We start from the raw sequence: 57671 nt of genomic DNA, 5'->3' as shown, positions 1-57671 counted from the left end.
CTCGCTTTTCTGGTTCCGTTTCAACTTTTTTGGCAAGTTCTTCGATTTCTTCTTTGCCAAGGAACGTGAAGTATTTGAGATACTTGACAACATCACGATCATCTTGATTGAGCCAGAACTGATAAAATTCATAGGGCGTCGTCTTTTCAGGATCAAGCCAAACCGCACCGCCGGCAGATTTTCCGAATTTGGTTCCGTCAGCTTTCAGCATCAGCGGAATCGTTAATGCGAATGCCTGCGTATCAGACCCTTCCATCTTGTGAATCAAATCGATCCCGGCTGTGATGTTGCCCCATTGATCGGCACCGCCGATTTGAAGCTGAACGTCATTTTCCAACAGCAAATGATGAAAATCAACAGCTTGAAGAATCTGATAGGTAAATTCAGTAAATGAAATTCCGACTTCAAGACGACTTGCAACGACTTCCTTGTTTAACATCGTATTAATATTGAACAACTTGCCATAATCGCGCAAGAAGTCAAGCAGACTGATTTTTGAAAGCCAATCATAGTTGTTGACAATCGTGATATTGTCCTCGCCAAAAAGCTTTTTCATTTGTGAAGTCAAGGCTTCCTCATTGTGATGAACCTGTTCCATCGTCTGCAATGTCCGTTCCGTTGAACGTCCGGATGGATCGCCAATTGATCCTGTTCCCCCGCCAATCAAGATAAATGCACGGTGACCTGCCAACTGAAACCTTTTGAGCATCATGAAAGGAATCAAATGTCCAACGTGCAGACTATCGCCAGTCGGATCAGTTCCGCAATAAACTCCGACAGACTTTTCATCCAAAAGTTTGCTCAGGTTTTCTTCGTCAGAAACTTGATTAACGGCCCCGCGCCACTTCAATTCATCAATAATATTCGTCATCGAAATTCCTCCTAAAACAAAAATTCCCTGATGCCATCAGACATCAGGGACGAAATTTTTCCGCGTTACCACCCAGATTATCGCCAGATTTTACAAAAATCAGCAATCAACTCCAGTCATCGATATCGAGATGAACCGTTCAAACTCCACAATGTAATTCAACCATCAAGTTTGCCCTGATTTTCAGCACCACCATCAGTTCTCTTTGCCAGTGACTTGACAATCTACTTCGTTGCTTCAACGCCTGTATTTAATTGATTTAAGCATCAATAGTCCAATTGTAGCATATCAGCTTTGATTCATCAATTGCGATTGCTTATTTTGTCTTCCTTGCGCTGACACGCAGGGCAAAGGCCCAAAACTTCATACTGACTGCCAAAAACCTTATAGCCGGTATCTAAGGCCGCCGTCTTCTCAAATTGACGATACGCATCATCAAAAACGTCTTCAATTTTGCCGCAATTCACGCAAATCATGTGATAGTGCGGATTGTCAAAATAGTCATATCTCATATGGCCCGTTTTGTCAACCGCAACCTCAATCACAAGTTTCTTTTGCTCAAATAATTGCAAAGTATTGTAGACGGTTGCCAAACTGACGTTAAAATCGTTCTTCTTGAGATACTTATAAATCGTCTCAATCGAAGGATGCACCTTTGATTTCATCAAATAAGCCAAAATAACCTGTCTTTGAGGCGTCGACTTGATTTCATAGTCTTTCAGTTTTTGTGCAGCAGCAACTAGCATCTCAGAATCTCTCACCATGGATTTTCCCCTCTCCAGCTTAGTAAAGTTAAGGCCTTTCTATGTTAATATTATTGCTCAAATGGTTCTAAAAGTCCATAAGAAACTTCATGTTTTAAGACATAGAATTCGTTTAAGAAATTCGATCGAATACTTTAAAAATTCACCCGTTCTGCCTGGAGTCAAACTTTTCAAATTACCGTCATATGCCAGCTTCAATTCCAATAAAACAACGCATCCTGCTGCCAGAAAAACCAAGACCTCGCTCAGCTTTCCAGTACTGTAGTATGCAAACTTGCCACCTGATTTTGCCTTGTGTTTCGTCAGTGGCCAAAGCCAGTTGACCCCGTCTTTTGAAAAGCTGTCCTCTGACAAATGCAGCAAATACCCGCATAAAATCCAAAAAGGAACAAAATAGGCAGCTTGAGCGAAATAAAGATTTCTGATCCATACGAAAAATGCATAGACCAATACTGCAAAAAGAAGCGAATGCGTGCCGCCGCGATGTCCCAGCGTCTTATTGGCTACTTTGCTGATAAACTTGTTTCTCTTTCCCATATAGGAGCTGGGGTAATCTATATCCGGCAAAAGAGTCCCCGCGCAAAGGGCCATCGCATTCGGGAAATTTAAGTCTCCGGCACAAGACATCAAAGGAATTCCGACTGCCAATGATACCGCCAGATGCGTCTTATATTGCATTTTTCAAAAAAACCTGCCTTCGCTCTTTTTAGAATTCGGTCTGATATCCAATCGTGCTGATGCCTTCTTTTGAAGTTACCTGAATCTGAGCAGGAATTTGCTCTTTAAATTTGTCAACATGACTGATAATGCCGATCATTCGATTATTGTTTTCCAAAGACTGCAAGGCACTGAGAACTGATTGCAGTCTTTCATCGTCAAGCGTGCCGAACCCTTCGTCGATAAACATTGCTTCAATGCTGATGCCGCCGTTTCTTTCCTGAATGACTTCTCCCAATGCCATGGCAAGCGAAAGAGAGAAAATAAAACTTTCGCCGCCGGAAAGCGTGTGAACTGGACGGTTTACGCCGGCATTGTCGTCATAAACGTCAAGTTCCAGGCCCATATTTTTTAAGTTTGCCTTTGCTGTGTCATCCAAAACCAGATTATATCTGCCGCCCGTCAGCTTATCAAGGTGAACGTTTGCGACTTCAATTACGCTTCTGAAATAATTTGCCAGAACAAAGCGTGAAAAACCTGGAGCAATGCCCTTTTGACCACGGAGAACATTATACAAAGACTGTTTGCGCTCGGCAAGTTCCAGTTTTTTCTTGCTGTTTTTCCAGACTTTTTCGACCTTTCGGCGACATTCCTTGTTCTTGTTCAGCAAATTGTCTGATTGCTGCAAAAATTCTTTGGCACGTCCGTGACGCTCCTGTTCATCTCGTTGAATCCGCTTAATTTCTTCGATGTTTGGCCGAATCTTCCCGTCGATTTTCTTTTGACTTGCAGCATATTCGCCCGAAACCGTTGCTTCTTTTTTCTGAAAGTCGCTGATTTCACGCTCAATCTCGGCAATCCGGTCTTTTTCTGCAAGCAGTTCGTAAAGTCTCTCAGCGGAAATCCCCTTCTTCAGGCAAGCCGACTCGATTTCTTTTTCGGAAGCATGAAATAGATTTGACTCATTACCCAGGTTGATATTTTCTTTTTCGATCAGCGACTGCAACGAGGCACGCCTTTTATCAAGATCAGAAACTTCTTTATCATTGTTTTCCTTGTCGGCATCATATTTTTTAACGAACTCATCCCACTGATTCAGTTGTTCCTGCAGCTCTTTTCTGGTTTTGAACTGTTTTGGCAACTGTTTTTCAAGTTCCGCCAGACCGGCCTTTTTACCTGAAATCATCGCCTGACATTCGCTGAGTTCTTGTTTCAAGTCGGAAACAAGCTTTTCTCCTCGTTCAATTTCCGTCTGCAAAGTTTTAAGCTTCACTTCGGCTTCCGTTCTTTTTCGTGCCGTTTCTCTGGCTTGTGAGAGTTTTTCTTCGTTAGCCGATCTCTTGGCGTCGAGTTTTTTTTCAAGCTCGCTGATTTCAATGGTATCATATCCGAGAGATCGACTGAACTCAGTTATCTTCTCCAAAAAGTCAGCTTGACGTTCGCTGAACTCTTTTGATTTGGCATCTGCCTTGGCCTTTTTCTCTGAAGCATCGGCAACGGCTTCGTCATGTTTTTCTTTTGCTTTTTTTACTTGATTTTCCGTCACGTAAACGGTCTTTTCATCACCAAATGCAGGGCTCGGATGCTCCAAACTGCCGCAAACCGGGCAAGCTTCTCCCGGTTTGAGCAGCTTGGCCAATTCGTTGATCTGCAGCCTGGCCCATTGACTCTGGATGTTCTCATACTCCTGCTCAGCCGTTTTCTGGAGTTCCGATGCTTCAGCAGATTCTTTTTCCAAAACAACCTGCTCATTCTTCAAAACTTCAGCTTTTTGTTGTTGGGCTTTGTAATCCTGAAGTTTTTTTTCATTTTCTTTCAGCTGCTGAATTTCCAGTTCAAGACAGTGCTTTTCGTCGTCCGCTCCGGAATTTTTCTCGATAAACTTGTCCAAAGCGTTCTTAGAGGAAATTTTGCGTTCAAGTTCCGCTTTTTTTCCGGCAAGCTTTTTGGATGATTTGTCTGCCTGAGCTTGCAGGTCAGCAAGTTCGGCATTTTTTTGCTCGGCCTCGTCATATATGCCGACCCTTCCTTGCCACAGATTAAAATCAGCTTGCGCCTTGTCTTTTTGGGGAGCTTTCCGCAAAAGACTTTGCTTAGTTTCCAATGCTTTGCTGAATTTTTCCTTCGTTTCAGAAAATTCGGCATTTTGCTTTTCAATGTCTGCTCGGAGTTCTTCCAAGCGTTTTTGAGACGTCTTTTTTCTGAAAACCATCGTTTCGCATCCAAAAGCCCAGTTCAATTCCGCCAAATAATTCTTCTGCTCGTTGATTTTTGCCTGTTCTCGTTCCAACAGTTCTTTTTTTCGAGAAACTTCCTCAAATTCTTGAAAATCTTGCTCGAGCCGTTCTGCCAACGCCATCTTCTTCAATGCTTCATTGACTTTTTTTTGCGTTTCTTCTTCAGCCTCTTTGGCCTTGGCGCAATTTTCCTCATCTCTTTTTATTTGCAAATCCAGTGCATCGAACCAATCTTCAACCGGTTCTGCTTCCGGTTCCGCTTCCGAAAAGATTGCCTGTTTTTGTTCAAATAACAGCTCTTTTTTAGTTTCATCGCTGTCTGATCGGGATTCATCTGCTTGTTTTTTGATTTCCGAAACCCACTCGTCATAAAAATCGGTTCCAAAAATTTGATTGAGAATCTTCTCTTTTTTATTGCTGTCCGACATCAGAAACTCTTTAAACTTTCCTTGAGGAAGCAGAATAATCTTGCTGAATTGTTCGGCGCTTAAATTGAGAAGGCTTGTTACTTTGACTCCTATTTCATTCGGCCCTTTTAATTCTGCAAGATTTCCGTTTTCATCCTGATATCTGAGAATTGCTTTTTTGGTGATTTTGCCATTTTTTTCTTGGCCTGCCGTCTGATAAAATGAACGATTGACGGTATATTCTTTCCCTTGATGCGAAAACGTCAATTCAACTTCCGTTTTTTCCTTGCAATCCTTTACAAAATCGCTGCGCAACAAGAAGACGTTTCGATCCTTGTCGGTTGAACTCCGACCGTAAAGCGCAAAACACATCGCATCAAAAATGGTTGTTTTTCCGCTTCCGGTAGCACCAGTGATCAAGAAAAGCGGAGCTTCGCTGAACTTGGTAAAATCAACTTCCGCATCCTTATAAGGTCCAAAATTTTTCATTTTCAATTTCAAAGGTTTCATTGATTTTCCCTCCCGTTGCGTACGTCCTGAAGCGCCTGTTCCATCATTTTGCATTGTTCTTCGTCAGGATCTTCTCCGACGGTATCTTTGTAAAATGTTTTAAACAGTTCCATTTCAGATAATTTTTCCAAATTTTTAACACCGTTATTTTCGTGATTGACGCGTCCGTTGACACGCTTCAGTTCAATAATTCGCGGATAGTATTTTTTCAGGCGATTCATCACATCAATGATTGGAACGCGATCTTCCAGTTCAACCGCAACGTAATCATCATCAGGAATTTGCCGATAATTTTCCGGTTTGATCAGATTTTCGAAAAGTCCCCTGACGACTCGTACGTCATTCAAAGGTTCCAATGGTTTATAGGCAATTGTTTCCGAATCGGTATCGACAACGTAGACCCCTTTTTGATCTGATGTTTCAGAAACCGAGTATTTTAAAAGCGAACCGCTGTACTTGACCTTTTCTGATTTTGAAGCACGATGCTGATGGAGATGTCCCAACGCGACATAGTCAAAACATTCCAATTCATCTATGCCGACTGCTTCGAGTCCGCCGACTTCGCTTGGGGTTTCCGAATCAGATTTCAAGGATCCAACGGCAAAAAAGTGTCCCACAAGCACATGCTTAAAGCCGTCTTTAAATCGTTCCTTCATCAAGGAAACTATCCTTCTGACGCATTGATCGGCAGTTTTAAGCGTTTCATCTCCTAAAAAACTTTTTGCTGCGCTGATTTCAAAATACGGCATCAAAAAAAACTGTACTCCTGACATTTCAATCGGTTCTGCTGCCCGTTCAAGCTTCGTATGCAGATAAAAGGACGTCGATTCAAACCACTCTGAACCCGTTGAAAGGCGTTCGGCCGAATCATGATTTCCGCTGATGGCCAATAACGGAAAACCATCTTCCAAATTCAGTTTTTTAAGTGCCCCGTTGACCATCCGAACGGAATCTTCGCTTGGCATCCCGCGATCGTAGATATCGCCTGCAATCACGATTGCGTCAACTTTCTCGTCAATGGCTATTTTTTCCAGTTTTCTCAATGCATCGGCCTGTTCTGTGCTCAAGTCGTAGCCATGCAGCTTGCGACCAACGTGCCAGTCCGCAGTGTGTAAAAATTTCATACCTGAAACGCCCCCTGATCATTCGTTTAATCGATTATAGCACAAGGAATGTACGTTCGCAAAACACTTGTGCGAGATTTTCTCTGCATTTTTAAGAAAAAAAGCCCCCGCATCAAAAGCGAGAGCCTTCTCTTAAATTTTCCTATAATTTTTCCTTGATTGCCTGAACCATCGCCAATTCTTCGTTCGTCGGAACAATCATGACTTTGGCTTTGGAATCTTTCGTCGAAATAAGCCCTTCAGCATTTTTTTCGTTCAAAGCTTCATCCAGACTGATTCCAAGGCAGGCAAGCTCTGAAACGACATCTCTTCTGAGCGAAGGATCGTTTTCTCCAATGCCGCCGGCAAAAACCAGCACGTCTGCTCCGCCCATTTCAACATAATAACTTCCGACGTACTTGACGATGCGGTTGATGAAAATTTCACGTGCCAAAGCACAGCGCGAATCGTCAATATTGGCACGAATATCGCGCATGTCAGGGGACTTGCCTGAAATTCCGAGAAGACCTGATTCAGAATTGAAAAGCTGCAGGATCTCTTCTGCGGACTTGTCCAGTTTTTTCATTAGAAACGGAACGATTGACGGATCAACGTCGCCGCAGCGAGTTCCCATCGTCACGCCTGTCAACGGCGTAAAGCCCATGGAACTGTCATAGGCCTTGCCGTCTTTGACAGCAGAAATCGAAGATCCGCTGCCCAAGTGAAGCGTAATCAGTTTCAAATCTTCAAGCGGCTTTTCCAAAAGCTCGGCACAACGATGCGAAATATAGCCGTGGCTGATTCCGTGTTCGCCATAGCGTCTGATTCCGTATTTCTGCGTAAGTTCATAGGGCAGACTGAAAATGGCATTCATCTCCGGCATGTCCGTGAAAAACGTGCTGTCAAAAACGGCATATTGCGGAGTGTCAGGCATCACCTTCTGCATCAGTTCGATGTATTTTGCCTCCATCGGATTGTGCAACGGAGCATGATCGCTCATTTCAATGATTTCTTCAAGCTTTTCGGCATCGATTTTGGTTGCGCCTCTGAATTTCTCACCGCCGGCAACGACGCGATGGCCTACGCAAGCGATTTTTTCAAGGGACGTGATTCCCTTTTTCTGAATCTTTTCGATAATCAGCTCGCAAGCACGTTCATACGTTAGATTGTCATAAGTTTCCTGAAAATTTTGTTCTCCGTATTTGATTTCAAACTTTGAACCAGGCATCAGCATGCGTTCAACAAGCCCTTTGGCAACGACCTTTTCCGTTTCAAGTTCAAACAGTTTCCACTTGACCGAGGAACTGCCGGCATTCATAAGTAAAATATTTGACACGAGTGCACCTCCGTTTTTATTTCTCACTCTCAGTATACATTAAAATTAATCGACTTTCATTCCCAAAAATTAATTAAAGATTCTCGGCTTGACCAAACCCTTGTAATCATGTTTGATGGCCTTCGAGTTGATGACGCTCATCAGCTGAAACATCGTAAATGCGATCTGCGAGCGTTTGCGGTAGACAATAAAGCTCTTCTTCCATATGTCAACGTATTTGTTCTTATAAGCCTTAAGGCCTTGGAAACTGTAGAAATGGTAGCCGTATTCATAGATATAGCGCGCAGTCTTTTCCGTAATAAATTCACGATTAAAGTCGGCACCGTCTCTTGTCGGCGCCATCCCAAGATCAACGTAAGCATAGCCCGCTTCTTTGGCATTTTCAAACAAAAACAACGATAAACGCGCCATGGTCTGTGCCGGAGCATCTTTGACATAACGCATCAGATCGCTTGAAACTACCCCGTGCTTGCGCGGCATGATGCTTGAAAAAGCCTTCAGCTTGCCGGAAGAATCCCTCAAAGTAATCAAACTGCCTTGATCAAGGTAATATTCATCAAAAAAGCCTACGGAAAATCCTTTTTCGTTTCGATTGCTCAGCCACTCATCCGAAACTTTGCGCATTTCACTTAATAACTCTTCGCTATATGGCGGCTTCAAAAAATCAAGCACATAGCCGTCATTTGCGAAGCGGTTGATTAAAGCCCGCTGATTGTGATGCTTTTCACCATGCAAATTGAATTTCTCAAGATCAACCAGACCCTTTTTGCCAATCTGCAGGAAATCATAGCCGTATTCATGCAGCAAAAGCGTGAAATCCTGATCTATGTCGTAAAAAACAGGTTCAAAGCCGTACAGATCCGCCGTCTTCAAAAAATCTTCCAAAGCTTCCTTGAAATATTTCGGATTCCCGACCGGCTCCCCAATGCAAAATAGTTTTTCCTGCTTTCTGCGATACATGAAGAAGACCTGATCTTTTCCTTCTGATTTGAAGAAATAAAGCGATTTGTCGCGCAAGTAGACCAGGTGCCCTGCATTTCCGCAACCAAAGCGACTGATGATCTGCTTGATTCTCCGTTCATCAAAGACCTGAGGCACAAACGGCGTCAGGCCTTTCGATAAGTACGTCAGCATGAGCAAAAGAATCAGTGCCGCAATCATCAACCCGATGAACCCGGCAAGCCAGTCTTTTTGAGCAGGAAACAGCAAGTATTCCGGCACATGATGGCGATTGCTGAAGCTTGGCGTATTCAAAATTCCGACCAGCGTGTAAAGTAAGAAAGTCCCCGCAAAAATCGCGATGTCTGCAACCATCTTACCGATGGAATATTGCATCTGCTTGCGATAAAGCTCGTTTTTTGACAGGAAAACCAAAATCATTACGAATCCCAAAAAAATCGCCAGACTAAGCGAGTAACGATTCAAAAGGGTATTGATGACACCGATTGCAAGCACGATCAGCGTCGGCCAGTATGCGCGTTTGACCTTGGCCGAAATTCCCCTGGCAAGTCCCAGCAGCATAAAGGCAAAGATAATGTCCGAAACCTGACTGATAAACAGGAAACTGTACGAATACAGCTTTCTCAACAGCTCATTGGAATTTGCAAAACGCGGAACGGCAGCTTCAAGCAGCATTAAAATTCCTGAAGCATACAAAAAAATAGTCAAGACGAAATGCGCGACTTTTTGAACTGCCATCTTTGGAATTCCGTTCAGTTTTTCGTTAATGTTTGAGCCTGTTTCATGAACAAAAAGAATAACCCCGATGACAAAAGGAATTATGTAGTAGAACAACCGGAAAAACATGATCCAGACAACGGCCGTTTCGTTTGAAACGCCAAGCGTTGCCATGCCGTACATCATAAAAACGTCAAACGAGCCCAAGCCGCCGGGAACCATTGACACGATTCCCAAAACCGAACCGGTAATATACATTGCAAGAATCGTCAAAAAATCCGTTTTGATTCCCATCATCAAGCCGATAAACAAGAAAAATCCGCCGGCAAACGTCCACTCGAAAAAAGAGCTGATAATCAGGGCCAGTTCGCGTTTCAACGTCAAGTCGGCAAAAAATTCGGTCTGTTTGAATTTTGTCGCGATGAACAGTACGGGAAAATACACTCCTCCGCCGACAAGCCAGATCCAGTAGCTGCCGAACAGTTTTCCCATGCCGCGACCATAAATCAATGCAAGAGAAATCCAACAATATATGGAAAGTCCTGCCAAAACAAACAGCGCAATTTTCGAAAGCGCGTAGACAATCTGCTTGACGCTTGCGTTTTTCTTGTAAAAATTGGCGCGCAACGTTGCCCCGATGACGCCGCCGAATCCGGCAACGTTGGTCGTCGTATTGACGATCCAGCCGCTTTTGAAGATATACGGCACACTGTATTTTCCAGGAAGAAATTTCACGACCGTAAAATCATAGGCAATCATCGGAAGAACGGCAATCAAGCCGACAAAAAACATCACCGCAATCGTGAGCATTGACTGATTTTCAAGTCCTTCTTGAACTTTTCCCCAATCAATCTGTTTAAAAATTCGCCCGATTTCGTAAACGACAAATATCAGAACAGAAAAAACAAACAACAGCTTGATAAATTTCAAGCGCTTTTCAACAAAATTTTTGAAACGCTCAATCAATTATGACCCACCTTTCAATTTTCCGAACACATATCCAATTATATTATAATCAATCTTCAAAGAACTTTCTCATAACAAGGTTAAAATAAAGAAAAATTATAAATTTGAACGGAGACGTTTTTTATGGCAACATTTCTTGACATCTTGCTTTTGGCTTTGATCGTTGCGACAATCGGAAATCTGATTTCAAATTTCAAAAGAAAAAAAACAGGACTTCCAGAGCATGAGCTGCTTCAGAAGCCCTGTTTGTTTTTTCGCATTTCATCCTGCGACTCTGCATTTTTATCGACATTAACGATTTTTGCCGTACAAAAAAGGAGCCGGAACAAATCCCGACTCCTTTGAAATCAAACAAATTAGACTATTTAAGAGTAACTTGTGCGCCAACTTCTTCAAGTTTAGCCTTGATTTCTTCAGCTTCGTCCTTAGCAACGCCTTCCTTGATAACGGATGGTGCACCGTCAACCAAGCCCTTGGCATCCTTAAGGCCAAGACCCGTAACGTCCTTGACAACTTTGATAACCTTAACCTTGCCGGCACCAACAGATGTCAATTCAACGTCAAATTCCGTCTTTTCTTCTGCAGCGCCTGCAGCAGCACCTGCAGCTGCAACTGGAGCAGCAGCAGAAACACCGAATTCATCTTCGATAGCTTTTACTAAGTCGTTTAATTCAAGAATGCTAGCTTCTTTCAAGTCAGCAATGATCTTTTCTGTATCTAAGGCCATTTTAAAATCCTCCAATTTAATTGATATGTTATGTTTAAAAACTTATGCGACTAAGCGCTGATTAAGCAGCACTTTCGTCTTTGCTGTCTGCGACTGCCTTGACAGCGTATGCGAAGTTGCGAACAGGTGCTTGAAGCACGGAGCAAAGCATGGAAAGCATGCCTTCGCGGTTTGGCAACTTGGCAAGAGCGTGGATTTCGTCGAGGGTAACAACTTCCCCGTCGATCATACCACCTTTGATTGTCAATGCTTCATGATCTTCAGCAAACTTGGAGAAGATGCGTGCAGGTGCAGTAGCATCTTCAGAACCGAATGCAACGGCCGTAGGACCTGTGAATGTTTCATCCAAGCCTTCGTAACCAGCCTTGTCTGCAGCACGACGCAAGAACGTATTCTTGATAACGCGCATTTCAACGCCTGCTTCACGCAATTCCTTACGTAATTCAGTTACTTCGTCAACCGTAAGACCACGGTAGTCAACAACAACTACAGAAGATGCATTGTTGAATTTTTCAAAGACTTCTTCAACAATCGCAGCCTTCTTTGCGATAATTTCTTTACTCAATTGATTCACCTCCTAGTCATTGTGCCAGGGTTTTCCAAATAAAAAAACCCTATGTCCACCAAGACACAGAGAGAGAACTTAACATTGCTCCTCGGCAGGATATTAAGGCAAAAGCCACCTGAGTCTTAGGTAGAATCATAATATAAAAAATTGACCTTTATCAATTTATCACATAAATCGATAAAGGTCAACTGTTTTTTCAAATTAATTTTAAAAATTAAAGCGAGTTCGTATCAACCGTAACGCTTGGGCCAAATGTTGATGCCAAGCTTACGTGCTTGATGTAAGTGCCTTTTACGGCAGCAGGACGAAGACGGGAAATCTTTTCGTAGATTGCGTCAAAGTTGCCCTTCAATGCTTCTTCCGTAAATGAAACCTTGCCGACAGGAACGTGCACGTTGCCGTCACGATCCGTACGATATGTCACTTGGCCGCTCTTAGCATCGCTGACAGCCTTTTTGACATCCATCGTAACAGTGCCTGTCTTAGGGTTAGGCATCAGGCCTTTAGGTCCAAGAACGCGACCCAAACGACCTACTTGAGCCATCATGTCAGGCGTTGCGATTGCAACGTCGAAGTCAAGCCAACCGTCTTGAATACGTTGTACCAAGTCATCGTCGCCAACAACGTCTGCACCGGCATCCTTAGCTTCTTGTGCCTTAGGACCCTTTGCAAATACGACAACGGTTTGTTCCTTGCCAGTACCGTTAGGAAGAACCAAAGCACCGCGCAATTGCTGATCTGCTTGCTTTGTATCCAAGTTCAAGTTAAATGCAACTTCGATCGTTGCATCAAAATTAGCAAAGTCGATCTTCTTGACAAGTGCCAATGCTTCGCTTGCATCGTATGCCTTGCCAGCTTCAACTTGCTTTGCAGCTTCTAAATATTTCTTGCTTTTCTTTTTAGCCATTAGTGAATTTTCCTCCTTGCAATATGTGGTCTATCGGATAAACCTCCCACTTGACACATCCGTTTTCACGGAGTATCCGACTGAGAAGCGTGGCCGTAGAGAGATTATAATTAGTCTTCTACAACAAAGCCCATGCTTCGTGCAGTACCTTCAATCATGCGCATAGCAGCTTCAACGTCTGCCGCGTTTAGATCTTGCATCTTCGTTTCAGCGATTTCCTTAACTTGTGCTTTCGTAACTGTAGCAACTTTCTTCGTGTTAGGTTCGCCGGAGCCTTTTTGTACACCAGCAGCTTTCTTAAGCAAAACTGCAGCAGGCGGTGTCTTTGTAATGAAAGTAAATGAACGGTCTTCATAAACGGAAATAACAACCGGGATAATCATACCAGCTTGATCAGCCGTACGAGCGTTGAATTCCTTTGTGAAGCCCATGATGTTGATACCAGCCTGACCCAATGCAGGACCAACTGGTGGAGCTGGCGTTGCTTTACCAGCAGGGATTTGTAATTTAACAACGTTGATAACGTTCTTTGCCACGGTAACATTCCTCCTATTCCGTGTGTGGTTCGGATGGCCATCAGATTTGGCCTCCCACTAGTATGCAGATTGCATACTAACATAATATAGCACGCTGCATTTTATTTTGCAAGCAAAAAAAATGAACCGTTCAATTTTCAAACGGTTCATCGAAATTACTGCATCGTCATAAATCAGTTACTTTTCTAAAAGCTGCTTGCCAAGCTCATCGGCGCGACGAATTGCTTCAGAGAATTTTTCAGGATCAAACGGACGGTTGCGATATTCGTTCGTTTCCATAGCCCCCTTTGTAATCTCTTCAACATCGTCTTGAGAAAGTCCAAGTTCGCCCAACGTAACAGGAAGACCAATACGCTTGTTGAATTCCTGATACTTCTTGAACTCCTCTTCTTCATGGAAGTATGCGAACAAGACGAGCACGCCGAACGAAACGATTTGACCATGGAGGTAAGTTTCTTCACGCTTGATGGCAGTCGTCGAATTATAAAATGCATGCGCATGCCATGAATTGTAATAGAAATCTTTTTGGTTCGTAAGGTTTGAAGCATATCCGGTCGAAACAAGAATATCCAAGGCAATTTCTTCAACAGCCTTTGAAGGAGTATCGTTTTTAACGTCATCCATGCCTTGTTCGCCATATTTGAACAGAGGTTCTGAAACGGTTTTTGCGATTGCAACACCTAACGCACCGGTATTGGTCAAGTCCTCTCCTTTAGAAACATGCGTTACTTCAGGCTGTTTGCTCAAAGCATCACCGATTCCTGCCCAGAAGTATTCAACCGGGGCCTTGGCAATGACGTCCGTATCAATGAAAAGATGCTTGGCTGCTTTTGGAAAGCCATAGCGATCAAACGATCCGTCATCGTGATAGATAACCGCGATTGCTGTGCCGGCAGCACAATTTGAACAAATCGTCGGAAACGAGAAGATGACTTTGTCAAGTTCATCGGCAACCATCTTGGCGGTGTCAAGCGCCTTGCCGCCTCCAAAACCAAAGACCGCATCTGCTTCTTTGACTTCCGGAGTCGCAACCAAACGATCAATGTTCGTCTGCGTGCTGTCAACGCCGTAAACAAAGCTTCCCGTTACCTCAATCCCGGATCCTTCAAGTGCTTTTCTTGCCTTCGGTTCGGCTGCCGCCAAAGCACGCTTGCCTCCGATGAAGACAACTTTCTTGATTCCGTATGGCTTAGCCACTTCAGGAATTTCATCGTAGGCATTAGTTCCATAAGTATAGTTACTCATATAATTTGTTGTCATTTCCAAATTCCTCCATTTACCAAATGCAGTTTTTGAATCAAACGCAGAGCCCGAAATTGCCAAAAGATTCAAACCTGTTTTTTTGCAGACAGTCAACATCCTTTCATGAGAATTAAGTTAGATATAATTTTTCTCGAACATTATGCTGTGTTCCACCTCGATAAACCCAGCATTCCAAATAATTATACCGTTTCCGCAACAAGATGTGCTGTATCTTGTTAAACATATTATCACTAATAATTAATCAATTCAATGATTTTTTAATTTTCCACTCACATTGATGCTTAAATCAAGGTGATGCGCAGCACTGCATTTGGGAAAAATTAAAAAAATGCCCTCCAAGCATACAGCAAATTTTCTTTTTTACCTGTATACTCAAAGGGCATTATAGCCGTCGACTTCAATTTCCTTTGCCCGGCATTTAATTTATTTCAAGAGGTAAACGCAACTTTTTTCCAAGCCTCTTAAAATCCAAATTTTCAATCAATCATGCAGATCGAACTTAAGCTTCATATGATTTCCGCCAACGTCAACCATGTCGCCAAGAAGCTTCGTTGCTTCATTCAAATCAATTTCAGCCATTTGATTATTGATTTCCGTCAAATATTTGACGGGATTTTTCTTTGTCACCGCAACCTGATCCGCTTTAAGCTGCAGATTGCGACAAGCTGAAACGACCTTCTCTTCGAAAGAAGCCTCCAGTTCGCTATAGCGATCATAGTCCGTATCTCCCAAAACGGCCAAGGTTCTCGTCAGCCAAAAGACCGTCTTCAAATCAAACTCGCCGGACACGTCACGATAGCACGCAGGCGTATCATTGACGTTTGCGTAAAACGGAACTGCCGCATTAAACGTATTAGGTCCGACAAATACCCAATGAATGCCGGCAATTTCTTTTGGAACGTCGTTTCTGATTTGGAGAATATGGCCTTCTTGGTTGCGGTTGATGCCGATCGGACGATAACGTTTCTTTTGTGATTCAGTTCCCGGTCCGTATGGATCAAAGTCAGTATTTTGGTAGTGCGAACTCAACAGCCACTTGACGTCTTCGATTGAAATCCTGCGCTTTGCATGACAAATGAAAGGAAGTTCCTGTTCTTCCGGACCGTATGGCAATTCGGCGTCGAAATACTTTTGGACGTACCAGGCCCGCGGATTATTATAACGCGTATCCTTGATCGTCGAACTGCCAAAGATGTGGCGGAAGTTGTATTTGTCATGATCAGGATTAAGGTGATGCTTTTCGATCAATTCCTTAAGACCAGGCGCAGACAACGTGTCATCAGAATCAAAATCAAATTCGTCAATGTTCGTTCTGTTTGGAGCAACGACGTATGCATCATCAGGAATTCTGACGGCTGCCCATTGATGACCGCCGTATGTTTCCAAATACCAGACTTCATCCTTATCGGAAAAAGCAATCCCGTTCATCTCATACGTTCCGTATTCTTCAAGAATCGAACCCAGACGCAAGACGCCTTCTTTTGCCGAATGAACGTAAGGCAAAACAAGCGTCAGCATGTCTTCTTCACCGATTCCGTCTTCAACCAGAGGATCGACGCCCAAAATCCGCGGATTGGACGTAATCGTTTCCGTTGCAGACATTGCAACGTTTTCGCTGTTGATTCCGGATTCGCCCCAAATACCCTTGTCGCCGATTGCATCCGGAGTGCACGTATAACGCAGCGCTTCACGCTTGGACGGAAGCGTAATCTTGACCTTGCTCAATTTGGCCTGATACGTGCGCGGCTGATTTTTTGGCTCAACGACAATGAATTTCTTCGGGCATGCCCCGAAACTGCTGTCTTCATTTCTTGAAACAATCGTCGAACCGTCAATCGTTGCTTTTTTCCCGACTAAAATCGTCGTACAGTCTGATCTGCTTTCTTTCATGTTATCATCCCTCAAAAAATATTTGCTGTTATGATTATATCACTTAAGAAAAAAGCCGTCCTTGAAAAATGCACTCAAGAAACAGCTTTTAAGTTTATACCAGTCTTTCAACCTGATCGAATGACAATTCTGCATCCGTTTCGCGACCGAAGACATCGATCATCGCATGAAGTTTCATCTTTTCGCTGTCGATTTCAGTAATTTTGCCGACATGACCAGCAAATGCTCCTTCGGTAATGGTAATCGTATCGCCGACTTCTGCATCAAAGTCTGCATTTCTCGTCATGCCGACGCTGCGAAGAATCGTCTGGATTTCTTCGTCAAGAAGAGGCGCCGGTTTGCTTCCGGCACCATGCGAGCCGACAAATCCGGTAACGCCGGGCGTGTTTCGAACGACATACCATGATTGGTCTGTCATGACCATTTCGACCAACACGTATCCAGGGAACGTCTTGAGCTTTTCAACTTTTTCTTTGCCGGTCTTGGTCTTTTCGCATTTTTCTTCTTCAGGAACGACCACGCGGAAAATATAGTCTTCCATGCCCATTGATTCCGCACGAGATTCCAGATTGCTTTTGACTTTGTTTTCATAGCCGGAATACGTATGCAATACGTACCATTTCTTTTCACTGCTTTCAGCCATTTTTATTCTCCTTTGATATTTGTGTTTTTGAACAAAATAAAAAAACCCCGAAAAATCGAAGTTCACCAACAAGGTGATTATAACAAAAAAAGACTGGTTTGACCAGTCCTTTAAATCAGGCAACCAGTGAAAGCACTGCCTGAACGGCATAATCAACGACGCCAAAGAAAACAGCAAAGGCAATTGACATTGCGACAACAGTCGTTGTATCGCGTCTTGTTTCCTTGGCATTAAGCCATGTCGTATCTTTCATTGTTTGAACAACGCTCTTGAAAAACTTCATCTTGAATCCCCCATTTGTTATTTTGTTTCGCGATGAAGCGTATGTTTTCCGCAATATTTGCAGAATTTTTTGACCTCAAGGCGTTCGGTCCGATTTAAATTTTCAACAATCGTATAATTTCTCGAACCGCATACTGAGCATGCTAACGAAATTTTTTTCTTGGACATTCCAGTCCTCCTTAACGTATTCAAAGTTACTTTATCATGTTTAAACACCGCATGTCAATTATCTTCAGAACTGAGATGGTCGCGCAGGTCTGCTAATTTCTTCAACTGCTCGTCATCAAAAGGCGATCTTCTGACCAATGCCTGATCCTGATACATTCTTGTCGCTGCGTGAACTTCTTTTTTTGCATTTTTAATATCCTGATACAGTTCCCAAGCAGGTTTTCTCAAAGCTCCTTGAGAAAAGATCGTCCATTGTTCAGCTTGATCGCTCGTCGCAACGGTCACCTGAGTCAACCGCGACTGCAGTTTTCCGGCCAATGCTTCAATATAGCTGTCAGCCGTCTGACCTTCATCAGTCCAAACAACATCCAGGTTGTATTGTTTATAGCTTTTTGACAGCCCTGGCACGTACATTGCGTCAAAAACAACGATAATCTTGGAATCGCTTTGTTTATGATAGTCGGAAAGAATCAAAAGCAGCTGATCTCTTGCGTCTTCCAAGCGATCGGACTTTTTAAGCCGCGCAAGTTCGGGCCAATTGCCGATCATGTTATAGGCATCAACAATCAGAATCTTTTCTTTCATCCTTATTTACCTCTTGAAGTGAATCCCTGGTAAATCAAAAGACTTGCTGCCACGCTTGCATTCAGGCTTTGAACGTGTCCAATCATCGGAATCGTCAGCATTTCATCGCACTTTTTCTTGAGCAATGAAGAAATGCCTTTGCCTTCGTTTCCGATGACGAGAGCCGTCGGGCCTTTTGCATCCCAATTTCTGAAATCCTGGCCTTTCATATCCGTCCCGAAGATCCAAAGCCCGCGATGCTTTAATTCGTCAACTGCTTGGGCCAGGTTCGTTACGCGACAGACCGGGACGTATTCGACTGCTCCCGTTGAGGTTTTGGCAACCGTCGACGTCAGCTGAACCGCACGCCTTTTAGGAATAATGATGCCGTGGACGCCGGCTGCATCTGCGGTTCTTAAAATCGATCCCAAATTATGCGGATCTTCGATTCCGTCCAGAATCAAAAAGAACGGATCTTCGCCTTTTTTGGCTGCTGCTTCAAAAAGGTCTTCAAGTTCCGCATATTGAAATGCAGCAACGGCCAAAACGACGCCTTGATGATTTTGTCCGTCAGACAAAAGGTCAAGTTTTGTTTTCGGAACCTGCGAAACGACGATGCTGCGCTTTTTGGCAGCTGAAACGATTTCCTGAATCGCATCGGACTTCAATCCTGATTGGACAAAGACTTTGTTTATGTCCTGTCCGCTTTTTAAAGCGGCCATTGCCGGATGACGCCCGATTACGAAATCATCTGTCTTCTGTTCTTTCATGGCTAATATCCTTCCTCGACCGTTTTGATGCACCATGCGCTGAGTTCGTCCAGGCGGTCTTTTTTCCCGCTCAGATAAAGATATCCGAATAATGCTTCAAATCCGGTCGAAATTCGATAAGTGACAACCGAGGTGTTTTTGGCCGAAGTATAGCTTTTGGCATTTCTGCCGCGACGGAAATATTCTTTTTCTTCATCAGTCAGAAGATTCTGTTCTTCCATTTGCGAAATCAGTGCTGCCTGTGCCTTTGCGGAAACGTAGTGAGTCGCTCTTTTATGCAATTTGTTCGGTTTGGTCATTCCCTTGTCAAGCAAGTGTTTTCTGACATAGACTTCGTAAATCGCATCCCCGATGTAGGCCAAAGCAATTCCGTTCATCTGTTCATAATCAGCCATGTGTTACGCTCTCTTCCATCTTGTTCCTTGAGGAGTATCTTCCAAAATCACGCCCTTTTCCTTCAACATGTCGCGAATCTCATCGCTTCGCGCAAAATTTCTGGCTTTTCTGGCAGCGATTCTTTCTTCGATCAACGCCTCAATCTTTTCATCCAAAAGTTCCGTTTCTTCTTCAAATTTAATTCCGAAAACCTCTGCTGCCTTTGAGAAACCATCAAGCAGATACTCGATGGTTTCCAAAGAAACCGTTGCTTTTTCTGAATAAACGTTCAGCAGTTTGGCCATCTCATAAATGACCGCAATTCCGTTTTGGGTATTAAAATCATCATCCATCGCTTCAATGAACCGATTCTTCAAAGCACTGAATTTTTCACGAATCTCGGTTTCGACATCGCTCTTTTCAGCATCGTTTTTACGATAACGCAAATTGTCGACAGCCGTTTTCAATTTCTGAAGATTGGTCTTTGCTTCAGCAAGATTTGCCTGACTATAGCGAATCGGATGACGATACTGCGTCGTTGCCATGAAGAAACGGACGACTTGAGGATCGACCTTTTTCAGCAGATCATGAACCGTGACGAAATTTCCGAGCGACTTGCTCATTTTTTCGTCTTCTTCGCCAATCGTCACGAATCCGTTGTGCATCCAATAGTTGACGAACTTTTGCCCCGTCTCTGCTTCGCTTTGGGCAATCTCGTTTTCGTGGTGCGGAAATTCCAAATCCTGGCCGCCGGCATGAATATCTATCGTTTTGCCCAAATACTTCGTTGCCATGACGGAGCATTCGATGTGCCAACCGGGCCTTCCGTTCCCAAAAGGTGCTTCCCAATAGATTTCACCTGGTTTTGCGGCTTTCCATAAAGCAAAATCAAGCGGATCTTCTTTTTTGCCCTGGTCAAAATCAGCCACGCGTTCGCTTGCCCCTTGTTCAAGATCGTCGACGGACTGGCCGGAAAGCTTACCATAGTCTTTAAACTTGCGCGCCCGATAATAAACGTCGCCTTCTGACTGATAAGCATATCCTTTATCGATCAAAACCTGGATAAACTTGATGATATCGTCCATCGTGTCCATTACTCGCGGATTCAGCGTGGCGCGCTTGATGTTTAACGCATCGATGTCTTCATAAAATGCAGCGATGAATTTGTCGGTAACTTCCTTGACGGTCATCTTCATTTCATGACCGGCTTTGATGATTTTGTCATCAACATCCGTAAAATTGGACACGTAGTCGACCTCATATCCTCGATATTCAAAATAGCGCCTGACGGTATCAAATGCCACTGCGCTTCTTGCATTGCCGATATGAATATAGTTGTAAACCGTTGGTCCGCAGACGTACATTTTAACCTTGCCTTCTTCAAGCGGTTTAAAAATTTCTTTTTTGCCTGACAATGTATTCAAAATCTGAATCATATCGTTACCTCCTTTTGAAATAATCTCATGTTTATATTATACGCAAAAACGCTGCATACCCAAAAGATATTTTGGTTTTTTCCAAAAAAGAGCCGGGAAACATCCCAGCTCTTCTGTTCAGCTTATTTGCCCATTTCTTCCAACGTTTTGTTTAAATGTTCAAGCACGCGCTTTTTGCCCAGCAATTCGATTGAAGGAGCAAGTTCCGGACCGTGCATTTCACGAGTCGTTGCAATGCGAATCGGCATGTAAAGCTTGCGGCCTTTGACTCCGGTATCCTTTTGAATGCCGCGAATCGTCTTTTGAATCTCAACGGCGTCAAAAAGCGGTAATTCCTTGATGCGCTTGGAGAATTCGTTCAAAACGACTGCAGCCGATTCATCTGAAAGCTCGTTCATGCAATCTTCATCAAGCTTTTGCGGTTCCGTGAAGAAAATCTCAGCCATGTCGGCCAATTGAGCCGTATAAGACATTTGACGCTTATAAAGATCAACCAAATGACGTGCCCATGCAATCGTCTTAAAATCGGGATTTTCAGGAATCTTGCCTGCTTTGATCAATTGCTTGATTGCAGAATCGGAAAGTTCATCGTTATCTGCAGCTTTGACGTACTGGTTGTTGACCCATTCAAGCTTTTTGCCGTCAAAAGCAGCCGGTGAGCGGCTCAAACGCTTTGGATCAAACATCTTGATGAAATCTTTTTGACTGAAGATTTCTGATTCGCCAACCGGTGACCAGCCAAGAAGAGTAATGAAGTTGAACATCGCTTCAGGCAGATATCCAAGCGAACGATACTGTTCAATAAACTGAAGCACGGATTCATCACGTTTTGAAAGTTTCTTGCCTGTTTCCGTATTGATGATAAGCGACATATGGCCAAATACAGGGGCTTCCCAGCCAAATGCCTGGTAAACCGCCAATTGCTTCGGCGTGTTGGCAACATGATCATCACCGCGCAAAACGTGCGTGATTTTCATCATGTGGTCATCGACGACAACGGCAAAATTATATGTTGGCATTCCGTCACGCTTTTGAATGACAAAGTCGCCGCCGATCGTATCAGAATTGAAACTGACGTGTCCTTTGACAATATCGTCCCATTCGTAAACGACGTTCTTCGGAACGCGGATTCTGACAACCGGCTTCAAGCCCTTGGCACGTGCCTCGTCTTGCTTGGCCTTGATTTCTTCTTTTGTCATGCCTTCATATTCATATTCGTAGCGAGGAGCCTCACCGCGCGCCTTTTGTGCTTCGCGCTGTTCGTTCAACTCATCTTCGGTCATGAATGATTCATAGGCAAGGTCTTTGTCCAAAAGTTCCTGAATCAAAGGCTGATAGATGCCCTTGCGTTCAGATTGACGATACGGGCCGTATTCGCCCGGCTTGTCCGGACCTTCATCCCAGTCGATGCCCAGCCAATGAAGGTTTTCCATCTGGCTGCGTTCACCGTCTGCAATATTGCGTTTCGTATCCGTGTCTTCGATGCGGAGTACAAAAGTCCCTTTATTATGTCTTGCAAATAAGTAGTTGAATAACGCTGTTCGTGCGTTGCCGATATGCAAGTGTCCTGTCGGACTTGGTGCATAACGCACACGAATCTTATCTTTTGCCAATTTAAGCGCCTCTTTCTGAAATTTGTCTATTACTGTTTTTAACAGTCATACATTATCGATTTTACAATGAATAGTCTGAAAAATAAACTGCTGATTCAAAGTTTTAATTAGTTTTTTCGTTGATTCCGCGTTTTGAGTGGGAAGGCTTGGCGAAAATCATTCGTCCGGCATCGGTTTGCAATGCCGAAGTAACTTCGACTTCGATTGTCTTGTTCATATAATAGCGCCCGTCTTCAACGACGATCATCGTTCCGTCATCAAGATACGCAACGCCTTGCTGTCGTTCGGTTCCGTTTTTGATGACCATCACGTTCAGTTTCTCGCCGGGGATGACTCTTGGTTTGAGCGCTTTTGCCAATGCGTTGACGTTTAAGACCTGAACGTTTTGAAACTCGCTGACTTTATTCAAATTATAGTCGTTTGTCACGATGACGGCATCGATCATCTTGGCAAGTTTGATCAGTTTTGAATCAACTTCCTGAACGTCTTCAAAATCGCCCTCATACATTTCAACGGGCACGATCTTTTCAGACCGCAGCTTATTTAAGATGTCAAGTCCTCGCCTTCCTCTGACGCGCTTGATGCTGTCACCGGAATCTGCAATGTATTGCAGTTCATAAAGAACAAAATTCGGCACGACAAGCGTTCCTTCAATAAATCCTGTCTTTGCAAGATCATAAATACGCCCATCGATCAAAATATTCGTGTCAAGCAGCTTGTATTTATGGAAATTGTCTCCGACTTTTCGTTCCAAAACGTTGTCGGTTTCCTTTTTCCGATTGCTTCTTGATCCAAAGATGTTTTTAAGATCGTTCAGGCGCGTCTTGCCGATCACCCAGCCGAGATAAGCAAAGAGGATCATTACGATAATCGGAAGCACCGTATTAATAAAGAATAATTGCGAACGCCAAAAGATTGTCGAAATCAAAACTGCAATCAGCAATGAAATAACGACTGAAATGCTTTCCGCAAAAATGACCTCTGTTTTTTGCTGTGCCAACTTTTTTTCGAACTTTTTGATTATGTTTTCGATCGGGTCAACCAAAAAAACGGCTAAAATAAGCGTAACCAACAAGCCAATAAATGAGTTAATCACTGGACTTTGTAATAAATGGTTGCCAACCCTCAGGCTTTCCCATAATGGCGGCAAAAATGAATAGCCGATACTAATTCCAAGAATTGCAAAGACCAGCTGTATCATACGTTTTCGCATAATTTGCGGTCCCTCCATCCGTTAACTTTTAAATACTTGTTTGAGAGTTTCATTCAGGGTCTGAACCCCGACTACTTGAATATTGGACGGAAACTCCCAACCATCCAAATTGTTCTTAGGAACAAACGCACGCTTAAAGCCAAGCTTGGCCGCCTCCTTGACGCGCGCATCGATTCTTCCGACGCGTCTCACCTCGCCCGTCAGGCCCAATTCGCCGATGAAACAATCCGTCGCAAGCGTTTCTTCGTCGCGATAACTTGAAACGATGCTTACCGCAACCGCCAAATCGATTGCAGGTTCGTCAAGCTTGACGCCGCCAGCAGCCTTAAGATAGGCATCCTGATTTTGCAAAAGCAGCCCGGAGCGCTTTTCCAAAACCGCCATGATCAACGAAACACGATTATGATCCAGACCGTTGGTCGTCCTTTTGGCATTGCCAAATGCAGTCGGTGTCACCAAAGCCTGCACTTCAGCTAAAATCGGGCGCGTTCCCTCCATTGAAACGACAACGGAAGAGCCGGTCGCACCCTGCAATCTTTCTTCCAAAAAGATTTCAGAAGGATTTTTGACTTCATTCAAACCGTCTTCTCTCATTTCAAAAACGCCGATTTCATTCGTTGAACCGAAACGATTCTTGACGGCACGCAAAATCCTGTATGTTCTGTGCATGTCGCCTTCAAAATAAAGCACCGTATCAACCATGTGCTCTAAAATCTTCGGACCGGCAATTGCGCCGCCTTTCGTCACGTGTCCGACAATGAAAACAGTAATGCCGTTGACCTTTGCGACCTGCATCAATGAAGCCGTCACGGAACGAATCTGGGCCACGCTCCCGACGGCAGAAGTCAATTCCGGATCCTGCATCGTTTGAACGGAGTCGATTACGACATAATCCGGCTTTAAATCTTCGACATTTTGCAAAATGCTTTGCATATCGGTTTCAGGATAGAGATAAAATTCGCTGCCGCCGACTCCAAGGCGATCTGCCCTCATTTTGATCTGATTGGCACTTTCCTCGCCTGAAACATAAAGCACTTTACCGCCCATATCAGCCAATTCGCCGGAAAGCTGAAGCAACATCGTCGACTTTCCGATTCCGGGATCGCCCCCGATCAGAACCATTGAGCTTGGAACGATTCCGCCACCGAGAACACGATTGAGCTCTGCATTTTTCGTGACGATTCGCGGCGTTTCTTTTGTCGAAATAGCATCAATCAGCTGCGGTTTGACCTTCGTGCCTGAAAAAGTCACTCGCGGAGCAGTCTGAACGTTTTTTGATTCTTCGATTTCCTCAACCAAAGTGTTCCACTCACCGCAATTCGGGCATCGTCCAAGATAGCGCGGAGAAACGTACCCGCATGTCTGGCAGACGAATCTGGTTTTTGCTTTTGCCACAAATAACGCCCCCTGTCTTCGCACTTATAATTATAAAACATTTATGCCTTCTTTATTCATAAATTTAATATAAGATATTATCTTCCAGATGAACCAAAGCCGCCTTTTCTTTCAGCCAACGGCTTATCTTCATCATCGATTTGAAGATAAGGCATAAAAATTCCCTGTCCGATTCGTTCGCCCTTTTTGATGACAACGTCTTTTAAACCGAAATTAAGCAATTGAAAGAAAATTTCTCCTTCGTTTCCGGAATTGTCATAATAATCGCTGTCAACGATTCCGACGCCGTTTGGCAGAACCAACCGGCGCTTGAGCGGATTGCTTGAACGATTGGCCAGCATCAAAAATTCGTCATCCTGCATGTAGGCCTTGATGCCAGTCGGAACCAAATATGGTTTCAGGCATGCGTCTGCTTTCATAAGTTCTTCATCCGAATAATCTTTTTGTTTTCTGACCGCACGCAGAATTTTCAAGAAATCTTTTTTCCAAATACTCGGCAAAACAAAATCTTCTGCACATTCAAAATCGTACCCGGCAGCATTTCTAGTTGCTCTTTTCGGCAAATTCAGTCCTTTGTCCAAATATTTAGTTACAACTTTAAAACCACGTTTCATTTGCTCTTCGGACGGGGTGCGGCTGTTTCAGCCTCCCCGCCGCTCTCCTTTGTAATTTTTCTTCTCTTAACGACCGTCAATGCGGGGTTGCCGCAAAAACATCGTCTTAAGATCGTCTTGACTTTTAACTATACCTCCATTTTACCAAATTAATTCATTGTTTAATGTTATAATTTAACCAGAATTGCCGTGATGTAACTATTAGTAGCATTAACAACAATAAAACGTTGATATATCAACATTACTAGTTAATGACTATCTTAAATGACTTTATTTGTTATCTATCAAAGATAACAAAATAGATAACAGAATGGATAACAAAATCATGTTTGCACTCTGATATTTAGTAATGATCCAAATACAAATAAAAGCCGCCCTGCTTATGGACGGCTTTTTTATAGGTTCCACTATACGCCCGTAATAGCTTGTTAGAGCGTTTTTAGAGTTGCGAATGGAATTATACTCAATTAGTTTTAACTCGTTAATCCCCCCGCCTTACGCGCCGCGCGGAGAGCTACACACAGTGCCCACGTCTTACGTCGCGCGAATTTTTTAAAATTTTAAAAAAGGGGGGCTAGTATAGTTACAGCGGTTTAATTCCTAAATTTTCCAACAATTCCCCGTCTAACTAAACGTTCTTGCAGGGCGCTTAGTTACGTTCCCGCGAAAAAATTAGAACAGTGACGGCGGGAAAGCACGGATCAACAGCTAGGCGGGGATGTCCCCCCCTCTTTTTATGAACGCGCGGTCTTGCTGTTCGCTCTGTTCTCACTCTCGCAAGGGGTTTCTCTGTTTTTGTTTCGTCTTGCGGTTATGACAAGCAAAGCAGGCAAACATATCACTGTATGTGATTTGTTTTAGTGGTTCGTGTGGTGTAGTGATCATACTTACTTTTAAAAATTTAAGGTCGTCCAGAACGACCATAGACTTTTTTAATTTTTATACCTAGATATCTGTTAGGAGATTAACATAGGCTTTCGGCGCTTCACCGCACCCCCACGGTTCCGCGTGTGATTTTTGCGGTAACACTGAGTGACCTCGGATTTGAACGTTCCCTACAATGGGCGCGCGTGGTTTTACCGTGTTTCTTTGTACCGCCATTATTTACCTCCGTATTTACAGATACAGAGGTAAAATCTTTTCTGTCGCGTTTCACTACCCCCCCTTACACGTAAAAAAACACTAAGAAATGCTAAGTTTGTATGCGACATACCGGAGAAACGCACCCTAAGAATTACTTAGGATCAGAAAAAGGGTTCTACACTTCCGGAGAACCCCTAAGTTAAACTTATTCAGTTATTTTTTATTTATCTAACTCCACTAACCCATCACTTAAATTCTCAATGTCCGTAATTGAGTTCCTTAAACTCTCAATTACCTGAGACAATGATTGATTTACGAAAAACGATTTAATGTCGTCGTCGCTTATGTTCACTAGTGCCATCATTCCAACTAGCGCTTGTAGATTTTGGGCAATGCGCGTTAACTTTCTAGCGGTGGCCATATCTGTATTTTTAGTTTCGGTCATTTGTCATCCCCTCCTAAGTAGCCCTTTTTACGTAATTCGTTTTCGATACACTTAGCGACTTTTACGGCTTTCGGACTTGATGAAGGATTAAGTTGAATAGCTGCCGCCGCAATTGCTAGCCCTGGGGCGTCAATAAGCACGGTTCCTTGCTCGTCTAGTCTGTAATGCTTATCATCCAGAGCATTAAAAGGGAAGCCGTAATCTTGCTTGAATTTCTGAATAGGGTTATCAGCATCATAATTTTTTACCCATCCTTCTTTTATAGCTTCGTCCGTTGGTTTGCCATACCGGTCTATAATATTTGCTTCAATCATTTTACGATATACTTCCGCTTTGGTTAATTCAAAGCCTGCTTCTTTCAGGGATTTATAACTTTGTTCAACTAACATCGGGTATTTGATGTTCATTTTTATCACTTCTCACTTTCTAAAATGTTAATTCGTTCTTCCATACGCCTTACTTGCGCGCGCAATGGTCTTAATGCCATCTCTAAATCTGCTTTATTCTGGACAATATAATAGCCTGTTTCCTTCCCCTTACGAATTGCGCCAATTTTTGCATGGTGTTTTGTAATCAGATTAGCTATTGTTTCTTGCATTACGCGCTTACTTAGTCCCGTTTTCTCGCAAATCATTGCCCCCTTTATCGGCTTCTCGCTTCCTGTTGGGATTATAGTTAACACTGCCTTTTCTTTTTCGCTCATTTCCATTAAATCACTACCTTTCATGCATGATACCAACAAAACCGACTAGATACCGACTAAGTGAATTCACGCGCCAGCGCCGGGAATAGTTGCTACATAAAGGGAACCGACTTTTACCACCTAAACCAACAAGATTTTTCTATTCCCTATATACGTATATATGTTATTCATACTTTCTTCATATACTTTTTCTTTATATAGGAATAAGAAATATTAGTCGGTATAATACAGTAATAGTTGGTTTCCTTACTCTCGCAAGGAATGCGCGAACCGACTAGCGCTTCAATAAACCAACTAGATAGTTGGTAAATTCAGCATTTATAAATCAAACCTTGATATGCGTACCGTTTTTTTGGTTCATACGGATAAACATTTTTACGATCATAGAGGTTTAAAACGTCCATGTCTCTATCATCCCACCAGTCACCAACATACTTACTATTGCGCTCATACTTCCATCCCTCGGGAAGATTTTCTTTCAGTCGTTCGGTGAAGCCGCGTTGAGTAATCCGGCTAGGGTTGTTCTCGTATGCCATCACTGCAAGAAAGTATTTAAACAGAAAAGCGGTTGGGATGCGCGCGCTAGTCAATTCTGGAAAATACTCCTGCATGAAGTAGGCTATAGGGTCGCTCTGTTGCTTTATCTCCCTGACTTCGCCGCGGCTCTCTTCAGTATCTTCCAGGCGCTCAATATCAATCGTTACAGCTTTCTTTAACACCCATTCTAGCAATGATGTATCTTTGATATACTCATCTTTGATCTTCCGCCCTGCCGGGGTATCGGGATACTGATGATTGAACCTGATAATCTTTAACCGGCGCAAAGTACCGCCTGTTGCATCCTTAAACTTCGGTAAAGAGTTCATGCTCTGAACGATTGTAGCGGTGCTTTGATCCGTATACGGTGGTAATCCTTTAGGGTTGATTAAAACAACGTCCCCTGTAACCATACTTTTAAAATTTGCGCTGTTCTCGTTATAGTCCTTAGGGTTGTTGTCATCCCCGATAATCAGCGCGCGCCCCATTGCCGTTGCTAGCTTAAAATCATGCTCAAACTCAACTAGCATCAAACTAGAGTAATTAGCCTTACCAACTAGATTTTTAAGCAGCGTTTCAAAAGTGCTTTTGCCTGTCCGCCCTTGTCCGTTGTCAACCAAAAAGAAAGCGTACGGCTGTACATAGTTCGCGTTAACGGTACTTGCAATCAGTTGCCATATTAACTTCTCTTTGCTCTTATCACCGTCTGATAATTCTTTTATCCATTCTGACAGTTTCCACCCGTTAAAGTCAGGTTCGGATGCATCAAGGTTTAAGTTCGTTGCTATCTTTGATATGAACTTATACTGATCGTTAAAGGGTTCTAATTGCTTTGTTGCCTTGTTGTAAATACCGTTATTGCATACAATCAAAGCGGGGTTTTCAGTTGGTTCAACGGTCGGAGCTTCTAAGCGGATATATTCGATAGTTTCTTTTCGGCCTTTAATGTTTAACTCACGCTCCACTAGCAAGCAAAGGCGCTCTAACTCTCGTTGCAATGATACATAAATCCCTTGATCGATATCATAGAAATACGGCGCTTTATACGCATTCTCTTTGTTGTCCTTGCCAATAATAACGAACTTGATGTTATTCAATAGAATATCGGCAACCGCTCGGGGTGGGATGCGCGGTGTTGTAACATTGCCTGTTGTATCGTTTATCTTGGTATGTTCGGCCTTATATAATCGTGCTTCCGCCGTCAAGCGTTGAATTAAGTCAGCTTTGCTTCTAACGGGCGCCCTTAACTGTAACTCTGCCTTTCGCAACTCCGCCTGTTGATGTTGCATTGCTTTAGCAACAGTACGCCATTTTGCAAGATTGGCGGGTGTTGGCGGTGTCTTGGGGTGTTGTTCCTGCAATTTGGCCACCAGGTTATCAACGCTATCAATTGGCGGCAATTCCGTGGCCACGCCCTGTTCTATGTCCGGCGGTAACTCCATAAAATCAATCATTGTTTAAATCCTTCCTTCTTGTATTCATTGCGCTTCTAAATAGCGCTGTTAGCTCTCTTCCGTCAATGCTAGGGTAAACAAAACATGAATTAAATCCTTGAACCAGTTTCCAGATCGCCGCAACATCCATCCCTTGCGACAAGGAATAAACTACTAACTCAAATAGCTTATTATTACGCGCACCTTCAGTAATTCCGTTTGCGAATTCCGATAATAGGCGCCCTGTATAGGTCAAACCCGCCGACTGCGGGCGCGGGTTTTTGTATGCTCCGCGTGTTTTAGGTAGCACGGGGGCAACAATTCCCGGTGTAGGGTTTTCGTTGTATTCCTGCTTTAATATATTTCTGACAATTTGCATTGTTTTCTTGTCCGTTGGATATGCTAATCCATCATGCTTACGTATTAGCGGCAAATTAGGCGGATAGAACTGATTAATAACTGGGGTTCCAAATAATTGCCCCCATGTTGCATTAGAACCATCTTTGGCGGTTATAATTCCCGCGCGTCCTAGTCCGTGAGTTATCAAGCTTACTAAGGCGCTGTAATCCTCGGGGGATGTTATCGGGGCTTCTAGCATGACAATCAGGCGGTATCTGTTCCGCCCTAGCCCGTTTGTAGCGGTGGGGTATAGATACCAGTTACTTTGACTTAGAGCCTTCTCTAATTCGTGGTAAATGGTTACGTCCGTTAATTCTGGTGATATATAATCAAGATCCACCGCTAGCACGTCCCGGGCTTTTATACTAGCATTGCTTCGCGTGTGGCCATCAATTGTGCCCGATATTGCATAATCTAAGCCGCGCTTAACTGTATCCCTGTTATTGGCGGTTATTGTAATTCTTCGGGGATGATAGTTATATAGAAAAGCCGTAAAACCTTGCCCTGTTGCCTGCATTTGGTTTGTGTTTAATCCGTGCTGTATATAGATCATAAGCATCCACCTTTTACGCTTGCTTCTAACAGCTTTTTTAAGGTGAATGTAGTCAGCCGACCTGATACAAAGCCTACTAAAACCGGTTGAGGGACCTCGGCTAGAAGGGTTTTTGTATGATAGCCTGCCTTTTCCAATTCATGCTTAATTTCTTTATATACGCGACCTTCGCTAGATGTTATAATATAAATAGTCATTGGTAATTCCTTTCTTGGTTCTGGGGTTACTGATAAATATCAGAGCGCGCAAGCTCATTTTTTTAGGCGTATCGGTTCCACATTTACCGATATGCCTTTTTTAAATTCGGTATTTTGCAAAGAATTCAGCTATATCCTTCTTCGTGTAATAACTTCGTCCGTTAATGACGGATGCCCTAAGCCCCATTTTTTGCCATGTATCAATTAGGCTAGGGGAACAACCGCAAGCCGCGGCTAAGTTCTTACGCGTATACACCAACATTTCAAGCTTTTCATCATGCCTTACCCGTTCTATTTCTTCCTTTGCGACCTGATAGAAATACCCTCGCAAGGCTGCATCTTGTTCCGGTGTTAGCATTACCTGTAACGGTTCATTCATGTTTATCTCTCCTTTCTAGATTGGCTTAAAATGTAGGAACTAGTCACTCCTAAATAGTCCGCGACTTCCTGCAATCTTACAGCGTTGGGAATTTGCCGATTCCATTTAGAAATTGAACCGTTGGGATATCCTAGATTTTTTTCCAGCTTATAAATTGATATTCCTTTTTTCAAAGAAATACCTTTCACAGCATTATATATTTCCACAAAAAACACCTCCAATCGTCTATAACGAAACAAAAACGTTGACTGATAACCGCCAATAATCTATTATGAGGGTATAGAAATGCCATACGGCCTCAGTCTTACCGCTCTATGTTCGCTTTATGATGTTTTTAGTATATTAGATAATTAGACTAAACGCAAGGCTTTTCTAAATATTTATTAGATTATTATCAGTGTGAGGTGATGAGTTATGGGATTACGTGACGTTATTAAAGATTTGGCGGTGAAAAAGAAAATTTCAGTCGCGGAGCTTGAAAGAACCCTAGGCTTTGGGAACGGTTCAATTTCTAAATGGAATAAGCAATCCCCTTCTGTTGATAAATTAAATAAGGTAGCAGATTATTTTGATGTTTCGGTTGATTACCTACTAGGGCGAACTAATACGCGAAGCAAGAAAGATAATTCAAAAGTTGCTTTAGATGACAACGATATAATTATGACTTGGCGTGGCCAGCCGCTTTCTGATGAAGATAGAGAAATGATTAAACGGATCATGAACGGGAAGGATTAAAGCCGGGGAAAGCATGAAAATATACGATAGAATAAGACTTTTGGCGTCTGAAAAAAACATTTCAATTCGTGAACTTGAAATAAAGCTAGGCTTTAGTAATGGGTTGCTTCGTTCATGGGATAAGAGTACAAACACGGCTAGCCTGGAAAAAGTAGCAGATTATTTTGATGTTTCGATTGATTACCTGCTAGGGCGAACTAGCAAGCAAGAATTGCCTAAAGAGTTAGAATTAAGTGCTAATGCACCTTTTCTTTGGGAAGGGATGCCTTTTTCTGATGCAGATCAGGAATTATTAAAGAATATTGCTGCACGTCTTGCCAATAAATAGTTATGTCTTTTTTTATCTTTGAACTTGAAATAAAAAAGCCGGTCCCTAAGGCCGACCCTCTAAAATGATATGACAATCTAATTATATCAAAAGTATTTCCAATAGATAATTATTTCTCTTCATCCTTGAACAACCGTAAAGATATTCACGCTTGTTTTTCTCCAGATTACCCCCTGTTATAACCTAACATAACCTAACTTTTTAACTGATGATCATATTTACTTCTTCCAGGCGTAATATAAAAACATTTTGGTTATTGCTAAATATCAGAGCGCGCAAACTCTAGAAAGAGATGATAGACAATGACTAAAATTAAAGAATATACGCTCAAAAACGGCGAAAAACGTTATAAATTCGTTCTATATGCAGGTATTGACGAAAACACCGGGAAAAAGAAATATATTCAGAAAACGGGTTTTAGAAGCAGGAAGGCGGCGCAAGTGGAATTAACTCGGCTTGAATACCGGAAAGACAATAGAGAACTATTAAATAAGCCTTTAAAGTCCGTAACTTTTGACGAAGTAGCCGCCGACTGGTTCGCAACATACAAGTTAACCGTTAGAGAAAGCACGCTAGCAAATACTAACAGTCGCTATAGAACACATATAGCCCCATTTTTTGGGGCTTACAAGGTAGATAAAGTAACCCTTCGGCAATGTCAGGCGGCCGTTAATTCATGGTTCGTTGCTGTTCCTTCTAGTATGCCGGCGTGCATCTCGCTAACGGCCGCTATTTTAGATCTTGCGCGAAAGCAAGGCTACATTTTAGTTAATCCCATGAAAGATGTTACGCGCCCTAGGCGCCGCAAGGTACAGAAAGACAACAATTTTTACAGTCGCGAAGAGCTAGGACAATTCCTTAAAGCGGTGAAGGAAACTGAAAACAAGAAAATATATGCCTGTTTCCGTCTGCTAGCTTATTCAGGTATCAGAAAAGGGGAACTGTTGGCCTTGACCTGGGGGGATGTTGACTTCAAAGAAAAGGCTTTAAATATAGACAAGTCTTTAACTAACGGTCTTACCGGATTTAATTACGTTGATAAGCCAAAAACCGCCGCAAGTATTCGGACCCTTGCTTTGGATGATGTTACGCTTAGCAGCCTGCTTGAATGGAAACATGATCAAGCGAAAGAGCTGCTAAAACTGGGATGCAATGCCAACAAACCGCAACAAATAATATTTGATGACGGTAAAGGCGGTATCATCCCGCATAAAAATACTGTTAATCGGTGGTTAAATAGAATATACCGAAAGAACCCTAATCTAAGGCGCATCAGGGTTCACGGTTTCCGTCATACACATTGCACGCTACTTCTAGAGAGCGGCGCAAGCTTGCAAGCAACGCGGGAACGCTTGGGCCATTCCGACATTAGTACAACATTGAATTTTTATACCCATGTTACTAATAAAACGCGTAACGAAGCAATTAAAGGCTTTTTGAATTATATGCAAGGGTAGCACTGGAAAAGGGATGAAGATAACAAAATGGATAACAAAACAAGGCCAAACTTGTTGTAATGCTTGAATTTACTGTATTTATTCAAGCATGTTATAATTTAACCAGAAATAATTTTTAGGAGGTATTTTCATGCGTTTCAAATGGAGCGAAAATGAGTTCGCATATCTTAACGATGATGATCAAACGCTTGCCAGCATCGGTTTTAAAATGATCAACGACAATAAAACCTACGTCGTTGAGCGCACTTGGGTTGATGAAAAGGCACGCGGTCAAGGACTTGCCAAAAAGATCACGGTCGAATTCCTGCAAAACGTCAAGCAAGTAAACAAAACCGTTCTTCCGCTCTGCTCTTATACTCAAAAATATTTCGCAAAGCACCCTGAGGTTGAGAACCTTTTATTTAAACGATAGTCCAGGAGGAGAAAAATGAATCAAAACGAACTTAAAAGCCTTGTCGGCAAAAAATCGGTCGAATGGATCAAAGACGGCATGACTGTAGGCCTTGGCACTGGTTCAACCGTCTACTACATGGTTGAAGAACTAGGACGACGCGTCAAAGACGAAAATCTTAAAATTACGGGAGTTACGACTTCGATCAGAACTGCCAATCAAGCCAAAAGTCTCGGAATTCCGCTCAAATCGGTCGACACCGTTGATCATATCGACGTTACGATTGACGGAGCCGATGAAATTTCCAGCGATTTTCAAGGAATCAAAGGCGGCGGTGCCGCTTTGCTTTACGAAAAAATCGTTGCCACAAATTCCGACAAGGTGATGTGGATCGTTGACGAAAGCAAAATGGTCGATAAATTGGGACGGTTCCCGCTTCCGGTCGAAGTTATTCCGTACGGCAGTCAAAAAATCTTTGAACGTTTCGAGAAAAAAGGTTTGAACCCTGCATTCCGAAAAGACGACAAGGGGGGACTGCTTTCGACGGACTCGGACAATTACATCATCGATCTTCATCTCGGACAAATCGACAATCCGCATGAGCTTGCAGAATATCTGATTCACCAGGTCGGCGTCGTTGAACATGGTCTTTTCCTTGACATGGTCGATACGGTAATCGTCGGTCGCCAAAACGGACTTGAAGTTCTCGAAGCAAAATAGCGTTTTGTCAAACTCGCTTATTTACTTAATTTAATAAATGCTATAAAATTATTAATAGTTTGTTAAAGGAAGGTGAACGTCTTGGCTAAAGACATTAGTGCAAACCAATTAAAGAAGTTCCAAGAAGAACTTGATGCAAAAGCAAATCACAACGTTGCGGAACGCGCCGTAACAAAGAACGGAATCTTGGCAACAAGTGCCGACTATCGTTCAGAAATCAACATGGATCCTGTTTTCTCAATTGATTTGGATACGGGAAAAGTTGCCAATCAAAAACAATCCGGACGTTGTTGGATGTTTGCCGCATTGAACACGATGCGTCATGACATGAAGGACAAATTCGGCGTTGCAGACGATTTTGAGCTTTCACAAAACTATACTTTCTTCTGGGACAAGCTTGAAAAATCAAATTATTTCTATGAAAACGTCATTAAGACGGCCGCATTGCCAACATCTGATCGCAAGGTTGCCTGGCTCATGCAGACGCCTCAACAAGACGGCGGCCAGTGGGACATGTTCATGGCCATCATTGACAAATATGGCGTCGTTCCAAAGTCAGTCATGCCAGAAACGTTCAATTCTTCTGCATCCCGTGAATTCAATTCAACATTGAATCTGAAACTTCGCAAGGATGCCGTCGAATTGCGCGAACTCGTCAATGCCAATGCTTCAGAAGATGAGCTTGAAGCAAGAAAACAAAAGATGCTCTCAGAAGTTTATCGCATGTGTGCCTACAGTTTCGGCGAACCGCCTGCAAAATTCGACTTCGAATATCGCGACAAGGACAAGAACTATCATCTTGATCGTGACCTGACTCCGCAGGAATTCTTCAAGAAATACGTTGGCTGGAATACGGAAGACTATGTTTCCGTCATCAATGCACCGACAGAAGACAAGCCTTACAACCACATGTACACGATTGAAATGCTCGGCAACGTCATCGGTGGACGCGAAGTTCGTCACTTGAACGTCGACATGGACACGTTCCGCAAAATTGCGATCAAACAGCTTGAAGCAGGTGAAAGCGTTTGGTTCGGCTCAGACGTTGGCCAATCATCCGATCGCAAAAAAGGAATCATGGATACTGAACTTTACCACAACGACGAATTGTTCGATGTTGATTTCTCAATGTCCAAAGCAGAACGCCTTGACTACTGCGAAAGCTTGATGACGCACGCAATGGTCTTGACAGGCGTCAACCTGGTTGATGGCAAGCCTGACAAGTGGAAAGTCGAAAACTCATGGGGCGACCAAGTCGGAACGGATGGCTTCTTCGTCATGAGCGACAGCTGGATGGAAGAATACTGCTACCAAGTCGTCGTTAACAAGAAGTTCCTGCCAAAAGAACTCCAGGAAATTTTGAAGGAAGAGCCAAAGGTTTTGGCTCCTTGGGATCCGATGGGTTCTTTGGCAAAATAAGCGTCATACTTATAAAGACTCAAAACAGGATTGGATTTTTGCATCCAATCCTGTTTTTGCTATAAAATTTTCTTTTCGACGATTTTCAATCGATGGTCGAGTTCATAAATTATCGGTGTTCCGTTTGCAACCTCGACGCCATCTATTCCCTGATCGCTGATGTGCTCAATGAACTTGATCATCGCGCGCAGAGTGCTCCCGTGAGCCACGACAAGCTGGTTTTCTCCGTTAAGCAATTTCGGTGCAATTCCATCCGTCCAGTAAGGCACGATTCTGTCATAAGCCATCTTCAAGCTTTCGCCGCGCGGCACGACGACATCAGGAAAACAATCGTATCGCCTGTCGTGATCAATTTTTTCCAATAGCGGCGGCACCGTATAAAATGAACGACGCCATAACGCAACCTGTTCTTCACCGTATATTTCGCGCGTTCTCTTTTTGTTTAAGCCGCGCAATGCCCCGTAATGTCGCTCGTTCAAGCGCCACGTTTTATGAATCGGCAAATAGCTTTGTCCGATTTCATCCAAAACGATGTTTGCGGTCTTGATTGCGCGCACCAAAACGGAAGTGTGCACGTCCGAAAAGTTGATTTTTTCATGAAACAGCAACTTGCCCGCATGTCGCGCTTGACTGATGCCTTTTCTTGTCAGCGGAGAGTCGGACCATCCCGTATAAACGTCTTCTTTATTGGCAATGCTTTGCCCGTGTCTGATTAAAACCAACTTTACCATGCCGTTACCTTCCAAATCTTTAGAATAACTATATGATAACACGAAAACCCAATCGCAAAAAGTCCTCGTCGACTTTTACATTGGCGGGGACTTTGTCAGTTAGTTGTTTTTGGCTTTTTCGGAAAGCAGGTTCAATTGTTCCAAGTCATTTGCAATTTTCTTGTAATTAATTGAACGATTATCGACGCTGTCGACCAAAATATGCAGTCGATTGCTGTCTTCTTCAGATTTGGCAACGACGTCTTCCATCGTTTCGCTCATCTTGTTGATGTATTCGGCGTTTTCGCCTTGAATGCTCAAGACGTCATCCATATAAACGCCCACGTTTGCGCCGGATTCTTTGATCGTTTCAAACCCTTCCGTAACATCGCTGACGGCTGCATTCGTTTTTTCAATCACCCTGGTTACGGACTCGACCTGTTTTTGCAGCTGAACGACGACGTTTCTGAGCTCATTCATCGAAGACAAAATTTCGCGCGAAAATCCTTTGGTGCTTTGAGCAAGATTGCTTGTTTCGCTCGCAACGACCGCAAAGCCTTTGCCGGCTTCTCCGGCTCGGTTGGCTTCGATTGAAGCGTTCAGCGCCAAAATAGTGGTACTTTCGGCAATATCGTCAATGCTTTGTGCTTTGGTTGAAATGTTGTTAAATTCAGTGCGCAAAGTGCCCACCTCGTTCGTAATGTTTTTGATGAACTTGTCAAGATTGTCGACAATATTGCCCATTGTCTCAAAGTCTTCCTTTGAACCTTCGATTGCATCGCCCGTAACCTTCATCTCGCCTAAAACGGCTGAAATTTTTTCTTCCAGTTTGTCATTCGTTTTGGCAAGTTCCTTTGATGTTTCCGAGGATTCACGAATGCTTTCGATCGTTTCCTGATTGACGTTCAGGAGCTGATCCAGACTTTGCGTCGAATCGCTATCCATTTTCATCAGATTTTGAAACTGTTTTTGCGTTTGCTTTGTCAAATCATAAACCGTTGAATAGTATTCCGTTGCCGTAATGTTTTCATGAAGATCTATTTCTGATTCCTTTTTTTCTTCCAAAACGACTTCATCTTTCTTTTTGAACCATTTCATTATTTGATTTCTTTCCTTTCTATTCGATTCCGAGCAGAACCATCGTTTGGTTGCAATGATCAAAGTTATATTGCTCGCCAGCACTGATGAATCCGGCTTCTTTTTCGTTCAACTCGTCCAATGACGCAAAAACTTCGCGCCATTTTCCGTGTTTTTTAAAATACAGATCTCTCAGGACGCAATTGATCGAAAGCAGCGTGCTGGGTTTCATGCCCATCTTTTCTCTTGTCTCTGCCATAATCTGCTTCATATCACCTAACCCGAGCACGTCGATGAACTTGTTCGGAATAATTTCCGAATAAAAAGTAATCGAATGGTCGTGATTGATCTTTTGAGGCGAATTGATGAACAATTCGCCATCAACTTTTTGTCCTAACGGATGCGAAATGAACGCATCATTCAAATCGCAAAGCGAAATGCCTAATATTCTGGCATACTCTTCATCGGCCGGCCGATTATTGAACGTATAGACGCAACGCTTGATCGGATCGGCATTCGTAACGAACATCTTCTTTCCGGTCGGCACATAAATATTTTCTTTGACGAGTTTCGTCCGTTTTTTGCAATCAACGAAAATGCACAGATGCTTGACACGATGGCTGCCATAATAGATCAGCGTTTCATCGTGTTTCATATCGCCTGCGGAACCACCGATCATCTTGAAATCAGTCCTCATGAAGTAAAGACTCGTCAAAATCATGTCTTCTTGACCGGACAATCCGTCAGCAATCAGATACATGAAAGCATTCGGATTGTCTTTGACCTTGTCGTAGGCTTTTTTCAGATCATAGCGCGACAATATCGGCGGGTCGGCAATCGGCACGATTTCGCATTCATTTTTATCAATGACAAACCCGGTAAATCCGCGTTCTTTGCGTTCACCTGCATAAGTTTGCGCAAATGACGACGCGACAATCACGTTTTCCGGAAGTCTTGCGTCAATCATTTCGATTTCGGCATATGTACTGAATAAAACAAGGATCTGGTCAGAATTCAAAGCTGCGTATTCCAAAACCTGCTTGCTGTTTTCAAAGGTCACCGTCTGCATGAAATCCCCTCCAAAATCAAATTTTTTTCTCCTCTTTTTTAACTTCAATAACCTTCTTTTCTATAGAAAATCGACAAAATATCAATGCTTTTTAAGCTTATTAATAAATGTTTTTGCTTTTTCTCGCAAAAAAAGAATCACAGAAAACTGTGATTCTTTTTTTTATTTATATATCGTAGAATTCTGGTTTTAGTTATATTCGGCAACGCCTTAGTTTACGCGTCCGTATGAATCAGGATGATAATAATTCATTGACGTAACTTTGACGTGATCCCCCGTTGTCGGTGCATGCACAAAGTTTCCGCCGCCGATATAGATACCAACATGTCCCGTACCCCAGAAGACCAAATCGCCTGGCTGCAATTGGCTTTCAGAAATCGGCGTACATACCGCTTTTTGAGCCCCAGCAGTTCTTGGGAGCTGCTTGCCGAAAGCTGCAAACACGTATTGAACCAAGCCGGAGCAGTCAAAGCCGGAAGGTGATGTGCCGCCGTAAACGTAAGGCACCCCTTGGAACGACAATGCGTAACCGACAACGCTGCCGTACTTGGCTGCCGGAGCAGCGCTCGTATTGCTTGTCTGTTGCGTGCTTGCTTGAGCAGCAACGTTGTTATTGTTGTTATTATTATTGTTGTTATCTGACTTCGTAACTGAAGCAACCGCATTGTTTGCATCGTTGAGAGCATTCTGCGCGTCGCGTTCGTTCTTGGCATTGGCAACTTTTTCAGCTGCTTCTCTTGCCTTCTTTTCTGCTTCCTGAGCAGCTTTCCTGGCAGCTTCGTCTTCCTTTGCTTTCTTGACTTCAAGCTGCGTCTTTTGAACGGCTAATTGTGCCAGATCATTGTTGAAATTCTTGTTTGCTTGTGCCTGATCGGCTGCAGCCTTGTCAACGACTGCCTTATCGGCAGCAACCTTTTCCTGATCGGCTTTTTGCTGAGCAACGGCCTCGTTGTTGGCATGAACCAGAGTTGCGACCGTAAATGTGCGGCCGATTGCTTCAGACAGGCTCCTTGACTTTGAAACAAAGTCGATCATCGAACCGGCATTGTTGACCTGAGCGGCACGCGCCTGACGGGCAAGCTGAGCTTTGCGAGCCTTGATGTTCTTCTTCAAACCGTCGATTTCCATTGTTTTTTGGTATTGAAGATCTTCAAGCTTGGAAAGTTTTTCCTGACCTTCCTTGATGCTTTTTTCCGTATCCTTGATCTTTTGCGTGATCGCATCGATATCTGCCTGCGTATCTGCTTTGGCGGATGATTCCGCAAAACCTGCGAACGTCAACGCTGCTGCAGCTGTCAATGTTATCTTGAACAACTTAGAATTTCTCATTAGCGACTACCTTCCTAAACAACTAAATTTAACCAGAATACCGAAATTTCTTTCGTTCGTTTTAAGTACAATAGCTATGTTACCATTTAACAATCCTCAACTCAATTACAGTAAATTTACAAAATCGTTCAAAAAAGCCTCTAATGTTACAAAAATGTTTCACGAAGATTCCCTTAGTTGCTGCGCACCCGGATAAATGCCATTTTATCGGCTTTCAAACTGTTTTCGTCTCGTTTTTGACATTACAGTCTGTAATATTTCTCTTTTGTTACAAATTATTTTTTCTAATTTAAAACGTTTCCAACCGCTTATCGAGATTCCGGATGCTTATTCTTTACTCAGAATCTCATTCTAAAAAAAATAAAAAGCAGAATATTTCAACGTTTTGAAATATTCCGCTCTGCATTTTTTCTAATCTAAAGCGACTGCATGATGACCATGAGAATCGGCACGACGATCAAAGACATCAGCGTCGTTTCCGTTACCATAACGGCCGCATAAGACGAATCGGCACCATACAGATTCGCAACGACGGGAGCATTCGTCATCACGGGCATCGCCGATTGCAGGATGAAGACGTGCTTCATCAAAGTCGGCATCGGCGCATGAATCACCAGAACCGTCATCAAAAGCGGTGCGCAAACGAAACGTCCGAACAAAATCAGCAGATTGTCCTTTTTCAAAGACATCTGTGCCAAGCCGGCATGAGATACCGAAATTCCGATGAACAGCATTGACAACGGAATCGTCAGGTTGCCGAGATACGCCAGATCACGATTGATGAACGTCGGCAGTCGCACGTCCAAAAGAACCAGCACGATTCCCAGCATAAATCCGAGCAAAGGCGGGGAAAAGACTTTGCCAAGCGTCTTTTTCAAATCAAACTTGGCACCTTTTTCACCGTCGCGCTGGATAAAAAACGTTCCGAGCGTCCAGAAAATCGTCGTATTGGCCATATAATAAATCAAAACGTAAGGAATGCTGCGATCACCAAACAACGCCTGGTTGATCGGAAGTCCGACAAAAATCGTGTTGGAGTTGAAAAACATCGACGTAAACAGCCCTTGACGACCTTTTTTGATGTTGAAAATTCTTACCAGCGCAAACGCGATCGCCATTAAAATCATCATTGAAAGCACCGGGAACCGAAGATCGGGCAGCATTTCCAAAAGCTCATGCGCCTTGAACTTTCCGGTGATCGTACTGAGCATGTAGCACGGCAGCGAGACTTGCGTGACCAGTTTGGCAATCAGCTTGTCGGCATCTCCTTTAAACCACCCGTGTTCAGTCAAACAATATCCGACGAGAATCATCCCCAAAATAACGAGAACGCCCGACAGACTTTCCATAAAGACTTGCATAATCTACCTTCTTTTTCATCATTTTTTAATCTTTTTCCAAAATTATAGCATTTAACGTCGGCAAATGCACTAGCCGTTTTCCGCTAAAACGCTTTTATTGCGAAAATATTTCAAGAGTTTTTAGAATCCGTTAAACTTCTCCTCTTCATCTATCATGAAACCGCTAAGATGTGTATAATGATACTATTCAATATTTCATTCAAAGGGGATTTGAAATGTCAGTTCATACTAAACGATCCGTTGACTCGCAAGACAAAACCAAAATCAGAAAATGGGTCTGCAGCTTTTTGCTGGTTGCCTTGCTTGGCGGGTTCTACGGTTGCGGTGCTTATCTCTACAGCATGCTACATACGGCTGAAAAGACGATCACTACAACATATAAAAAAGTCAAAATCAAAAAAGCGCGCAACGTTTCAAAAGTCTTGAAAGAAAAAAAACCGATTTCGATTCTGCTGCTAGGAACCGATACTGGCGACCTTGGCCGAAGCGATACGGGGAGAACCGATACGCTGATTGTCGCCACCGTCAATCCGACGACGCAGCGGACGACTTTGACGAGCATCCCGCGCGATACCTTGCTTAAAATTCCGAATTGCCGCGATCCGTATGACAAAATCAATTCCGCATATTCTGTCGGCGGCGTTCCGACGACCATCAAATCGATTCAAAAGCTGCTCGACGTTCCGATTGACTATTACGTGCTGCTCAACATGGGCGGATTAAGACAAGTCGTGGATTCAATCGGCGGAATCACCGTCACTCCGACGCTGACGTTCCAATATGAAGATGCGGACGTGGTTCAAGGCAAAAAAAAGACTCTTGACGGCAAAGCAGCACTTTCTTATGCTCGCATGCGCCACGATGATCCGCTCGGAGATTACGGTCGGCAAAAACGTCAACGCCAGGTCATTCAGGCTATTGCCAAGAAGGCTCTGAATTTTTCAAACGTCTCAAAATTTGACGACATTCTAAAGGCAGTCAAAGACAACATGCAAACCGATCTCAGCTACGATGACATGTGGGCCATCGAAACAAATTACAAAAAGGCTGCCTCAAACATCAAATCCGATTGTCTGCAGGGAAAAAACGGATGGTATGATTCAACCTCATGGCAAGTTGCAACGTCAAAGGAACGAGCACGCGTTTCAAAAAACATTCGTGAAGAACTCGGACTGGAAGAATCGACCGAAACGTTTACCGACGATACAGGCATTGCCGAACAGGCCATCGCAGGCGCCGAGGCAATTGGACAATAACAAGCACATGATAGAGGCTGTGAAAAATAATGCCTCAAATCGAAAAACCGGATGATTTGCAATTAATCGCAAATCTGATCCGGTTTTTTTCGTATGCAGGACGATTGCTTTCCACGATGGAAATAACCCAAAATAGTTTGGCGGTAATTTTGACTGTAAGCCTGGCCGCTGATTTATCAGACCCGCATTTGGCAAAAGCTCTGCCGTTTACGGATACATCGATGAAAATGGGCTCTTTGTCCGTAGATTTGAGTGAGATCTTGGCTAAGACTGGTCGAGCAGCATCTTTTTAACGCAAAAAGTCCGCTTGTCAAAGGACAAGGGGACAAAAACTAAAATCTAAGCAACAAGCTGCCATAAGCCAACCCGGCACCGAAGCCCGTCAACAAGCAACGTTTCGGCCTCTTGCCTTGAGCAAGTGCTTCCGACAAGGCCAACGGGATTCCGACCGATGAAGTGTTTCCGGCCGTTTGAACGTTGATCTGAAATTTTTCAAGCGACAGATTCAAAGCCCTGGCAATATTTTCAATCAAACGCAGATTGGCCTGATGCGTGATCACCAAATCAAGGTCTTCAGGTTTCAGACCTTCCTTTTTCAAAAATTCGCACATATGAACGGTAATTTCGTCAGTCACAAAATTATAAACGGAACGGCCGTCTTGGTAAAAAGCATCCATCTTTGGGTAATTTTCAGCAGAAATTGCCTGAATCGGTTCGATGCGTCCACTGTGGATGACTTTCCCGTTTCCTTTTGCATGCAGTTCTTCTGCGATGAAGCTTTCATCTTCGGGGTTTTTGCTTGATTCCAACAAGACTCCAGCTGCTCCGTCGCCAAAAAAGACGGCAGACGTTCGATCCTTGAAATCCATCATCTTGGAATTCGTTTCTGCGCTGATGACGATTGCTTTTTCGTACTGACCGCAGCGAATAAACTTTTCTGCAGTGGACAACGCAAAAACAAATCCGGCACAAGCGGCAGAAATATCATATGCAAATGCGTTGACGCAACCGGTCTTTCCTTGAACCAAAGCTGCAGTTGACGGCGTGATCGAATCCGGAGAAATCGTCGAAACGATAATCAGATCGATTTCTTCAGGACTGACTTCGGCTTTTTCCATCAGACTGACGGCTACTTTTGCAGCCATGTCGGACGTATTTTCTCCGATCGCAAAATGACGCGTTTTAATACCGGTATGACTTCTGATCCATTCATCGGAAGTTTCCATAATTGACGCCAGTTCGTCGTTCGTAACAATTCTTTTGGGCAGGTAGCCTGCGCTCGCACTGATTTTAACAGACATATGTTTCGTATCCTTTCGAATCTTTCCAAGGTATATCTTACCAGTTTTTTCATTAATGCGGAATACTTTGATCATTCAAAACAATCGAACGCATTAAAAAAGCTGCAGACCGATTTCTCAGCACTGCAGCTTGCGTTATGCGGGTAAATGGATTCGAACCATCACGGGCTCAACGCCCACCAGATCCTTAGTCTGACGCGTCTGCCAATTCCGCCATACCCGCGACAACATCATTAATTATATCAAGTTATTCACAGCTATGCAACCCTTAATTTCAAAAAAATTATCGTAAAACAAAAAAATCGCAGAACCGATTCTTCATCAGTCCTGCAATCTTAATCATGCGGGTAAATGGATTCGAACCATCACGGGCTCAACGCCCACCAGATCCTTAGTCTGACGCGTCTGCCAATTCCGCCATACCCGCAACAACGTTATTCATTATAACAGTCATTTTCAGCGGACGCAAGTCTTTTTCAAAAAAAATTATCAATACTCATGAATCTCGACCAATTTAATATTTCCGTGGCACTTTGAACAGACAAAGCGCGCGGTATTGACGCGACGTTTGCGTTGATAAAGCCTCCCGCATTTTTCGCATTTATAGATATAAAATCTTTCAACCCCTGGCTTTTCAGATTTTAATTCCGGTGCGTAACGCAAACCATTTACTTTTTTCAATAATGCCTTGAATTCCGGATCCTTATGCTTGTATCCTTTTCCTTCCAAATGCAGATGATAATGACACAACTCATGTTTAATGATGCCGATCAGAACGTTCGAACCATGTTCCGTCAACATTTTGGGATTAATCTCAATATCGTGGTCTTTCAATCGATATCTTCCGCCCGTCGTTCTTAAGCGCCCGTTAAAGAAGGCACGGTGTTTAAATTTGCGTCCAAAATCTTCTGAAGAAATTTTTTCGACCAGTCCTTGAAGCGCTTGATCATTCATTTTTTGGATCCACCATCGTTAATTGAATGCGACCGCGTTTTTCATCCACGCTGTCAATCCACACGTCCACGATATCCCCCACGGACACGACATCGGAAGGATTTTTAACGAAACCTTTCTTGAGTCTGGAAACGTGAACAAGACCGTCCTGTTTGACCCCGATATCCACAAATGCCCCGAAATCCACGACGTTGCGCACCGTGCCTTGAAGCTTCATGCCTTCTTTTAAATCCTCAAGGTGCAAAACATCCGATCTCAGCAGCGGTTTTTGCATCGAATCGCGCAGATCGCGCCCGGGTTTTTTCAGACTTTCCACAATGTCTTCAACGGTCTGAACGCCTGCGCCCGTTTTATTCGCAAAAGCCTGCGGATCAAAGCAGCTGAGCTTTTCCAAACCGGCTTTTGTCGACAGCTCTTCATTTTTTAGCCCCGTCTCCGTCAACAATCGGCGCGCCAGATCGTAGCTTTCGGGGTGGATGTCCGTATTATCAAGCGGTTCCCTGCCGTTTGGAATACGCAAAAAGCCGGCAGCCTGTTCAAATGCCTTGTCACCTAAGCGCTTGACCTTTTTTAACTGCGACCTTTTTTCAAATCGCCCGATTTCTGAACGATAATCCACGATATTTTGTGCGGTCGTCGCATTCAGCCCTGAAATGTGCTCCAACAGCTGCGGACTGGCAGTATTCAGATTTACTCCGACCTTGTTGACGCCCGTTTCGATTACGAACTTGAGCCTTTCATCCAAATCCTTTTCAGGCAGATCATGCTGATATTGTCCGACGCCGATTGCCTTCGGATCAATTTTAATCAGTTCTGCCAACGGATCCTGCAAACGGCGTGCGATGCTGACTGCGGAGCGCTCTTCGACGTTGAAGTCCGGGAATTCTCTTCTGGCAATTTCGCTTGCCGAATAGACCGAAGCACCGGCCTCGTTGACGATTACGTAGGAGACTTTTTCATCGATTTCCTTTAAAACGTTTGCGACAAAACTTTCTGATTCACGACTTGCCGTTCCGTTTCCGATGGCAATCGTCTTGACGCCATACTTTTGAATCAGGGTCTTGAGCGTCTTTTTCGCATCTGCGACTCGCCTTTGATCAACGCGTTCGCCTTTGTACTTTTCATGCGGGTAAATGACCGCTTTGGCCAAAAACTTGCCCGTTTCATCGACAACTGCCAGTTTGCATCCGGTCCGATAAGCCGGGTCAAGTCCTAGTACGACGCGACCTTTAAGCGGTGCCTGCATCAACAGATGGTAAAGATTGTCTCCAAAAACTTCGATTGCTTTTTTATCGGCCGTCTCCGTCAAATTGCTGCGTAATTCGCGTTCGATTGCCGGCTTGATAAAGCGTTTGTACGCATCGTTGCAAGCCTTTTTAACATATTCTGCCGAATCTTCTTCATGATTTTTGGCATAATGGCGGTACATCTGATTCAAGATTCGCTCATCGTCAAGTTCGAGCTTGACCCGCAAAACGCCCTGCTTTTCTCCGCGATCAAGCGCCAGCACTTGATATGATGTGAGTTTTTTTGCTAATACCTCGAATTCGTAATAGTTTTTATAAACTTCCTGCGCATCTTCTGCATTCTTCTTCTTGGTGGCAACAATTTTACCGCGATTATCGGCTAGATCACGTACCATTTGTCTTGTTTGGGGATTTTCGCCAAAATTTTCGGCCAAAATTTCCATTGCTCCGTCAATAGCTGTCTTTTCTTCTTTAAGACCTAATTTCCGTGCAACTGCTTTTGATTTTGACTCAACCGTTTCTTTTTGAAACGTCAGCATCCACAGCGCAAACGGCTCCAAGCCTGCTTCCTTTGCAGCCTGGGCCTTTGTTCGTCTTTTTTGCTTGTATGGCAAATACAGATCTTCCAATTGCTGCATCGTTTCAGCTGCGTCGATTGATTTTTTCAGATTTTCGGTCAGCTTGCCGAGTTCTCCGATCCTTGCTTCAATATCGCTGCGTTTTTTTTCGATTTTTTCGACTCGTTGGTACTCATCGCTGATTTCTTTGATTTGAACTTCATCCAGACTCCCCGTTCTTTCTTTGCGATAGCGAGCAATAAACGGAACCGTATTGCCTTCTTCAAGCATCTTCAAAACATCCTCGATCTGATGCTTTTTGCAAGGCATGGTTTGAGCAACGATTTCTAAATATCTTTTTTCCACATGCATCCCTCCGATTTCTTTTTTATTCTATACTGTCTGATCAAAAAATTACAATAAAAACCACGTCCGAAATCTCAGACGCGGTTCCTTTTATCTCATAATCTTCTTGACTAATCTGGCAATGTCGTCCATGGCATTTCCCTGCTCTTTTTCAGAAACGTCAAACTGCTCCGCATCAACCCATCTTCCAGCATAATCGATTGATGAATTCATATGAGCGCAGCCTTCACAAAAACGACGATACGCTCCGACAAGTTTCTTGTGCACCCCGATAATCGCAATCGGAGCTTCCAGTCCCTGCAATTTTCTGAGGTTATTCTCGTACAATTCAACGCCGTTTTCAAACTCTGCTTTTGTCTTGTCATAATCTTCAGGGGAAATGTCCTTTCCTTCGTCAAGAGCTTTCCTGAACGTTTCAAAAAACGGATTGAGCTTTGCGCCCATATTTTCGGTCGTTTCCATCACTTCGGCCAAAACGCTGACGTAGTGCCCAAAATCTGCTCTGCGTTTCATTGACATCCTCCTTTACTTCCAAAACTCGTCATATACGTTAATCGGCATGTGACGCTTGTGCTGCGTCTTCAGATACCATCCTTCGATCGTTTCGGCAGCTTTTTCTTCGACTTCGCGTCCTTCCAAATAATCATCAATGTCTTTGTATGTTACGCCCAAAGCTGCTTCATCAGGCAATGCCGGTCGATCTTCCTCAAGATCAGCGGTCGGCGTTTTGAGATACAAATGTTCCGGAGCACCCAAAAGTTTAAGCATCTCACGACCTTGGCGCTTGTCAAGTCGCCAAAGAGGGCAGATGTCTGCACCGCCATCACCGTATTTCGTATAGAATCCGGTCACGGCTTCAGCAGCATGATCAGTCCCGGCAACGGCTCCGTTTTCGGAACCCGCAATCGCATATTGCGCAATCATGCGTTCGCGAGCCTTGATATTTCCCTTGTTGAAATCGCTGACCGTCAACCCGTTTGCCTCAACGGCCTCCATCATTGCATCACTTGACGGTTTGATGTTGACGCGCACGGTCTTGTCAGCTTTCATGAACTCAATTGCGTCCATTGCGTCCTGTTCATCGGCTTGATCGCCATACGGCAAACGAACGGCAATAAACTTGTAATCAGAGTTTCCCGTTTCTTCACGAAGCTCGCTGATTGCTTTTTGGCAAAGCGTTCCGCAAAGCGTCGAATCCTGGCCTCCGGAGATGCCAAGCACGATGGATTTGAAAAACGGATATTTCAAAAGATACGCTTTAATAAAATCGACTGAGCGACGAATCTCTTTTTCAGGATCAATTTCAGGCAAAACCTTAAGTTCATCAATAATTTGTTTCTGCAAAGGACGCATAACGTCTCCTCCCCTTCATGTCATAAAATGTATCATCATATTCATTGTACGCCTTTTAAACTAAAATTTCATTATAAATTTAATTGTACCACACAAAGCAAATCAACGTTATAATTGTCATTAGAGACAAAAAAAGAAAGCAGGTAAATACATGACCCAGCCATTTTCAACGGTCAACGTCTTGGGTTTTGACTTCATCAAAGCTACCCAACAGGAATTCGTCGAACAATTAAAAAAAGACAGCCTTTCTCACAAAAATCGTTTCGTGGTGACGGTCAATCCGGAAATCGTTTTGACCGCATTGAACGATCCTGAATATTCTTCAGTCATCAAAGGTGCAGATTATCTCACGGCAGATGGTATCGGCATCGTCAAAGGCGCCAAAATTCTCGGATCAAGTCTTCCGGGACGCGTCACCGGTTTCGACACGATGACTGCCATCCTGAAATGGTGCGATGAAGAACGTAAGAAAATCTACTTCCTCGGTGCAAAAAACGAAGTCATCATGACGATGATCGAAAAAATCAAAGCAACGTATCCCGGAATCGTCATCGCCGGCTTTCATGACGGATACTTCAAAGACGAGACAAGAATCGTTCGTGAAATTCAGTCTTCGGAACCCGATTTCGTTTTCTGTGCTTTGGGTTTTCCGAAGCAGGAATACTTTATTGAAAAAAACAGACGCGTCACCGATGCCATCTGGATGGGAATCGGCGGTTCTTTCGATGTTTTAGCCGGTTACGCCGAGCGCGCTCCGCAATTGTGGATCGATCACCACATCGAGTGGCTTTATCGTCTCTATAAGGAACCGACCAGATTCCTGCGCATGATGGCATTGCCGAAATATCTGCTCCTGGTTTACCGATACAAATTTTTCGGAAAATAAGCGTCAGCTCCTGAGACTTTTACCGGGCTCAGGTTTTTTTATTTTTTCAAAAGAAGGGTCTGGAAAAAGTCCCGTTTCACCCTTGAAATAAATGAAGCATCGAACAAATGAAGGCGCAGGTCGACTGATTTCATCCGGCATTTTTTCAATTTTGAGACATGAAAACAGACTTTTTGTCAAATGCAGCACTGCGTATCGCCTGCTCAATCAATGCGTCAAACTGGCTTACGGGCAACGTTTTTTAAGATTTGCCCGTAATCTGAGACAACACTGCTTTGGCGAAAGCAACCGAGTAGAACATTTTTCCAATTTTTTGGATTTTTGTTCTACTTTTGGTTCCGCGCGGGTCGAATTTGGTGGCGGCGGTAGAACATTTTTTCAATTTTCGGGGATTTTGTTCTACTTTCGGAGCCGCACGCCTCGAATTTGGTGGCGGCGGTAGAACATTTTTTCAATTTTCGGAATTTTTGTTCTACTTTCGGAGCCGCACGCCTCAAATTTGGTGGCGGCGGTAGAACATTTTTTCAATTTTCGGGGATTTTGTTCTACTTTCGGAGCCGCACGCCTCGAATTTGGTGGCGGCGGTAGAACATTTTTTCAATTTTCGGGGATTTTGTTCTACTTTCGAGGCTGCGCGCCTTAGTTTCGAAGAGCCAGGTAGACAAAAACCAGGCATTTATCACGGTAAAACAAAAAACGAACGTGCTTTCGACACGATCGTTCGTTAAGATCCACTTTAAAAGAAATTCGATTCGTTACTTTTCAAGATAAAATTCGAATTTGTCGCCGGCATACTGTGTCCTGACATATTCAAACGGTGTCCCGTCGCCAAGTTCCGTAATCTGTCTCAGCCTGAGAATTGCCGAACCGCGTTTGATGTTCAAATACTCGGCAATCCTTTCTGATGCAACCTGAGCAGAGACGCTTTGTTGCGCGTGACCGATTTTCCGTCCGCTTTCTTCAAGCGTTCGATAAAGCGACGTGGTAATCTGATTACGCTCGTAATCTTTGACGAGACTATAGGGAAGCGTAGCGACCTCGAAACAGATAGGCACTTCGTCCGCATAACGGATACGCTCCATTCGAAGAACCTTTTCATCGTCTTTAAGCTTCAATCGTTCCATTTCGCTCAAAGAAGGAGTCGTCACCAAATAAGAAACCGTTCGACTGGAAGGTTTTTTGCCTTGTTCTTCCATCAACTCCGTAAAACTCGTCACGCCGGTCATTTTTTCCTGCACTTTTTTGCGTGCAACAAAGGTTCCGGCACCGACTTGGCGCTCCAAGATTCCTTCTTCGACCAAAGTCTGAACCGCCTGACGCAAAGTCATTCGACTAACGTTAAATTCCAAAGCAAGCTCACGTTCAGAGGGGATTCGATCACCAACAGCCCACACGCCAGCCTCAATATCTTTTTTTATCTGGTTATGAATTTGAATATAAACCGGTGAACTCATAAAAAATCACCCTCCATAATTTTGATTATTCTTTAAAAAGCCTCCCGAAGCTGTACGTTGCTTCAAGTTCCATCTTATCGTCGAAAATATTAAAATCTGCATCCTTGCCGGCTTCAATTGCGCCTTTGGACGTCAGGTTGAATTCACGCGCCTGGTTGACTGAACTCATCTTGACCGCATCTTCAATGCTGCAGCCGGTGAATTTCATAATATTGGCAAATGCATCCTTAAACATCAGGACTGATCCTGCCAATGTTCCGTCTTCAAGGCGAGCCTGTCTGTCCTTGACGATGACCTTTTGACCGCCAAGTTCAGAAACGCCTTCAGGCATGCCCTTGGCGCGCATTGAATCCGTGATGAGTTCAATCTTGTCTGCTCCTTTCAGCTCATAGGCAAGCTTGATCATGTCAGGGCAAACATGAAATCCGTCAGCAATCATTTCGCAGCGAATATTGTCTTCAAGCAAAGCGTGACCGGTTACGCCTGGTTCACGGTGCTTAAATTCGCGCTGAGCATTGTACAAGTGCGTGATATGCGTTGCGCGCGAATGCTTCATTTCTTCTCTTGTTGCGTTGCTGTGACCGCATGAAGGAACAATTCCGTGTTCCAGACAATACTGTTCAAATTCAGGCGAAGTCTTGTGCTCAGGAGCATACGTCACGAGCCTGATCATGTTTCCGGAAACCTTGTTCCAGTGATCGAACAGCTCGACGTCCGGAGCTTCGATATACTCTTCCGGCTGAGCTCCCTTGAAAACAGGCGATACGAACGGTCCTTCCAAATGAACGCCCTGAATGACGGGATTTTTTTCAGCAGCTTTCTTAACGGCCGCCAAGGCATTTTCAATATTTTGGTGAGATTGCGTCATCGTCGTCGCAAAATAGGTCGTCACGCCTTCGCAAACCATGTGATTTACCATTTCATCGATTTCGTCGGCATTGCCGTCCATCGTGTCAAAACCGTAGCCGCCATGGCTATGAACGTCAATAAAACCAGGCACGATCGTCTTGCCCAGCACGTCAACAATTTCATCATCAGAAGATTTGCAAACATATTCGCTCATTCTGCCGACGGCTTCGATCTGCTTGTCAAACCTGATGTAACCATCCTCAATCTTCTCTGAACCAGTATAAATTACTGCATGTTTGATAACCTTGCTCATAATTGAACCCGCTTTCTTAATTTTGATTACAGTTCAATCATAATTGGTATAGACCAAAAAGTCAAGCAAACGGCTATTATTTTTTGTCTTTGTCAACTGTCGCGTCTAAACCTTTAATGACAGAAGTCGTAAATCCGTATTCTTCCATAGCTAAAAGTCCGGCTACCGTCGTTCCCCCCGGAGAACAGACGTCATCAACAAGGTCCATCGGACTTTTGGATGCTTCCAAAACCTTCAGAGCACTTCCTAAAACGGCTTGAGCCGCAATTTCAGTTGCCTGTCTCTTGTTTAACCCGTACTTGACGCCCGACCGAGACATCGCGTCGATAAAGAGATACACGTAAGCAGGAGAACTGCCCGCAAGCGCGACGAACGTGCTGAAGTCCTTTTCTTCCATTTCAGTCGTCTTGCCGATAGAATCAAAAAGATCCGTTACTTCGGAAAATTCGGTTTCAGTCACCTTTTTGCCTGCCTTCAGGGCAGTCATTCCCTCACCGATTTCAACGTTTACGTTCGGCATGATTCTGATGATTTTGGCTGCCGGAAAATGCAGCGCATCAGCCAGCTCTGCAATGCTGACGCCCGTAACCATCGAAACGAGCACTGGATTTTTCCTTTCAAATTCAGTGCTGACTTCTTCCAAAACGTCTTTGGAAACGATTGGTTTGACTGCCAAAAAAACAATCTCTGCGTTTTTGACGACGTCTGAGTTGCTTTCGCAAGGATTGAGCCCTTTTTCTTTCGCATAGCTTTCATAGCTGCTTTTGTGAGCACTGTGTATGTACACGTCCTCACCGGAAATCTTTTGTTCAGCAATCAAGCCGTTGATAATCGCCCTGGCCATGTTGCCTGCACCAATAAAGCCTAATTTCATCTAAATCACCTCTTGCTTACATTTTACAACCTTTTGCGAAACTATACCAGTGAACAAGCTCTTCATGATTTTTCAAAACACATACGCCGTGTCTTTTGAGAAATTGAAACCGAAACAGAATTTTGCTTTGATATGAAAAAAAGACAAGAGTCATAAAACCCTTGTCTCAAAGCGATATATAATTGGGGTAACTGGATTCGAACCAGTGCATGACGGTACCAAAAACCGTTGCCTTACCGCTTGGCTATACCCCAATGGTGGTGGAAGGGAGTGGATTCGAACCACCGAACCCGAAGGAGCGGATTTACAGTCCGCCGCGTTTAGCCAGACTTCGCTACCCTTCCATTACCTTGAACATCTGATGCCTTATCGCACCCGACTTAAATATAATAACGTGTTTGAAAGCTTAATGCAAGTCTTTTTTCGATTTTTTTGAATATTATTTTAAAAAAACGCCTGAAAACGTGAGATAACCGACTTTTTCGCCCCAAACTCTTTTTTGAAAAAGCTGTTTCTTTACTGAATTTAGCAAAAAAGCCGGGAAAATTTCCGGCTGAAAACTAGTTTATTTTACATCCAGCATCAATTTCCTGATTCTTGGTGCAAGAATCAGCAGCAAGATTCCAAAGACAATCGTAATGATGCCGACAACGCCGAAGTACATGACTTCCGTTTCGTGAGAATATAAACGCACGATCTGCGCGTTAAGTGCTTGCGCAACTGCATCGCTTAAGAACCAGATGCTCATCATTTGTGCCTTGAATGCATTCGGAGCAAGTTTTGAAGTTACCGAAAGCCCGATCGGTGAAATCAGCATTTCACCACAAATTACGAGTGCCCAGCTCATGATCAGCCAAAACGGACTGACCTTTGCGGACGTCCCGAAAGCCATTCCCGGAATCATCATCCAAACAAACGAAATTCCGGCAAAGAACAGTCCATATGCAAACTTGACCGGAGATGACGGTTGTCTTTTGCCGAGTTTCGTCCACAGTTTGGCAAAGAACGGAACATAAATCATGATGAACAAAGGATTCATGCTTTGGAACAAACTTGAAGGAAAAGCATGCCCGAAAATCGTCAGACGAGTTTGTTCGTTTGCAAATAATGCCAAAACGACCGATCCTTGTTCTTCAATTGACCAAAAGAGAATCGAAGCCAAGAAAAGAGGAATGTAGGCGAAAACACGCGAACGTTCTGCTTTGGTCGTTTTCTTGCTTCCAAGCATCATGATGAAGTAGTAGACCGGAATAAGAACAGCGATAACGGTAATCAAGTTGATGATGTTCGTGATATTCAAAGCATCAAAAAGTTGCATTATGATCAGGATCAAGATAAGCAAAACGACACCCGAACCTGATTTGACTGCGACTTTTTTCAACTCTTCGCCTTCAATCGGATCGCTTGGGTAAAGACTGTTGTTTGAAAGATACTTCTTGCCGTCCATCACGTATTGAACAAGCCCAAAAAACATTCCGATTGCTGCAAGCGAAAATCCAAGGTGGAAGTTGACGTTTTGTCCTAAATATCCGACTGCAATCGGCGCAATGAAAGCGCCCATATTAATGCCGAAGACAAAAATACTGAAGCCGGCATCGCGTCTCGGATCGGTATCGCTGTATAAGTCGCCGACCATTCCTGAAACGTTTGGCTTGAGCAGCCCCGTACCGATAACGATCAATGCGATCGAAACAAACAGCGCAACTCTGCCAAAAGGCGTTGCTAAAGCAATATGGCCAAACATGATCAAAACTCCGCCAATAAAGACCGTTTTTCTGCTTCCCAAGACACGGTCGCTCAAAAAACCTCCAATAACGCTTGAAAGATAAACAAGCGATCCGTAAATCGACATGATTGACGCAGCCGTGGTCTTGTCAAATCCAAGTCCGCCTTCTGCGACCGAGTAGTACATGTAAAACAAAAGGATGGCGCGCATTCCATAGTAACTGAATCTTTCCCACATTTCCGTGAAAAAAAGCGTGGCCAATCCACGTGGGTGACCAAAGAATGAGACATCCTGTGGTTTATTATCCATAAAAATTCCTCCAGACGAATAACTGCTGTCTAAAACCACTTTAAATGATTGAGTTTTTACTCAATGCTTATAATTATATTAATCATACAACATAGGGTCAAGCTGATTCATATTTTATCTTTTATAAATTGAGTCTTATTTAACGTTTTTTTCATTTCAATTTAACCGCAATTAACGCGGATGCAATTTTTTATTGCTCGATTTAACGTTCATTTAATTCCAAAGGTTGATTTTAATCATTTTGACTTCATCGCCTGAATTTAATAAAAATCTTCTAAATTATTACTAATTTTGCATTATAGAAGACATCATTTAAGGTAATATGAGTAAGGTAATATGAGATTGTTAAGAATCAAACCAGTCGATGATCACTATCTCAAGACAAGGTTCATCCATGTTATCTCATCGACCGACAAGAAAGGAGAAGGCGAGGTATTGTGAAATGATGCCACAATATTCGAAAATATTGGAAACTCGCCCAAAAGCAAATGAAAAAAATTATCGTAATTGCTACCGGTGGCACGATTGCCGGAAGCGGAGAAGATGGTCGCACAACAGAATATCGTGCAGGTACGATTGACGTCAGCGATATTCTGGAAACCATTCCTCAGATTAATAATCTGGCTGAAATTGAAATGGTTCCGCTCATTTCGGTCGATTCAAACGAAATGAACGAACGATACTGGATAAAACTGCGCAATACCATCAACGAGCAGGCAAAACGTCCTGACGTTGACGGAATCGTCATTACTCACGGAACCGACACGATTGAAGAAACCGCTTATTTTCTTAATCTGACGATTGCCACTGAAAAACCCGTTGTTTTGACCGGGGCAATGCGTCCTGCCACCGCAACGAGTCCCGATGGTCCGTTCAATCTTTTTCAGGCAATTGCTCTTGCGGCAAATGAAAAGGCCCACGATTGCGGCGTCATGTGTCTGTTTTCAAGCACGATCTATTCTGCACGCAACATTGCAAAAACAAACAATCATAAAATAGATGCTTTTGGTCTGAATGAACAGGCAGCATTGGGATATATGCGCGATGCTGATGTCTTCATCACGAATCATCCAACGACAAAACACACGCTGAGTTCCAAGTTTTGCAGCAAACAATTTGACGCTTTTCCTAAAGTTAAGATGGCAACGTATTATGCAGGATCCGACACCGATATTCTGGATGCGCTAAAACACGATTGCGATGGGATTGTCGTCATCGGAACCGGCAGCGGCAATTATTCTCAGGCATGGATGCAAAAACTTGATGAATTAGCTGAAAGCGGCATAGTTATCGTCAGAAGTTCCCGCGTTCCGCACTCGATCGTTTTTGATGAGCAAATTTTTGACCCGAAGAACCACTTTATCGGCTCCAATACTTTAACCCCGTTTAAAGCCAGAATCTTACTGATGCTTTGTCTGACTCAAACACGCAACATCGAAGAAATACGCAATACTTTTTTCAGATATTGATTATTGAAGGGTTGCTCATTGGGTCGTTCAAGCAATCTGACGACAAATTTGATTTGTAAGCGGTCGTTAAAACAGCGGTGTGTACACAAACAGCCCGAGACAGCATCATTATCTCAGGTTATTGGATATACATCGCTATTTTAATAACCAGTTAACAAAACTGCAAAATGATGTCTGTTGTCAACCACCACCGACTAAAGTCAGTGGCTTGTGAGCTATAAAACCTAACGGATTTCAAACCACAATTTACATAGATAAAAACAACCTGCCTGACCATCCGAAGCTGTAATCAAGCAGCGGTCGTCTAATTACCAATTTCTTTTATGTCCACTATGTCCACAGATTGCCATAGGGACGATACAGTCATAGATAAACTTGTACATGATGCAATTGCCTGCCTTAATTCTCAACAATGCAATTGCTAAGCTGTTCGCTGTCTATGATTAAACAAAAAAAGCCTGTATCACTACAGACTCAAAGTACTTTGGATGCCGGTTGCTGGACTCGAACCAGTGACCCTCGGTTTACGATACCGATGCTCTACCAACTGAGCTAAACCGGCAAAATGACCCGTACGGGATTTGAACCCATGTTACCGCCGTGAAAGGGCGGTGTCTTAACCACTTGACCAACGGGCCATAAACTAATGCTCTTAGTTTAAAAAACTCCGGCAGGCGGACTCGAACCGTCGACAGCCTGATTAACAGTCAGGTGCTCTACCAACTGAGCTATGCCGGAATAATAAAGCATGGCAACGTCCTACCCTCACAGGGGGCGATCCCCCAACTACTCTCGGCGCTATGGAGCTTGACTTCTGTGTTCGGAATGGGAACAGGTATATCCTCCATGCCATCATCACCACACTATTTTCCTTGAGAAAACCTTGTTCTCTCAAAACTAGACAATATTCATTTCTCTTTTCAAGAACCTGCGTTTTTTT

General features: G+C 43.5%; 56 protein-coding genes, 7 tRNA genes, 1 rRNA gene and 1 other annotated feature (1 of these 65 running past the window's edge). Of the genes, 10 read left to right on the top strand and 54 right to left on the bottom strand.

Annotation, left to right across the window (positions count from 1 at the left end):
• The 32 genes from tyrS to BMZ95_RS05605 all read right to left on the bottom strand — a co-directional run.
• On the bottom strand, positions 1–871 hold the 5' portion of the coding sequence (gene tyrS / locus BMZ95_RS05765) for a tyrosine--tRNA ligase (RefSeq protein WP_046922615.1). It extends 386 nt beyond the left edge of the window; only the first 871 of its 1257 coding nucleotides appear in the window; its start codon is at positions 869–871; its stop codon lies off the left edge, out of view.
• A gap of 302 nt (positions 872–1173) precedes the next feature.
• The gene (locus BMZ95_RS05760) at positions 1174–1635 is read right to left on the bottom strand and encodes a Fur family transcriptional regulator (RefSeq protein ID WP_041819831.1); all 462 of its coding nucleotides are present in this window, start codon (positions 1633–1635) and stop codon (positions 1174–1176) included.
• 87 nt (positions 1636–1722) lie between these two features.
• Entirely contained in the window at positions 1723–2313 is a 591-nt protein-coding gene (locus BMZ95_RS05755) for a metal-dependent hydrolase (RefSeq protein WP_046922614.1), read from the bottom strand.
• Positions 2314–2341: 28 nt separating this feature from the next.
• Positions 2342–5446: an SbcC/MukB-like Walker B domain-containing protein gene (locus BMZ95_RS05750; RefSeq protein ID WP_046922613.1), complete on the bottom strand. Its 3105-nt coding sequence runs from the start codon at positions 5444–5446 to the stop codon at positions 2342–2344.
• Positions 5443–6570 (bottom strand): exonuclease SbcCD subunit D, encoded by a 1128-nt coding sequence (locus BMZ95_RS05745; protein WP_046922612.1) that lies wholly within the window; start codon positions 6568–6570, stop codon positions 5443–5445. Before BMZ95_RS05745 ends, BMZ95_RS05750 begins: the two co-directional genes overlap by 4 nt.
• Positions 6571–6712: 142 nt before the next feature.
• Positions 6713–7885: an acetate/propionate family kinase gene (locus BMZ95_RS05740; protein ID WP_080927197.1), complete on the bottom strand. Its 1173-nt coding sequence runs from the start codon at positions 7883–7885 to the stop codon at positions 6713–6715.
• 69 nt (positions 7886–7954) lie between these two features.
• Positions 7955–10528, bottom strand: a complete 2574-nt coding sequence (gene mprF / locus BMZ95_RS05735; protein WP_046922611.1) for a bifunctional lysylphosphatidylglycerol flippase/synthetase MprF — start codon at positions 10526–10528, stop codon at positions 7955–7957.
• Positions 10529–10889: 361 nt separating this feature from the next.
• A complete protein-coding gene (gene rplL / locus BMZ95_RS05725) occupies positions 10890–11255 on the bottom strand; it encodes a 50S ribosomal protein L7/L12 (protein WP_046922609.1) in 366 nt (121 codons plus the stop codon).
• Positions 11256–11316: 61 nt separating this feature from the next.
• On the bottom strand, positions 11317–11820 hold the full coding sequence (gene rplJ, locus BMZ95_RS05720) for a 50S ribosomal protein L10 (protein WP_046922608.1): 504 nt from the start codon (positions 11818–11820) through the stop codon (positions 11317–11319).
• 31 nt (positions 11821–11851) lie between these two features.
• Positions 11852–11968: a sequence feature (ribosomal protein L10 leader region), on the bottom strand.
• Between the two features lie 69 nt (positions 11969–12037).
• Positions 12038–12730, bottom strand: a complete 693-nt coding sequence (gene rplA, locus BMZ95_RS05715; RefSeq protein ID WP_014072969.1) for a 50S ribosomal protein L1 — start codon at positions 12728–12730, stop codon at positions 12038–12040.
• Positions 12731–12840: 110 nt separating this feature from the next.
• Positions 12841–13266 carry a 50S ribosomal protein L11 gene (gene rplK / locus BMZ95_RS05710; protein WP_003693203.1) on the bottom strand — a complete coding sequence of 142 codons (426 nt, stop codon included), beginning with the start codon at positions 13264–13266 and terminating at the stop codon, positions 12841–12843.
• A gap of 177 nt (positions 13267–13443) precedes the next feature.
• On the bottom strand, positions 13444–14526 hold the full coding sequence (locus tag BMZ95_RS05705; RefSeq protein WP_046922618.1) for an iron-containing alcohol dehydrogenase family protein: 1083 nt from the start codon (positions 14524–14526) through the stop codon (positions 13444–13446).
• Positions 14527–15009: 483 nt separating this feature from the next.
• A complete protein-coding gene (locus tag BMZ95_RS05700) occupies positions 15010–16419 on the bottom strand; it encodes a C69 family dipeptidase (protein ID WP_046922607.1) in 1410 nt (469 codons plus the stop codon).
• 94 nt (positions 16420–16513) lie between these two features.
• Positions 16514–17062 carry a transcription termination/antitermination protein NusG gene (gene nusG / locus BMZ95_RS05695; RefSeq protein ID WP_046922606.1) on the bottom strand — a complete coding sequence of 183 codons (549 nt, stop codon included), beginning with the start codon at positions 17060–17062 and terminating at the stop codon, positions 16514–16516.
• Between the two features lie 115 nt (positions 17063–17177).
• Positions 17178–17345, bottom strand: a complete 168-nt coding sequence (gene secE, locus BMZ95_RS05690; RefSeq protein WP_003696888.1) for a preprotein translocase subunit SecE — start codon at positions 17343–17345, stop codon at positions 17178–17180.
• A 17-nt stretch (positions 17346–17362) separates the two neighbouring features.
• Positions 17363–17512, bottom strand: a complete 150-nt coding sequence (gene rpmG, locus BMZ95_RS05685) for a 50S ribosomal protein L33 (protein ID WP_014072965.1) — start codon at positions 17510–17512, stop codon at positions 17363–17365.
• 54 nt (positions 17513–17566) lie between these two features.
• Positions 17567–18097, bottom strand: a complete 531-nt coding sequence (locus BMZ95_RS05680; RefSeq protein ID WP_014072964.1) for an NYN domain-containing protein — start codon at positions 18095–18097, stop codon at positions 17567–17569.
• A gap of 2 nt (positions 18098–18099) precedes the next feature.
• Positions 18100–18846 (bottom strand): 23S rRNA (guanosine(2251)-2'-O)-methyltransferase RlmB, encoded by a 747-nt coding sequence (gene rlmB, locus BMZ95_RS05675; RefSeq protein ID WP_014072963.1) that lies wholly within the window; start codon positions 18844–18846, stop codon positions 18100–18102.
• 2 nt (positions 18847–18848) lie between these two features.
• Positions 18849–19241 (bottom strand): Mini-ribonuclease 3, encoded by a 393-nt coding sequence (locus BMZ95_RS05670; protein WP_014072962.1) that lies wholly within the window; start codon positions 19239–19241, stop codon positions 18849–18851.
• 3 nt (positions 19242–19244) lie between these two features.
• Entirely contained in the window at positions 19245–20657 is a 1413-nt protein-coding gene (gene cysS, locus BMZ95_RS05665; RefSeq protein ID WP_046922605.1) for a cysteine--tRNA ligase, read from the bottom strand.
• Between the two features lie 122 nt (positions 20658–20779).
• Positions 20780–22270: a glutamate--tRNA ligase gene (gltX, locus tag BMZ95_RS05660; RefSeq protein ID WP_014072960.1), complete on the bottom strand. Its 1491-nt coding sequence runs from the start codon at positions 22268–22270 to the stop codon at positions 20780–20782.
• Positions 22271–22373: 103 nt separating this feature from the next.
• Positions 22374–23483 (bottom strand): PIN/TRAM domain-containing protein, encoded by a 1110-nt coding sequence (locus BMZ95_RS05655; protein WP_046922604.1) that lies wholly within the window; start codon positions 23481–23483, stop codon positions 22374–22376.
• A gap of 21 nt (positions 23484–23504) precedes the next feature.
• A complete protein-coding gene (gene radA, locus BMZ95_RS05650) occupies positions 23505–24878 on the bottom strand; it encodes a DNA repair protein RadA (RefSeq protein ID WP_014072958.1) in 1374 nt (457 codons plus the stop codon).
• A 77-nt stretch (positions 24879–24955) separates the two neighbouring features.
• A complete protein-coding gene (locus BMZ95_RS05645) occupies positions 24956–25492 on the bottom strand; it encodes a dCTP deaminase/dUTPase family protein (RefSeq protein ID WP_003693267.1) in 537 nt (178 codons plus the stop codon).
• Between the two features lie 1303 nt (positions 25493–26795).
• Positions 26796–27020 (bottom strand): hypothetical protein, encoded by a 225-nt coding sequence (locus BMZ95_RS05640; protein ID WP_046922603.1) that lies wholly within the window; start codon positions 27018–27020, stop codon positions 26796–26798.
• Complete coding sequence (locus BMZ95_RS05635) at positions 27017–27427, bottom strand: hypothetical protein (protein ID WP_052750370.1); 411 nt, start codon at positions 27425–27427, stop codon at positions 27017–27019. Before BMZ95_RS05635 ends, BMZ95_RS05640 begins: the two co-directional genes overlap by 4 nt.
• A 5-nt stretch (positions 27428–27432) precedes the next feature.
• Entirely contained in the window at positions 27433–27729 is a 297-nt protein-coding gene (locus BMZ95_RS05630) for a hypothetical protein (protein WP_046922602.1), read from the bottom strand.
• A gap of 305 nt (positions 27730–28034) precedes the next feature.
• A complete protein-coding gene (locus tag BMZ95_RS05625; protein ID WP_052750369.1) occupies positions 28035–29714 on the bottom strand; it encodes a DNA primase family protein in 1680 nt (559 codons plus the stop codon).
• Complete coding sequence (locus BMZ95_RS05620) at positions 29707–30645, bottom strand: primase C-terminal domain-containing protein (protein ID WP_046922601.1); 939 nt, start codon at positions 30643–30645, stop codon at positions 29707–29709. The genes BMZ95_RS05625 and BMZ95_RS05620 overlap by 8 nt, the downstream gene beginning before the upstream one ends.
• A complete protein-coding gene (locus tag BMZ95_RS05615) occupies positions 30642–30842 on the bottom strand; it encodes a hypothetical protein (protein ID WP_046922600.1) in 201 nt (66 codons plus the stop codon). Before BMZ95_RS05615 ends, BMZ95_RS05620 begins: the two co-directional genes overlap by 4 nt.
• 100 nt (positions 30843–30942) lie before the next feature.
• Positions 30943–31221 carry a MerR family transcriptional regulator gene (locus BMZ95_RS05610; protein WP_046922599.1) on the bottom strand — a complete coding sequence of 93 codons (279 nt, stop codon included), beginning with the start codon at positions 31219–31221 and terminating at the stop codon, positions 30943–30945.
• 2 nt (positions 31222–31223) lie between these two features.
• A complete protein-coding gene (locus tag BMZ95_RS05605; RefSeq protein WP_046922598.1) occupies positions 31224–31427 on the bottom strand; it encodes a helix-turn-helix domain-containing protein in 204 nt (67 codons plus the stop codon).
• Positions 31428–31635: 208 nt separating this feature from the next.
• Between BMZ95_RS05605 and BMZ95_RS05600 the strand changes: the two genes are divergently transcribed.
• The 6 genes from BMZ95_RS05600 (at position 31636) to BMZ95_RS05575 (ending at position 36271) form a co-directional block, all read left to right on the top strand.
• Entirely contained in the window at positions 31636–31956 is a 321-nt protein-coding gene (locus BMZ95_RS05600; RefSeq protein ID WP_046922597.1) for a helix-turn-helix domain-containing protein, read from the top strand.
• 13 nt (positions 31957–31969) lie between these two features.
• The gene (locus BMZ95_RS05595; protein ID WP_046922596.1) at positions 31970–32284 is read left to right on the top strand and encodes a helix-turn-helix domain-containing protein; all 315 of its coding nucleotides are present in this window, start codon (positions 31970–31972) and stop codon (positions 32282–32284) included.
• A gap of 302 nt (positions 32285–32586) precedes the next feature.
• The gene (locus BMZ95_RS05590) at positions 32587–33741 is read left to right on the top strand and encodes a tyrosine-type recombinase/integrase (RefSeq protein WP_046922595.1); all 1155 of its coding nucleotides are present in this window, start codon (positions 32587–32589) and stop codon (positions 33739–33741) included.
• Positions 33742–33871: 130 nt separating this feature from the next.
• A complete protein-coding gene (locus BMZ95_RS05585) occupies positions 33872–34153 on the top strand; it encodes a GNAT family N-acetyltransferase (protein WP_046922594.1) in 282 nt (93 codons plus the stop codon).
• A gap of 15 nt (positions 34154–34168) precedes the next feature.
• Positions 34169–34852 carry a ribose-5-phosphate isomerase RpiA gene (rpiA, locus tag BMZ95_RS05580; protein ID WP_046922593.1) on the top strand — a complete coding sequence of 228 codons (684 nt, stop codon included), beginning with the start codon at positions 34169–34171 and terminating at the stop codon, positions 34850–34852.
• Positions 34853–34933: 81 nt separating this feature from the next.
• Entirely contained in the window at positions 34934–36271 is a 1338-nt protein-coding gene (locus BMZ95_RS05575) for a C1 family peptidase (RefSeq protein ID WP_041819823.1), read from the top strand.
• 59 nt (positions 36272–36330) lie between these two features.
• On the opposite strand, the gene BMZ95_RS05570 is transcribed toward BMZ95_RS05575, so the two are convergent.
• From BMZ95_RS05570 to BMZ95_RS05550, 5 genes are all read right to left on the bottom strand, one after another.
• Positions 36331–37002, bottom strand: coding sequence for a 2,3-bisphosphoglycerate-dependent phosphoglycerate mutase (locus tag BMZ95_RS05570; RefSeq protein ID WP_014072953.1), 672 nt, complete (start codon positions 37000–37002; stop codon positions 36331–36333).
• 99 nt (positions 37003–37101) lie between these two features.
• Positions 37102–38079 carry a methyl-accepting chemotaxis protein gene (locus tag BMZ95_RS05565; protein ID WP_014072952.1) on the bottom strand — a complete coding sequence of 326 codons (978 nt, stop codon included), beginning with the start codon at positions 38077–38079 and terminating at the stop codon, positions 37102–37104.
• 19 nt (positions 38080–38098) lie between these two features.
• Positions 38099–39127, bottom strand: a complete 1029-nt coding sequence (locus BMZ95_RS05560; RefSeq protein ID WP_046922592.1) for an FIST signal transduction protein — start codon at positions 39125–39127, stop codon at positions 38099–38101.
• A 210-nt stretch (positions 39128–39337) separates the two neighbouring features.
• The gene (locus tag BMZ95_RS05555) at positions 39338–40456 is read right to left on the bottom strand and encodes a C40 family peptidase (RefSeq protein WP_046922591.1); all 1119 of its coding nucleotides are present in this window, start codon (positions 40454–40456) and stop codon (positions 39338–39340) included.
• A 416-nt stretch (positions 40457–40872) separates the two neighbouring features.
• The gene (locus BMZ95_RS05550; RefSeq protein WP_014072949.1) at positions 40873–41817 is read right to left on the bottom strand and encodes an AEC family transporter; all 945 of its coding nucleotides are present in this window, start codon (positions 41815–41817) and stop codon (positions 40873–40875) included.
• 215 nt (positions 41818–42032) lie between these two features.
• On the opposite strand from BMZ95_RS05550, the gene BMZ95_RS05545 reads away from it, so the two are divergent.
• Both BMZ95_RS05545 and BMZ95_RS10825 read left to right on the top strand, forming a co-directional pair.
• Positions 42033–43073, top strand: a complete 1041-nt coding sequence (locus tag BMZ95_RS05545) for an LCP family glycopolymer transferase (RefSeq protein ID WP_180376728.1) — start codon at positions 42033–42035, stop codon at positions 43071–43073.
• Positions 43074–43102: 29 nt separating this feature from the next.
• Positions 43103–43366 carry a hypothetical protein gene (locus tag BMZ95_RS10825; RefSeq protein ID WP_046922590.1) on the top strand — a complete coding sequence of 88 codons (264 nt, stop codon included), beginning with the start codon at positions 43103–43105 and terminating at the stop codon, positions 43364–43366.
• A 39-nt stretch (positions 43367–43405) separates the two neighbouring features.
• Here BMZ95_RS10825 and BMZ95_RS05540 read toward each other — a convergent pair whose 3' ends face one another.
• The 7 genes from BMZ95_RS05540 to nadE all read right to left on the bottom strand — a co-directional run bounded on the left by BMZ95_RS05540 (position 43406) and on the right by nadE (position 48851).
• Positions 43406–44374: a beta-ketoacyl-ACP synthase III gene (locus tag BMZ95_RS05540; RefSeq protein ID WP_046922589.1), complete on the bottom strand. Its 969-nt coding sequence runs from the start codon at positions 44372–44374 to the stop codon at positions 43406–43408.
• Between the two features lie 138 nt (positions 44375–44512).
• Positions 44513–44597, bottom strand: a tRNA-Leu gene (locus BMZ95_RS05535).
• Between the two features lie 119 nt (positions 44598–44716).
• A tRNA-Leu gene (locus tag BMZ95_RS05530) sits at positions 44717–44801 on the bottom strand.
• A gap of 62 nt (positions 44802–44863) precedes the next feature.
• On the bottom strand, positions 44864–45328 hold the full coding sequence (locus BMZ95_RS05525; protein ID WP_046922588.1) for a SprT family protein: 465 nt from the start codon (positions 45326–45328) through the stop codon (positions 44864–44866).
• A complete protein-coding gene (locus tag BMZ95_RS05520) occupies positions 45321–47498 on the bottom strand; it encodes a Tex family protein (protein ID WP_046922587.1) in 2178 nt (725 codons plus the stop codon). The genes BMZ95_RS05525 and BMZ95_RS05520 overlap by 8 nt, the downstream gene beginning before the upstream one ends.
• 90 nt (positions 47499–47588) lie before the next feature.
• A complete protein-coding gene (locus BMZ95_RS05515) occupies positions 47589–48011 on the bottom strand; it encodes a hypothetical protein (RefSeq protein ID WP_046922586.1) in 423 nt (140 codons plus the stop codon).
• A gap of 12 nt (positions 48012–48023) precedes the next feature.
• Complete coding sequence (gene nadE, locus BMZ95_RS05510) at positions 48024–48851, bottom strand: ammonia-dependent NAD(+) synthetase (protein WP_014072942.1); 828 nt, start codon at positions 48849–48851, stop codon at positions 48024–48026.
• A gap of 151 nt (positions 48852–49002) precedes the next feature.
• On the opposite strand from nadE, the gene BMZ95_RS05505 reads away from it, so the two are divergent.
• Positions 49003–49737 (top strand): WecB/TagA/CpsF family glycosyltransferase, encoded by a 735-nt coding sequence (locus BMZ95_RS05505; protein WP_046922585.1) that lies wholly within the window; start codon positions 49003–49005, stop codon positions 49735–49737.
• Between the two features lie 755 nt (positions 49738–50492).
• Here the strand turns inward: BMZ95_RS05505 and BMZ95_RS05495 are convergent.
• From BMZ95_RS05495 to BMZ95_RS05470, 6 genes are all read right to left on the bottom strand, one after another.
• Positions 50493–51191, bottom strand: coding sequence for a GntR family transcriptional regulator (locus tag BMZ95_RS05495; protein ID WP_014072940.1), 699 nt, complete (start codon positions 51189–51191; stop codon positions 50493–50495).
• A 25-nt stretch (positions 51192–51216) separates the two neighbouring features.
• The gene (gene nagA / locus BMZ95_RS05490) at positions 51217–52353 is read right to left on the bottom strand and encodes an N-acetylglucosamine-6-phosphate deacetylase (protein ID WP_014072939.1); all 1137 of its coding nucleotides are present in this window, start codon (positions 52351–52353) and stop codon (positions 51217–51219) included.
• A gap of 76 nt (positions 52354–52429) precedes the next feature.
• Positions 52430–53227: a pyrroline-5-carboxylate reductase gene (gene proC, locus BMZ95_RS05485; RefSeq protein ID WP_003696840.1), complete on the bottom strand. Its 798-nt coding sequence runs from the start codon at positions 53225–53227 to the stop codon at positions 52430–52432.
• Between the two features lie 182 nt (positions 53228–53409).
• A tRNA-Gln gene (locus tag BMZ95_RS05480) sits at positions 53410–53481 on the bottom strand.
• Between the two features lie 4 nt (positions 53482–53485).
• A tRNA-Tyr gene (locus tag BMZ95_RS05475) sits at positions 53486–53571 on the bottom strand.
• A gap of 221 nt (positions 53572–53792) precedes the next feature.
• On the bottom strand, positions 53793–55262 hold the full coding sequence (locus tag BMZ95_RS05470) for a peptide MFS transporter (protein WP_014072938.1): 1470 nt from the start codon (positions 55260–55262) through the stop codon (positions 53793–53795).
• 488 nt (positions 55263–55750) lie between these two features.
• Between BMZ95_RS05470 and BMZ95_RS05465 the strand changes: the two genes are divergently transcribed.
• Positions 55751–56731, top strand: a complete 981-nt coding sequence (locus BMZ95_RS05465) for an asparaginase (RefSeq protein WP_046922583.1) — start codon at positions 55751–55753, stop codon at positions 56729–56731.
• A gap of 489 nt (positions 56732–57220) precedes the next feature.
• Here the strand turns inward: BMZ95_RS05465 and BMZ95_RS05460 are convergent.
• The 4 genes from BMZ95_RS05460 to rrf all read right to left on the bottom strand — a co-directional run bounded on the left by BMZ95_RS05460 (position 57221) and on the right by rrf (position 57594).
• Positions 57221–57293 (bottom strand) — tRNA-Thr (locus BMZ95_RS05460).
• 4 nt (positions 57294–57297) lie between these two features.
• Positions 57298–57369 (bottom strand) — tRNA-Glu (locus tag BMZ95_RS05455).
• 27 nt (positions 57370–57396) lie between these two features.
• A tRNA-Asn gene (locus BMZ95_RS05450) sits at positions 57397–57469 on the bottom strand.
• Positions 57470–57477: 8 nt separating this feature from the next.
• Positions 57478–57594: ribosomal RNA gene (rrf, locus tag BMZ95_RS05445) — 5S ribosomal RNA — on the bottom strand.
• Positions 57595–57671: the final 77 nt, after the last annotated feature.

The sequence above is a fragment of the Ligilactobacillus ruminis DSM 20403 = NBRC 102161 genome (assembly GCF_900113455.1).
Classification (GTDB): Bacteria; Bacillota; Bacilli; order Lactobacillales; family Lactobacillaceae; genus Ligilactobacillus; species Ligilactobacillus ruminis.
The sequence above is the reverse complement of the archived record's forward strand: the minus strand, read 5'-3'. Positions and strand labels throughout refer to the sequence as shown.

Bases quoted from the DNA above. Each gene is read 5' to 3' on its own strand.
- BMZ95_RS05625 (WP_052750369.1), bottom strand. From the start codon at position 29,714: ATGATTGATTTTATGGAGTTACCGCCGGACATAGAACAGGGCGTGGCC.
- BMZ95_RS05465 (WP_046922583.1), top strand. From the start codon at position 55,751: ATGAAAAAAATTATCGTAATTGCTACCGGTGGCACGATTGCCGGAAGC.
- cysS (WP_046922605.1), bottom strand. From the start codon at position 20,657: ATGATTCAGATTTTGAATACATTGTCAGGCAAAAAAGAAATTTTTAAA.
- BMZ95_RS05610 (WP_046922599.1), bottom strand. From the start codon at position 31,221: ATGAATGAACCGTTACAGGTAATGCTAACACCGGAACAAGATGCAGCC.
- BMZ95_RS05505 (WP_046922585.1), top strand. From the start codon at position 49,003: ATGACCCAGCCATTTTCAACGGTCAACGTCTTGGGTTTTGACTTCATC.
- BMZ95_RS05745 (WP_046922612.1), bottom strand. From the start codon at position 6,570: ATGAAATTTTTACACACTGCGGACTGGCACGTTGGTCGCAAGCTGCAT.
- proC (WP_003696840.1), bottom strand. From the start codon at position 53,227: ATGAAATTAGGCTTTATTGGTGCAGGCAACATGGCCAGGGCGATTATC.
- BMZ95_RS05630 (WP_046922602.1), bottom strand. From the start codon at position 27,729: ATGGAAATGAGCGAAAAAGAAAAGGCAGTGTTAACTATAATCCCAACA.
- BMZ95_RS05555 (WP_046922591.1), bottom strand. From the start codon at position 40,456: ATGAGAAATTCTAAGTTGTTCAAGATAACATTGACAGCTGCAGCAGCG.
- BMZ95_RS05515 (WP_046922586.1), bottom strand. From the start codon at position 48,011: ATGAAACGCAGAGCAGATTTTGGGCACTACGTCAGCGTTTTGGCCGAA.
- BMZ95_RS05680 (WP_014072964.1), bottom strand. From the start codon at position 18,097: ATGAAAGAAAAGATTCTGATTGTTGATGCCTATAACATGATCGGCAAT.
- BMZ95_RS05570 (WP_014072953.1), bottom strand. From the start codon at position 37,002: ATGGTAAAGTTGGTTTTAATCAGACACGGGCAAAGCATTGCCAATAAA.
- rlmB (WP_014072963.1), bottom strand. From the start codon at position 18,846: ATGAAAGAACAGAAGACAGATGATTTCGTAATCGGGCGTCATCCGGCA.
- rplL (WP_046922609.1), bottom strand. From the start codon at position 11,255: ATGGCCTTAGATACAGAAAAGATCATTGCTGACTTGAAAGAAGCTAGC.
- BMZ95_RS05540 (WP_046922589.1), bottom strand. From the start codon at position 44,374: ATGTCTGTTAAAATCAGTGCGAGCGCAGGCTACCTGCCCAAAAGAATT.
- BMZ95_RS05585 (WP_046922594.1), top strand. From the start codon at position 33,872: ATGCGTTTCAAATGGAGCGAAAATGAGTTCGCATATCTTAACGATGAT.
- BMZ95_RS05495 (WP_014072940.1), bottom strand. From the start codon at position 51,191: ATGAGTTCACCGGTTTATATTCAAATTCATAACCAGATAAAAAAAGAT.
- BMZ95_RS05525 (WP_046922588.1), bottom strand. From the start codon at position 45,328: ATGAATGATCAAGCGCTTCAAGGACTGGTCGAAAAAATTTCTTCAGAA.
- BMZ95_RS05655 (WP_046922604.1), bottom strand. From the start codon at position 23,483: ATGCGAAAACGTATGATACAGCTGGTCTTTGCAATTCTTGGAATTAGT.
- BMZ95_RS05750 (WP_046922613.1), bottom strand. From the start codon at position 5,446: ATGAAACCTTTGAAATTGAAAATGAAAAATTTTGGACCTTATAAGGAT.
- BMZ95_RS05755 (WP_046922614.1), bottom strand. From the start codon at position 2,313: ATGCAATATAAGACGCATCTGGCGGTATCATTGGCAGTCGGAATTCCT.
- BMZ95_RS05760 (WP_041819831.1), bottom strand. From the start codon at position 1,635: ATGGTGAGAGATTCTGAGATGCTAGTTGCTGCTGCACAAAAACTGAAA.
- BMZ95_RS05545 (WP_180376728.1), top strand. From the start codon at position 42,033: ATGTCAGTTCATACTAAACGATCCGTTGACTCGCAAGACAAAACCAAA.
- BMZ95_RS05705 (WP_046922618.1), bottom strand. From the start codon at position 14,526: ATGACAACAAATTATATGAGTAACTATACTTATGGAACTAATGCCTAC.
- BMZ95_RS05615 (WP_046922600.1), bottom strand. From the start codon at position 30,842: ATGACTATTTATATTATAACATCTAGCGAAGGTCGCGTATATAAAGAA.
- BMZ95_RS10825 (WP_046922590.1), top strand. From the start codon at position 43,103: ATGCCTCAAATCGAAAAACCGGATGATTTGCAATTAATCGCAAATCTG.
- nagA (WP_014072939.1), bottom strand. From the start codon at position 52,353: ATGAGCAAGGTTATCAAACATGCAGTAATTTATACTGGTTCAGAGAAG.
- BMZ95_RS05670 (WP_014072962.1), bottom strand. From the start codon at position 19,241: ATGGCTGATTATGAACAGATGAACGGAATTGCTTTGGCCTACATCGGG.
- BMZ95_RS05560 (WP_046922592.1), bottom strand. From the start codon at position 39,127: ATGCAGACGGTGACCTTTGAAAACAGCAAGCAGGTTTTGGAATACGCA.
- BMZ95_RS05620 (WP_046922601.1), bottom strand. From the start codon at position 30,645: ATGATCTATATACAGCACGGATTAAACACAAACCAAATGCAGGCAACA.
- nadE (WP_014072942.1), bottom strand. From the start codon at position 48,851: ATGCGTCCTTTGCAGAAACAAATTATTGATGAACTTAAGGTTTTGCCT.
- BMZ95_RS05645 (WP_003693267.1), bottom strand. From the start codon at position 25,492: ATGAAACGTGGTTTTAAAGTTGTAACTAAATATTTGGACAAAGGACTG.
- BMZ95_RS05700 (WP_046922607.1), bottom strand. From the start codon at position 16,419: ATGAAAGAAAGCAGATCAGACTGTACGACGATTTTAGTCGGGAAAAAA.
- BMZ95_RS05550 (WP_014072949.1), bottom strand. From the start codon at position 41,817: ATGCAAGTCTTTATGGAAAGTCTGTCGGGCGTTCTCGTTATTTTGGGG.
- secE (WP_003696888.1), bottom strand. From the start codon at position 17,345: ATGAAGTTTTTCAAGAGCGTTGTTCAAACAATGAAAGATACGACATGG.
- BMZ95_RS05470 (WP_014072938.1), bottom strand. From the start codon at position 55,262: ATGGATAATAAACCACAGGATGTCTCATTCTTTGGTCACCCACGTGGA.
- rplA (WP_014072969.1), bottom strand. From the start codon at position 12,730: ATGGCTAAAAAGAAAAGCAAGAAATATTTAGAAGCTGCAAAGCAAGTT.
- BMZ95_RS05565 (WP_014072952.1), bottom strand. From the start codon at position 38,079: ATGAAATGGTTCAAAAAGAAAGATGAAGTCGTTTTGGAAGAAAAAAAG.
- BMZ95_RS05635 (WP_052750370.1), bottom strand. From the start codon at position 27,427: ATGAACATCAAATACCCGATGTTAGTTGAACAAAGTTATAAATCCCTG.
- BMZ95_RS05590 (WP_046922595.1), top strand. From the start codon at position 32,587: ATGACTAAAATTAAAGAATATACGCTCAAAAACGGCGAAAAACGTTAT.
- BMZ95_RS05640 (WP_046922603.1), bottom strand. From the start codon at position 27,020: ATGACCGAAACTAAAAATACAGATATGGCCACCGCTAGAAAGTTAACG.
- BMZ95_RS05595 (WP_046922596.1), top strand. From the start codon at position 31,970: ATGAAAATATACGATAGAATAAGACTTTTGGCGTCTGAAAAAAACATT.
- rpiA (WP_046922593.1), top strand. From the start codon at position 34,169: ATGAATCAAAACGAACTTAAAAGCCTTGTCGGCAAAAAATCGGTCGAA.
- rpmG (WP_014072965.1), bottom strand. From the start codon at position 17,512: ATGTCCAAGAAAAAAATTTCGTTAGCATGCTCAGTATGCGGTTCGAGA.
- nusG (WP_046922606.1), bottom strand. From the start codon at position 17,062: ATGGCTGAAAGCAGTGAAAAGAAATGGTACGTATTGCATACGTATTCC.
- BMZ95_RS05600 (WP_046922597.1), top strand. From the start codon at position 31,636: ATGGGATTACGTGACGTTATTAAAGATTTGGCGGTGAAAAAGAAAATT.